Origin of the sequence: Sorangium sp. So ce394, from assembly GCF_051474665.1 — a bacterium.
In the GTDB taxonomy this organism is placed as follows: domain Bacteria; phylum Myxococcota_A; class Polyangia; order Polyangiales; family Polyangiaceae; genus Sorangium; species Sorangium cellulosum_D.
In genome coordinates this window covers 13,448,303-13,505,973 of sequence record NZ_CP150339.1, presented here as the reverse complement: position 1 = coordinate 13,505,973, position 57,671 = coordinate 13,448,303, and the positions used below count along the sequence as shown (strand labels likewise).

General features: G+C 72.1%; 47 protein-coding genes (1 of these 47 cut by a window edge). 11 read left to right on the top strand and 36 right to left on the bottom strand.

Annotation, left to right across the window (positions count from 1 at the left end):
- From WMF33_RS49925 to WMF33_RS49870, 12 genes are all read right to left on the bottom strand, one after another.
- Window positions 1–157, bottom strand: partial view of a kelch repeat-containing protein gene (locus WMF33_RS49925; protein WP_437335169.1) — the start only. 2,117 nt of this gene lie to the left of the window's left edge; the window shows 157 of its 2,274 coding nt (coding positions 1–157); it begins with the start codon at window positions 155–157; the stop codon falls past the left edge of the window.
- Complete coding sequence (locus WMF33_RS49920) at window positions 157–2,463, bottom strand: Kelch repeat-containing protein (protein ID WP_437335168.1); 2,307 nt, start codon at window positions 2,461–2,463, stop codon at window positions 157–159. Before WMF33_RS49920 ends, WMF33_RS49925 begins: the two co-directional genes overlap by 1 nt.
- A gap of 112 nt (window positions 2,464–2,575) precedes the next feature.
- Entirely contained in the window at window positions 2,576–3,997 is a 1,422-nt protein-coding gene (locus tag WMF33_RS49915) for an SPFH domain-containing protein (RefSeq protein ID WP_437335167.1), read from the bottom strand.
- A gap of 166 nt (window positions 3,998–4,163) precedes the next feature.
- Window positions 4,164–5,129 (bottom strand): type II secretion system protein GspC, encoded by a 966-nt coding sequence (gene gspC, locus WMF33_RS49910; protein WP_437335166.1) that lies wholly within the window; start codon window positions 5,127–5,129, stop codon window positions 4,164–4,166.
- 215 nt (window positions 5,130–5,344) lie between these two features.
- Window positions 5,345–6,913, bottom strand: coding sequence for a BNR repeat-containing protein (locus WMF33_RS49905; protein WP_437335165.1), 1,569 nt, complete (start codon window positions 6,911–6,913; stop codon window positions 5,345–5,347).
- A 59-nt stretch (window positions 6,914–6,972) separates the two neighbouring features.
- Window positions 6,973–8,217 carry a molybdopterin molybdotransferase MoeA gene (locus tag WMF33_RS49900; protein WP_437335164.1) on the bottom strand — a complete coding sequence of 415 codons (1,245 nt, stop codon included), beginning with the start codon at window positions 8,215–8,217 and terminating at the stop codon, window positions 6,973–6,975.
- Between the two features lie 25 nt (window positions 8,218–8,242).
- Window positions 8,243–8,827, bottom strand: coding sequence for a Uma2 family endonuclease (locus WMF33_RS49895; RefSeq protein ID WP_437335163.1), 585 nt, complete (start codon window positions 8,825–8,827; stop codon window positions 8,243–8,245).
- Between the two features lie 84 nt (window positions 8,828–8,911).
- Window positions 8,912–10,870 carry a DUF2330 domain-containing protein gene (locus tag WMF33_RS49890; RefSeq protein ID WP_437335162.1) on the bottom strand — a complete coding sequence of 653 codons (1,959 nt, stop codon included), beginning with the start codon at window positions 10,868–10,870 and terminating at the stop codon, window positions 8,912–8,914.
- Window positions 10,871–10,976: 106 nt separating this feature from the next.
- Window positions 10,977–12,062 carry an ABC transporter ATP-binding protein gene (locus WMF33_RS49885; RefSeq protein ID WP_437335161.1) on the bottom strand — a complete coding sequence of 362 codons (1,086 nt, stop codon included), beginning with the start codon at window positions 12,060–12,062 and terminating at the stop codon, window positions 10,977–10,979.
- 100 nt (window positions 12,063–12,162) lie between these two features.
- A complete protein-coding gene (locus WMF33_RS49880) occupies window positions 12,163–13,041 on the bottom strand; it encodes an ABC transporter permease (protein ID WP_020742313.1) in 879 nt (292 codons plus the stop codon).
- Between the two features lie 13 nt (window positions 13,042–13,054).
- Window positions 13,055–14,146 carry a polyamine ABC transporter substrate-binding protein gene (locus tag WMF33_RS49875; RefSeq protein WP_437335160.1) on the bottom strand — a complete coding sequence of 364 codons (1,092 nt, stop codon included), beginning with the start codon at window positions 14,144–14,146 and terminating at the stop codon, window positions 13,055–13,057.
- 59 nt (window positions 14,147–14,205) lie between these two features.
- The gene (locus tag WMF33_RS49870) at window positions 14,206–15,051 is read right to left on the bottom strand and encodes an ABC transporter permease (RefSeq protein ID WP_437335159.1); all 846 of its coding nucleotides are present in this window, start codon (window positions 15,049–15,051) and stop codon (window positions 14,206–14,208) included.
- Between the two features lie 425 nt (window positions 15,052–15,476).
- On the opposite strand from WMF33_RS49870, the gene WMF33_RS49865 reads away from it, so the two are divergent.
- From WMF33_RS49865 to xylB, 7 genes are all read left to right on the top strand, one after another.
- Window positions 15,477–15,926 carry a DUF2203 domain-containing protein gene (locus WMF33_RS49865; RefSeq protein ID WP_061627515.1) on the top strand — a complete coding sequence of 150 codons (450 nt, stop codon included), beginning with the start codon at window positions 15,477–15,479 and terminating at the stop codon, window positions 15,924–15,926.
- A gap of 10 nt (window positions 15,927–15,936) precedes the next feature.
- Entirely contained in the window at window positions 15,937–16,515 is a 579-nt protein-coding gene (gene folE, locus WMF33_RS49860) for a GTP cyclohydrolase I (RefSeq protein ID WP_437335158.1), read from the top strand.
- Window positions 16,512–17,198 (top strand): SDR family NAD(P)-dependent oxidoreductase, encoded by a 687-nt coding sequence (locus WMF33_RS49855; RefSeq protein WP_020742308.1) that lies wholly within the window; start codon window positions 16,512–16,514, stop codon window positions 17,196–17,198. Before folE ends, WMF33_RS49855 begins: the two co-directional genes overlap by 4 nt.
- A gap of 184 nt (window positions 17,199–17,382) precedes the next feature.
- Window positions 17,383–18,048: an LON peptidase substrate-binding domain-containing protein gene (locus WMF33_RS49850; protein ID WP_437335157.1), complete on the top strand. Its 666-nt coding sequence runs from the start codon at window positions 17,383–17,385 to the stop codon at window positions 18,046–18,048.
- A gap of 179 nt (window positions 18,049–18,227) precedes the next feature.
- Entirely contained in the window at window positions 18,228–19,214 is a 987-nt protein-coding gene (locus WMF33_RS49845; RefSeq protein WP_437335156.1) for a hypothetical protein, read from the top strand.
- A 152-nt stretch (window positions 19,215–19,366) separates the two neighbouring features.
- Window positions 19,367–20,377 carry a zinc-dependent alcohol dehydrogenase family protein gene (locus WMF33_RS49840; protein ID WP_437335155.1) on the top strand — a complete coding sequence of 337 codons (1,011 nt, stop codon included), beginning with the start codon at window positions 19,367–19,369 and terminating at the stop codon, window positions 20,375–20,377.
- 92 nt (window positions 20,378–20,469) lie between these two features.
- Window positions 20,470–22,026: a xylulokinase gene (xylB, locus tag WMF33_RS49835; protein ID WP_437335154.1), complete on the top strand. Its 1,557-nt coding sequence runs from the start codon at window positions 20,470–20,472 to the stop codon at window positions 22,024–22,026.
- Between the two features lie 113 nt (window positions 22,027–22,139).
- Here the strand turns inward: xylB and WMF33_RS49830 are convergent, their stop codons facing one another.
- The 7 genes from WMF33_RS49830 to WMF33_RS49800 all read right to left on the bottom strand — a co-directional run bounded on the left by WMF33_RS49830 (window position 22,140) and on the right by WMF33_RS49800 (window position 31,190).
- A complete protein-coding gene (locus tag WMF33_RS49830; protein ID WP_437335153.1) occupies window positions 22,140–23,492 on the bottom strand; it encodes a DNRLRE domain-containing protein in 1,353 nt (450 codons plus the stop codon).
- A gap of 313 nt (window positions 23,493–23,805) precedes the next feature.
- A complete protein-coding gene (locus WMF33_RS49825) occupies window positions 23,806–24,615 on the bottom strand; it encodes a metallophosphoesterase family protein (protein WP_437335152.1) in 810 nt (269 codons plus the stop codon).
- Window positions 24,616–24,621: 6 nt separating this feature from the next.
- Window positions 24,622–25,575: a diacylglycerol/lipid kinase family protein gene (locus WMF33_RS49820; RefSeq protein ID WP_437335151.1), complete on the bottom strand. Its 954-nt coding sequence runs from the start codon at window positions 25,573–25,575 to the stop codon at window positions 24,622–24,624.
- A gap of 257 nt (window positions 25,576–25,832) precedes the next feature.
- Window positions 25,833–27,611 carry a sensor histidine kinase gene (locus WMF33_RS49815; RefSeq protein WP_437335150.1) on the bottom strand — a complete coding sequence of 593 codons (1,779 nt, stop codon included), beginning with the start codon at window positions 27,609–27,611 and terminating at the stop codon, window positions 25,833–25,835.
- A gap of 270 nt (window positions 27,612–27,881) precedes the next feature.
- Window positions 27,882–28,538 carry a hypothetical protein gene (locus WMF33_RS49810; protein ID WP_437335149.1) on the bottom strand — a complete coding sequence of 219 codons (657 nt, stop codon included), beginning with the start codon at window positions 28,536–28,538 and terminating at the stop codon, window positions 27,882–27,884.
- A gap of 31 nt (window positions 28,539–28,569) precedes the next feature.
- Complete coding sequence (locus WMF33_RS49805; RefSeq protein ID WP_437335148.1) at window positions 28,570–29,154, bottom strand: hypothetical protein; 585 nt, start codon at window positions 29,152–29,154, stop codon at window positions 28,570–28,572.
- Window positions 29,155–29,474: 320 nt separating this feature from the next.
- Window positions 29,475–31,190, bottom strand: coding sequence for a cytochrome-c peroxidase (locus WMF33_RS49800; protein ID WP_437335147.1), 1,716 nt, complete (start codon window positions 31,188–31,190; stop codon window positions 29,475–29,477).
- Window positions 31,191–32,271: 1,081 nt separating this feature from the next.
- On the opposite strand from WMF33_RS49800, the gene WMF33_RS49795 reads away from it, so the two are divergent.
- Window positions 32,272–33,327 (top strand): hypothetical protein, encoded by a 1,056-nt coding sequence (locus WMF33_RS49795; RefSeq protein WP_437335146.1) that lies wholly within the window; start codon window positions 32,272–32,274, stop codon window positions 33,325–33,327.
- A gap of 132 nt (window positions 33,328–33,459) precedes the next feature.
- Here the strand turns inward: WMF33_RS49795 and WMF33_RS49790 are convergent, their stop codons facing one another.
- Window positions 33,460–34,662 (bottom strand): GlxA family transcriptional regulator, encoded by a 1,203-nt coding sequence (locus WMF33_RS49790; protein WP_437335145.1) that lies wholly within the window; start codon window positions 34,660–34,662, stop codon window positions 33,460–33,462.
- Between the two features lie 112 nt (window positions 34,663–34,774).
- Between WMF33_RS49790 and WMF33_RS49785 the strand changes: the two genes are divergently transcribed.
- Window positions 34,775–35,143 carry a hypothetical protein gene (locus tag WMF33_RS49785; RefSeq protein WP_437335144.1) on the top strand — a complete coding sequence of 123 codons (369 nt, stop codon included), beginning with the start codon at window positions 34,775–34,777 and terminating at the stop codon, window positions 35,141–35,143.
- The gene (locus tag WMF33_RS49780; RefSeq protein WP_437335143.1) at window positions 35,140–35,430 is read left to right on the top strand and encodes a DUF3817 domain-containing protein; all 291 of its coding nucleotides are present in this window, start codon (window positions 35,140–35,142) and stop codon (window positions 35,428–35,430) included. The genes WMF33_RS49785 and WMF33_RS49780 overlap by 4 nt, the downstream gene beginning before the upstream one ends.
- A 482-nt stretch (window positions 35,431–35,912) precedes the next feature.
- Here WMF33_RS49780 and WMF33_RS49775 read toward each other — a convergent pair whose 3' ends face one another.
- From WMF33_RS49775 to WMF33_RS49740, 8 genes are all read right to left on the bottom strand, one after another.
- The gene (locus tag WMF33_RS49775) at window positions 35,913–36,176 is read right to left on the bottom strand and encodes a hypothetical protein (protein ID WP_020742286.1); all 264 of its coding nucleotides are present in this window, start codon (window positions 36,174–36,176) and stop codon (window positions 35,913–35,915) included.
- Between the two features lie 316 nt (window positions 36,177–36,492).
- A complete protein-coding gene (locus tag WMF33_RS49770) occupies window positions 36,493–37,347 on the bottom strand; it encodes a carbohydrate ABC transporter permease (RefSeq protein ID WP_061621687.1) in 855 nt (284 codons plus the stop codon).
- A complete protein-coding gene (locus WMF33_RS49765) occupies window positions 37,344–38,225 on the bottom strand; it encodes a carbohydrate ABC transporter permease (protein WP_437335142.1) in 882 nt (293 codons plus the stop codon). Before WMF33_RS49765 ends, WMF33_RS49770 begins: the two co-directional genes overlap by 4 nt.
- The gene (locus WMF33_RS49760; protein WP_437335141.1) at window positions 38,222–39,592 is read right to left on the bottom strand and encodes an ABC transporter substrate-binding protein; all 1,371 of its coding nucleotides are present in this window, start codon (window positions 39,590–39,592) and stop codon (window positions 38,222–38,224) included. The genes WMF33_RS49765 and WMF33_RS49760 overlap by 4 nt, the downstream gene beginning before the upstream one ends.
- Window positions 39,593–39,629: 37 nt before the next feature.
- On the bottom strand, window positions 39,630–40,766 hold the full coding sequence (locus tag WMF33_RS49755) for an ABC transporter ATP-binding protein (RefSeq protein ID WP_437335140.1): 1,137 nt from the start codon (window positions 40,764–40,766) through the stop codon (window positions 39,630–39,632).
- A gap of 9 nt (window positions 40,767–40,775) precedes the next feature.
- Window positions 40,776–41,582, bottom strand: a complete 807-nt coding sequence (locus tag WMF33_RS49750) for an HAD family hydrolase (protein ID WP_437335139.1) — start codon at window positions 41,580–41,582, stop codon at window positions 40,776–40,778.
- A gap of 180 nt (window positions 41,583–41,762) precedes the next feature.
- Window positions 41,763–43,094, bottom strand: coding sequence for an aspartate kinase (locus WMF33_RS49745; RefSeq protein ID WP_437335138.1), 1,332 nt, complete (start codon window positions 43,092–43,094; stop codon window positions 41,763–41,765).
- A 96-nt stretch (window positions 43,095–43,190) separates the two neighbouring features.
- Window positions 43,191–44,495, bottom strand: a complete 1,305-nt coding sequence (locus tag WMF33_RS49740) for a YkgJ family cysteine cluster protein (protein ID WP_437335137.1) — start codon at window positions 44,493–44,495, stop codon at window positions 43,191–43,193.
- Window positions 44,496–44,989: 494 nt separating this feature from the next.
- Here WMF33_RS49740 and WMF33_RS49735 point away from each other — a divergent pair, with 494 nt between their 5' ends.
- A complete protein-coding gene (locus WMF33_RS49735; protein WP_437335136.1) occupies window positions 44,990–46,459 on the top strand; it encodes a DUF4215 domain-containing protein in 1,470 nt (489 codons plus the stop codon).
- 135 nt (window positions 46,460–46,594) lie between these two features.
- Here the strand turns inward: WMF33_RS49735 and WMF33_RS49730 are convergent, their stop codons facing one another.
- The 8 genes from WMF33_RS49730 to WMF33_RS49695 form a co-directional block, all read right to left on the bottom strand.
- Window positions 46,595–48,181, bottom strand: coding sequence for an MSCRAMM family protein (locus WMF33_RS49730; protein WP_437335135.1), 1,587 nt, complete (start codon window positions 48,179–48,181; stop codon window positions 46,595–46,597).
- A 252-nt stretch (window positions 48,182–48,433) separates the two neighbouring features.
- A complete protein-coding gene (locus WMF33_RS49725) occupies window positions 48,434–48,931 on the bottom strand; it encodes a hypothetical protein (protein ID WP_437335134.1) in 498 nt (165 codons plus the stop codon).
- Between the two features lie 725 nt (window positions 48,932–49,656).
- Window positions 49,657–53,124: a DVUA0089 family protein gene (locus WMF33_RS49720; RefSeq protein ID WP_437335133.1), complete on the bottom strand. Its 3,468-nt coding sequence runs from the start codon at window positions 53,122–53,124 to the stop codon at window positions 49,657–49,659.
- A gap of 148 nt (window positions 53,125–53,272) precedes the next feature.
- A complete protein-coding gene (locus tag WMF33_RS49715) occupies window positions 53,273–53,914 on the bottom strand; it encodes an NAD(P)-dependent oxidoreductase (protein WP_437335132.1) in 642 nt (213 codons plus the stop codon).
- A gap of 205 nt (window positions 53,915–54,119) precedes the next feature.
- Window positions 54,120–54,893, bottom strand: coding sequence for an endonuclease/exonuclease/phosphatase family protein (locus WMF33_RS49710; protein ID WP_437335131.1), 774 nt, complete (start codon window positions 54,891–54,893; stop codon window positions 54,120–54,122).
- An 18-nt stretch (window positions 54,894–54,911) separates the two neighbouring features.
- Entirely contained in the window at window positions 54,912–56,138 is a 1,227-nt protein-coding gene (locus WMF33_RS49705) for a phospholipase D-like domain-containing protein (RefSeq protein ID WP_437335130.1), read from the bottom strand.
- Between the two features lie 93 nt (window positions 56,139–56,231).
- The gene (locus WMF33_RS49700) at window positions 56,232–56,795 is read right to left on the bottom strand and encodes a cytochrome c maturation protein CcmE (RefSeq protein WP_061621774.1); all 564 of its coding nucleotides are present in this window, start codon (window positions 56,793–56,795) and stop codon (window positions 56,232–56,234) included.
- Window positions 56,796–56,900: 105 nt separating this feature from the next.
- Window positions 56,901–57,650: a hypothetical protein gene (locus WMF33_RS49695; protein WP_437335129.1), complete on the bottom strand. Its 750-nt coding sequence runs from the start codon at window positions 57,648–57,650 to the stop codon at window positions 56,901–56,903.
- Window positions 57,651–57,671: the final 21 nt, after the last annotated feature.

The following is a 57,671-nucleotide window of genomic DNA, read 5'->3' as shown; positions in this document are numbered from 1 at the left end:
CGAGCACGGCCGCGGACTGGTCCGGGAACTGGCGGCGCAGGGCCGCGGCGGACGCAGGCGGCTCCACCTCGCCGCTGCAGCCGGAGAGGCACGCGGCGGCCCAGAGCAGCAGGGGGAGGCGCGGCAGAACGCGCCTGAGGGAGCCGCGCGGGGACATCAGGAGTCCTTCCGCAGCCGTGGGAATCGGCCCCGGAAGACCGAGGCGCTCCGCTGCGCGATGGCGAGGAGCGCAAGGAGCGCGGCGCCGAGGCCGGCCCTGGGGCCGCCCACCGCCGCGGTGGCTGGCCCGGCGCTACACCCCCGAACCTCGACGGGCGGAGCGGGCACGCAATGGCCGGAGAAGTCGCATGCATGGCCCGGCGCGCAGTCCTGGTACGAGCTGCACTCGACCTTGCAGGTGCCGCTGACCTGATCGCAACCGTACGGCGCGCAGTCCACGACCTCCCGGGCATCGCTGCTCGCGCCCGCGCAGCTGGCTCCGTCGGCGGGGCAGAGGACCTGCGCCATGCTGTGCGTCCGGTCGCGGCACTGCGCCGGGGCGCACACGCCGCCCTCGGGCACGGCGAAGCAGGCGCCGAGCCCGTCGCACGATCCATCGCAGCCCTCGCGCGCACAGTCGCCGCGAGCATCCAAGCCCTTCGGCTGGAGCACGCAGCGGCCGAGCGACGAGGGCATGGCGCACGTGTGACAGGGCTCGGAGCACCGCGATTCGCAGCAGACGCCGTCGACGCAGGCGCCGCGCCCGCACTCGGCGTCCGACGCACACCGGAGTCCGACGATCGAATACCGCTCCGCGTACTCGAAATCGCCGACCAGCAGCACATCGCCGCTCAGCAGCCGTGTCGCGGAGTGGTAGCCGTGCGAACCGTTCGTGGGCGCCGTCTGGCTCCAGGAGTCGTCGGTCGGGTCGTACAGCTCCACGCTCCTGAGGGACGCGTTGCCCGTGGCGGCGTAGGGCTCACCCGCGACCAGGACCATGCCGTTGTGCAACGTCGTCGCGCTGGGCGATTGGCGCAGCCCGAACATCGGGCCCGTGGCAGACCAGGCGCCGGCTGTCGGATCGTACCGCGCCGCTCGCCGCGTGCCCACGGCCACGACCTCGCCGCTCGGCAGCGGCGCCATGACGACGGGGAACCAACCGCTTCCGGGCAGCGCCCCCGTGGTCGTCCAGGTGTCGGTCTCCGGGTCGTACAGCTCCGCGCTCCTGAGCTCACCGCTGAGTCCCCATCCTCCCGCCACGAGGATCTTGCCGCTCGGCCGCAAGAGCGCCGCGCCGTGTTCCAGGCGAGCGTCGTTCATCGGCGCCGCGGAGGTCCACGTGTCGGTCCTCGGGTCGTACAGCTCCGCGCTGGAAAGGGTGCGGACTCCCGCCATTCCGCCCGTCACGAGGACCTCGCCATCCGGCAGCAGCGTCGCGGTGTGATAAGCCCGCGACGTGGCCATGGATGCTCTCGGCGTCCAGGTGTCGGTCTCGGGATCGTACACCTCCACGGTGTCGACGGGCTCCACCGCGGGGGCGTTGATGTTGTCGCGCTGCCCCCCGAGCACAAGGACCTCGCCGCTCTCCAGCCACGTCGCGGTGTGATTGTAGCGCGCTACGAGCATCGTCTGGCTCACGGGGCTCCAGGTGTCGTCTGCCGGGTCGTACAGCTCCGCGCTGGCGACAGCTTCGAGCGGGGCGATACCGCCCGCCACGAGGACCTTGCCGCTCTGCAACAGCAGCGTCGCGGTGTGATCTCGCCTGAGCTCGACGATTCTTCGCCCCGCCGGCTCCCAGACCGGATCGACGAGCACCGCCTCGCCGCCCGCGTCGCCCGCGTCGCCCACGTCGATCGACACCTCCACGCGCGCCCCCCGCGCCCGCAGCGCCACCGCCACGGGCCGCCCCGAGGCCGCGTACGCGCGCGGCGCCGTCACGCGCAGCACCGGCGCGCCGCGCGCCTCGTCCACGAGCTCCACCGCCGCGCCGCGCTCGCGCAGCAGCGCCCCCTCCACCTCCCACGCCGCCACCACCTCGCCCGCGCGCGCGACCCCCTCCTCGAGCAGCAGCCACTCCTCCACGCCCCCGTCGGTCGCCGTCCAGAACGACGTCCCACCCGCGCGCCGGTAGCTCACCGCGCGCTCCGCCATCGCGCCCTCGCCCTCGGCGCCGAGCTCCCTCACCCGGATCTCGCCGCCGTCCGCGAACCGGAACCGGATCGCGCCGCTCCCGTCGCGGGGCAGCTCCACCTCCGGCCGCGCAGCCCGCATCCAGGCCCCGCCGGGCTCGGTCGCCGCCAGCCGGAACCCGCCTTCCGCCGGGGCGAACGCCTCGCGCGCCGACAGCACGACGTCCGCGTGCTCCGGGAAGCGCAGGCGCAGCGCCGCGGCGGACGTGTCCTCCGGCTCCGCGCCGCAGCCGCCGAGGAGCAGCGCGGCCGCGAGCAGGGGGGACGGCGTCGGGAGCGATCGCCTCGATGTCAAGGATGGTGCTGGCACGTCGCGTCTCGCCGCGCCGAGTAGAGCAGCCTTGCCCCGGCCCGCCTAGCCTCCCGCTGCGACGGCGTCGTGCGCGCTCGCGTCGCCGCGGCGAGCCTCAAGGCCGGCCGTCGCCGCGCGCGCCCTCCGCGGGCGGCTCCGCCTTCTGCGCCCGCGCCGGGGGCCCCTCGAGCCCCGCCGCGCGGGCCAGCCCCATCACCCCCTCCACGGCGGCCGCGATGTATCCGAACGGGTTCGCCCCGTCGACCGCCGTGACGTGCACCTCGCCCATCCGCTGCTGGAACGCGGCCGCGAGCGCCGGCATCTGCTGCGCCACCGTCAGCCGGATGATCTCGGGGGACACGGCGTTCTCGATCTCGCGGAGCGCCCGCGCGCGCCCGAGCTCGAGCTCCTGCGCGAGCCGCGCCTTCCTCGCCTCGATCTCGGCGATGGCGAGCTCGGCCTCGGCCACGAGCCGCCGCGCGTCCGCGATCGCCGCGCGCTGCCGGAGCAGGTCGATCTCGTGGGCGCCCGCGGCCATCTTCGCCGCGTGGCGCGCGGCCGCGGCCTCCGCCTCGAGCGCGGTCTTCTCGATCTCGGCCCGCGCCGAGCGCGCCGCGATCTGCTGCTCGTGCGCGAGGCGCGCCTCCTCGATCCGCGCCTCGGAGGCGATCTCCTCGAGGCGCGCCTTCTCGCTGGTCTCCTGGCGGCGCGTGCGCAGCTCGACCTCGGCGGCGAGCTTCGTCAGCTCGATCGCCCGCTGCGCCTCGGCCTCGCCCTGCTGGACGGCGCGCTCGGTGAGCAGCGACGCCTCGCGGGCCATCCGCTCCTGCTCCTTTCGGTAGCGCGCCTGCAGGTTGCCGAAGACCGCCGGCGAGAGGATGCGCACGTCCTGGATCTCGATGGAGTCGACGAGGACGCCCCACCCCTTGTCGGTCGTGTCGTCGGCGCTGCCGCGCCCCGAGACGACCGGCACGATCTCCCGCATCAGCTCTCCGGCGATCCCTTCTTTCCGCCGCGTCAGGCACTCCTCGACCGACAGGTTCGCGATCAGCCGGCGCGCGGCGCCCGCGAACATGTCGACGAGCAGCGCCTCGAGCTTCTCCTGCGCGCGCTCCGGGAACGAGAAGTTCAGCATCCGGAAGGCGACGAGCGGGTCCGCGATGCGGTAGACGGCGAGCCCTGTGACCTCCACGCCCACCTTCTCGAGGGTGACCTGGTCGGCCGTGAACTGGAGCTTCTGGATCGTGGTCGGCACGACCGCGACGCTGTCGCCGGGGAGCTTGAAGCACGAGGCGCCCTGTCCCGAGGTGGGCCGCAGGTGGCCTCGCCGCATGTGAATCAGGTACTCGCTCGGCTTCGCGCTGATGCGCCCCCACCTCTTGAGCTTCTCCGGATCTTCGGCCGGCTTGCCGGCGCGCCAGCCCTGCTCGTATCGCTCGCGGCCGGCCGCCCCGGCCCCGCGGTCGCCCGCGTGGACGATGGCACCCGCGCTGCCCTCGTCGCTCGTGATGACCCTGCGTCGATCGATGTGCGTCATGGCCTCTCCCTCGTGAGGACGGGCTTCGCAGGAACCGGGCCAGACGGGAGATAGGGGAAATGGGGCGCTGCGCCGCCGCCTCGCGCGCCGCCGCGATCCGCGATGGAGCGCGCGCCGCTCCAGAATGGAGCGCCGCGGCCCGTCGCGGCCGCGGGGGCGGCTCGCGTCAGCGGATGTTGACCCTGAGCCTCACCGGGCGGCCGTCGCGCTCGACGACGACGGACAGGCTCTTGTCGGAGCGCATGCGCGTGTAGGCCATCATCGCCTTCTGCGGGTCGGTGAGGTCGATGCTGTTGATCGATTTCACGAGATCGCCGCTCTGCAGCCCGAGCGACTCGAGCACCGAGCCCGGCTTGATCATCATCTTCAGTCCGACCACCTGGTTGTCCCGCATCTCCGGGATCGCCGCCGACGTGGTCGTCACGATCTCGGGCTGCTCGAAGATCTTCTCGGCGGCGGATCGATCGATGTCGATCTCGGTGTCGCTCACGCGCTTCATGCGCGAGGCGATCTCGGGCGGGACGTCGCTCCTGCCGGACGCGCGCGACGGGGTCGCGCGGGGCGGATCCGGCGCCCTGGGCTGCGGCTCGGCCGCCTTCTTGCCGTCGTTGTCGCTCTTCTTGCCGAGCTGCATCTGGCAGCGCGCGCCGCCCGACGTCATCCACACCCGATCCCAGGCGATGTGCTCGACCTTCCGGCCGCCGATCTCCCCCCCGCGCCGCCCGAGGGCCGTGCGTCCGCCTTCCGCCTCGACGGCGGCGAACGACCATTCCGGGTCCTCGGACACCGCGATGAGCACGACGCGGCCCGTATCGCACGGCGGCGCGAGGTAGGGATCGCGCTGAGAGAGATCCGCCTGGCCGGCGGTCGCCGCGCTCGGCCGAGGCACGAGCGGCCCTGTCGTGGAGTCGAACGGATTGCGCTCCAGGATGGGCGCCGCGCTCGTCGCGCGGTCGTCGGCGGGCGGCGCCGGGGCGGGCGCTCGCTCCGGGAGCGCGGGAGGGGCGCCGTCCCGCGCGATCTGATGGGCGATGAGCTGAGCGACCCCGGAGGCCTGATAATACGCGGAGACCGCGACCATGCCTCCCACGATGAATGCGAATCCGCGCTTGACGAACGCGTCGGGGCTCATTGGTAACGCTCCTCGTGGCGGGAGCGCGCCGGGGCTCGCGGCGCGCGTGTCCCTTGCCGCCGCGGAGGTCGCGGCAGTGCACGCCCTCGCCACCGGCAAGACCGCGCGTCAGGGCGAGCACCGAGCGTGCCCGCGCGCGGGTCATCGCCGCGGTCCGGGCGGGATCTGGCCCGGACAGGCGCGCGCTCAGCGGGGAGGAGCGCTGTTCGCGCGGCTCACTTCACGGAGTACTCGAGGCCCCAGATATTCACGGATCCCCGTTCGGGATAGTACACGGTGAGCTCGTCCGAGGCCTCGAGGCGGGCGGCGTCGATCAGGGGATCGGAGAAGAATCGGCCCGCGTCGGAGGCGTCGAGGAGCGTCCAGGTCGCATAGCCGTCGCTCGGCGAGGCGCCGGCGATGCGGAGATCGGGGAGGATCGCGTAGACGTTCTCGGTGGAGGAGATCGCGAGCTTTCCCCGGAAGTTCTCGATCGCGCGCAGGCCGAGCCCGTGGCGCGTCCAGGTTCCCTCCGGATCCCGGACGTAATGGAAGAACTCGCTGCGCGCCCGTGCGTTCGTGAAATTCGCGTCGTCGGCCTCGGCGTCGGGCAGGTGCGAGAGCAGCACGTGGACCCGGCCGCTCTCGTCGACGGTCATGTGCTCCTGGTTGATGAGCCCTCGGTCTTGGCCGATGGCCCACACGGAGAGGCCCGCCGTGCTCCGGGTGACGAAGGCGGCGCCGGTGGTCGCGACCTTTTCCCCTGCGTTGTTGTGCCAGGTGCGCCCGTGATCGTCGCTGTAGACGTAGAGGAGATCGTGGTTCGTTGTCGCGTTCGGCGTGTCTCGCCAGCACCAGGCCGCGTGGAGGCGCGCGCCGCCGCGCGTGTACGCCAGCCCGTGCAGGTAGGCGTTCATGCTGGCGTCCGTGCCCTCGATGTACTCGCCGAGCGCGCTCCAGGCGTGCGCCGTCGTGTCGTACTCCCACAGGTGCTCGTCGCCGCTGCCGCTCTCGCCGATCCGGGCGCTCAAGAGGAGCTTGTCGCCGCCGGGCTCGGTGACGAACCGCGGGTAGGTGACGAGGGTCACGGCGGTCGAGCCGACGAGCGCGCTCGAGACGGCGCCGAAGCTCGCGGCGGCCCAGGCGGTGCCCTCCGGGTCGGTCAAGAGGCCGGTGACCGAGCGGCGGTAGTGGAGCGTGCTGCCGTGGTGATCGAAGGCGAGGTGGAGCGTGCCGTCGCCGGGCGCGATCCCGAGAGAGATGGTGTTGTGGGCGTCGTCGGCGCTGAGCCGGTAGTCCTTGAAATCGAACTTCTGCCATCCCCCGGCGGCGCCGCCCGGGCGGGCGGGCAGCTGCCGTCGCGCGAGGACGACATTGCGATTGGTGTTCCAGAAGGCCGTGTATTGATAACCGCCGAACGAGACGATCGCGTCTTGCTGGAAGGATTCGCCGTTGAGGTAACCACCGTACGACACCACGGTGAGGCCCGACTCGGCGAGCTTGCCCTCGGCGTGCTTGACGATCCCGGGCGCGACGGCCTCCGCGCCGCCGCTGCCGGAGGTCGCGCCGCTCGCCGTCGCGCCGCTCGCCGTCGCGCCGCTCGCCGTCGCGCCGCCGCCCGCGCCGGTGGCTTCGGGGCTGGTCGCTCCCGTCCCGCCGCCGCCGAGGTTCGCGCCGCCTCCGCCCGCGCCCCCGCCTGAGGCGGAGCCTCCGGGGGTCGAATCGCGCTCGCCGTCGCCGCAGCTCGCCAGGCAACCTGCCGAGACGAGGACGAGCAGGAGGGAGGAGGGAAAGCGAAGGATCATGGGTGTTGCCCGAGGGTACTGCCGTTCCGCGGCGGCACCAAGCGCGGCCCCGCCTCGCCTCACGCGTCGTAGAGCAGCACCTCGACCTCGGCGCCCTCTCCCACCGCCGCGTCCTCGGCGCGCACGATGACCACGCCGTCCGCGCGCGTGGTCGACGACAGGATCGACGCGCCGCTCGTCGCGATCGGAAACACCCGGTCTCCCTCGACGCGCACCCGCACGTAATCGACGCGCCCCGGCAGCGAGGCGATCTCGCGCGCCACCACGCACCGCCGCCGCCGGTGCGGCCACGCGCGCGGCAGGCCGCCCAGGGCGCGGATCGAGGGGCCCGCGAAGAACTCGTAGGCGCACAGGCACGACACCGGGTTTCCCGGCAGCAGGAACACCGGCCGCTCACCCGCCAGAAACCCGAACCCCGCGGGCTTCGCCGGGCGCATCGCGACGCCGTGGACCGCCACCTCGCCGAGCTCCGCGAGCACGAGCGGCGCATGGTCCTCCGAGCCGACCGACGACCCGCCCGAGACCAGCACCACGTCCTCGCCAGCCGCCGCGAGGGCGCTCCGGACCGCCTCGCGCCGGTCGGGGACATACGCGACCTCCACGTCCTCGACGCCGTCGCGGCGCGCGAGCGCCGACAGCACCAGGCTGTTCGCGTCGACGATGCACGCCCCGCTCGGCGCGCTCCCCGGCGGCAGGAGCTCGTCGCCCGTGATCAGGATCCGCACCGACGGCCGCCGCACCGCGCGCACCTCGGCGACCCCGGTCGACGCGAGCACGCCGACGTCCTGCGGCCGCAGCCGGCGCCCGGCCGGCACGACCTCCGCGCCCTCGATCACGTCCTCGCCGATCGACGCGACGTGCTTGCCCGCCGGCACCGGCGCGCGCACCCGCAGCACCGCCGCCCCGGCCGGGCCCGCGGCCTCCTCCGCGTGCTCCGCCATGAGCACCGCGTCCGCCCCCTCGGGCACCGGGGCGCCGGTCGTGATCCGCACGGCCTCGCCCAGGCGGATCGCCCCCGCGTGAGGCCGCCCGGGGAACGACGCGCCCACGAGCGCGAGATCGACCGGCGCGCCGGCGGTCGCGCCGGAGGTCGCCTCGCCGGCGAGCGCGTACCCGTCCATGGCCGCGCGCGCGAAGTGCGGCACGCTCGCCCGGGCGAGCACGCGCTCGGCCGTGACCCGCCCCGCCGCCCGGGCGATCGGCACCGGCTCGTCGCCGAGCCGCCGGATCCGCTGCCCGAGCACCTCGAGCGCCCGCTCGACCGTCGTCTGCTCGCGGAAACCTCGCATCCGGACGTCGCGCATCGGGGCTCCGTGGACCGTCGGCCCCTCAGCCGGCGGCGGAGGTCTCGAGCGCGCCGCGATAGACCTCGTCGACGTCGAGCACGCCGTCGATCGACGCGAGCCTCGCGCGCTCGCCGGGCCCGGCCTCGTAGAGCGTCCACGAGCCGTCCTCGTTGCGCCGGAAGACCTCGATCCGCGGGTGCGCCTGCGAGACGAGGACGTACTCCTTGAGCGAGGGGATGCGGCGGTAGTGCGCGAACTTCTCCCCCCGATCGTACGCCTCGGTGGAGTCCGACAGCACCTCGACAAGCACCAGCGGGTTGACGACCGCGTGCTCGTCTTCGGGGTCGTGCGCCAGCTTGCCGCAGACGACGCTCACGTCCGGGTACGTCGCGAGGCCCGTCGCGAGGACGCGCACGCGGAGGTCGGACGAGAACACCGCGCAGGTTCGCTGGCGGAGCGCGGCGCGAAGCTCCGCCGTGACGTTCGCCCCGAGCCGCGCGTGCTCCGGCGTGCCGCCGGCCATGTCGAAGATCTCGCCGCCGAGGTACTCGTGCTTGGTCGGGCTCGCCCGCTCCTGCTCGAGGTACTCGGCGTAGGTGAAGGAGAGCTTGCGGGCGGGTGCGTTCACGTTCGTGGCCTCCCGCGGGAGTATGGCACGGGAAGCCCCCCTCCGGTGCCGCCCGCGCCCGCCGCGGCGCGGCCCGCCCGATCCCTACCGCCGGCCGCCCCTCCGCGGCCGGCTCGCGCGCCGGAGCGGCGCGATCAGCGCGAACACCCCGAGCGCCATGACCGACAGCTTCGGCCCCCGCTTCTTCCGGGCGCCCGACTGCCGCTCGCCCGCGATCGAGCAGTCCTCCGACTCGGCGGAGTCGTCGGAGCCCCCGCTGCAGCCGTCGTCTTCCGCGTAATACTCGTCCTCGGACTCGTCGCTCGTATCGCCGCTGCAGCCGTCGTCCTCCGCGTAATACTCATCCTCGGACTCGTCGCTCGTGTCCCCGCTGCAGCCGTCGTCCTCCGCGTAGTACTCGTCCTCGGACCCGGTCTCGCTCGTATCGCCGCTGCAGCCGTCGTCCTCCGCGTAGTACTCGTCCTCGGATCCCGTCTCGCTCGTGTCCCCGCTGCAGCCGTCGTCCTCGTACTCCCCCGCGTAATATTCGTCCTCGTCCTGCGGCTCGGGGTCGTCCACGACGACCGTATCGGCGGTGCCGGCGCAGCCGCAGCCCATGTCCGCGGCCGGCTCGTCGTCGTAGTAGTAATCCGGGTCATCCACGCCCGACGGCCCGCCGGTCGTGCTCGATGCGCCGGCGCTCGGCCCGCCGCCGAGGCCCCCGGGCCCGCCCACGCCCGACGATCCGCCGGGATCGCCGCCCGCGCCGCCGCCGCCGGTCTCGGTGGAGCACGCGTCCAGGCGCACGGCGCCGGCCCTCGCGACCGGCGAGACCGACGCGCCGGCGCCGAACGTCAGCGGCCAGTCCGCGCCGGACTGCCCGGCCGCGAGCCGCAGCGCTACGCGGGTGAGCCACACCGACGACGGCGCGAGCCCGGAGAGCCCGACCGCGAGATCGTCGGCGATCGGACCGCACCGCAGGAGGTCGGGATCCGTCTCGTCCCTGCGGGGCGACTCCGCGCAGTCGAGCGCGCCGTCGACCACGCCGAGCGCGGCGCGCGGGCAGCTCGCGGCGACCGCGAGGCCCGACTCCAGCGCGGCCGCGGCCACGGCGGCGCACGCCCCCGGGCCGTCGCCGGCGTCGCCGTACGCGCCCGCGCGCGCGAAATAGGCCGCGACCACGCTGTCCACGCTGTCGCTGCCGAGGGCGATGCGGCGGCTCAGCGCCTCGTGCCCCGCGGCCTCGACGAGCGCCCCGTCGAGCCCCGCCTGGCCGAGGGCCTCGGCGCGCAGCGCCTCGTAATCGCTGCGCTGCGCGCCCGCGTCCCAGCTCAGCGAGGCCGGCGGCAGCGTCACCGGCGTCGCGCCCGTCAGCGCGCCCCGGCCGTCGCCGAGGAGCCACGCGGTCACGCGCACGTCGCCCGCGCCCGCCCTGGCCAGCGACAGCGGCAGGCGCGCCTCCCCGCCGCCCGTGACGACGCGCAGCGTCCGCGTCACCGCCGGCCCGCCGGGCGCCTCGAACCGCGCCGCCGCGAAGCGCATCCCCTGCAGCGCGCCGAGCTGCGCGGCCGTCTCGGAGGAGAGCGCGAGCCCCGCCGACTCGGCCCAGCGCGCGACCGCGCCCGCGTCCTCGAGCACCGCCACCTCGATCGGCTCGAGCGTCGGCTCGTGCGCGAGCTGCCCGACGGTCTCGAACGGGCCCGGCGGGCCCTCGTCCCCCGGGCAGTAGGGGGCGGCGCCCTCGGGCGGGAGCACGCGCGGCGCGGTCGCCGCCTCGAGCGCCTCGAACCACGCGTCCGAGCTCGCGTCGAGCGCCGCGAGCGGCGGCACCGGCACGACGACCGCCACCGGCCCGCGCGCGCCGTCGAACCGCAGGCTCGTCCAGAGCGTCGTGCGCTCCGGCCCCGCCGCGACGGCGACGCGCTGCTCGACGGACGCCTGTCCGGCGCCGGGCAGCCACGCCCCCGCGGCGAGGGCGTCGGCAGAAAAAGAGAAGAGGACCGCAGCAGGAACGACAAGCGCAAGCGACCGTCGGGGCATGCGAGGCCAATTGGCAAGCAGCATGCCCTCGATCCTACGCGGCCTTCGAGCCCGACTTCCACGCTGCCGCGTCCGGATGAGAACCGCGGTTCACGACGCTCCGTCACCACACCGACGGGCCTGCGGCGGCTCACCCCTCGTGGACGATGACGATGTCGTCGGGGTGAAGGTGGCAGAACACCCTGTCGCCGACGTGCAGCGCGGCCTGGACGGAGCTCTCGTTGGCCACCACGGCCGTGAGCTCGAGGCCGGAGCCGGTCCGGAGGCGCAGCTGGTCGGTGGCGCCCTTGAACAGCTCGTCCTCGACGTGCGCGTCGAAGCAGTTCTCCAGATCGCCGTGCCGTTCCTTGCGGAGCGCGATCTTCTCGGGCCGGATCGAGATGAGCGCGCTCTCGGCCCCGCCCGCGAGGTGCTCGGCGTTGACGAGGAGCTCGATCCCGCCGGCGAGCCGGACCCGCGCGCGCTCGCCGCTCCGCGAGAGGACGGCCGCCCGGAGGATGTTGGCCTGGCCGATGAAGTTCGCGACGAACGTGGTCTTCGGCCGGTGGTAGATCTGCGACGCGTCGCCGAGCTGCTCGATCCGGCCCTTGTTGATCACGGCGATGCGGTCGCTCATGGTGAGCGCCTCTTCCTGGTCGTGGGTCACGAACACGAAGGTGATCCCGAGCTTCTTCTGGAGCTCCTTGAGCTCGACCTGCATGGCGTGCCGGAGCTTCGCGTCGAGCGCGGACAGCGGCTCGTCGAGGAGCAGGACCTTCGGCCGGCAGACGATGGCGCGCGCGAGCGCGACCCGCTGCCGCTGCCCGCCGGAGAGCTGCGACGGCTTGCGCTGCTCCATGCCTTCGAGCGACACCATCGCGACGGCGGCGCGGACCCGCTCGGCGATCTCCGGCTTCGGGACCTTCTTCATCCGCAGGCCGAAGCTGATGTTCTCCTGCACGGTCATGTGAGGGAACAGCGCGTAGCTCTGGAACACCTGGTTCACGTCGCGCCGATAGGGCGGATCGTGCGTGACGTCCTTCCCCGCGAGCAGGACGGCGCCGCTCGTCGGCGTCTCGAACCCCGAGATCATCCGGAGGAGCGTCGTCTTGCCGCACCCCGAGGGGCCGAGGAGGGTGATGAACTCGCCCGCCTGGATCTGGAGATCGACCTCGCTCACCGCTTGAAAGCTGCCGAATCGCTTGGTGACCGCGCGGAGCTCGACCATGACGTCCATCAATTTACCTTGGGGGGCCGGGAGCAGAGGGGGAGAGATAGAGGGGAGAGAGGGAGCGGGGAGAGCGGGACGCGCGGCGGCGGAGGGGCGCGGCGCCGCGTCACCGGTCCTGCTCCTTGCGCATCCCGAGCAGGAAGAACAGCGAGAACAAGAGGAGCAGCGTCATCCCGAGCGCGGCGCCGAACGGCCAGTCGCGCGCCTGACCGAACTGGTTCTGGATGACGTTGCCGATCATCGGCACCCGCGACCCGCCCATGAGATCGGTGATCGCGAACATCCCGAGCGCCGGGATGAACACGAGCAGGACCCCCGCGAGGATCCCCGGCCGCGTCAGCGGGACGATGACGTGCGAGAAGGCGGACACCGGCCCCGCGCCGAGATCGAACGCCGCCTCGATGAGCGCGTTGTCGAGCTTCTCGACGCTCCCGTAGATCGGCAGGATCATGAACGGCAGGTACGAATACACGAGGCCGATGACCACCGCCGTCGGCGTGTACATGATGTCGAGCGGCGCCGAGATGATCCGCAGGTAGAGCAGGAGCCCGTTGAGGAGCCCCTCCGACTTGAGGATCGACATCCACGCATACGTCCGGATGAGGAAGCTGGTCCAGAACGGCACCATCACCAGCATGAGCAGCTTGTTCCGGATGCCCTCCCGGGCCCGCCCGATGAAGTACGCCACCGGATAGCCCGCGACGAGGCAGATCGCCGTGGTGATGGCGGCGTACTTGATCGAATTGACCAGGATCTTGAGGTAGGTCGCGTCGAGGACGCGCGCGTAGCTCGACAGCGAGAGCTCGAAGACCACCTGCCCGAGCTCGTCCCGCTCGCAGAAGCTGTAGACGAGCATGATCGCGGTGGGCGCCACGACGAAGGCGAGGAGCCAGAGCAAGAGCGGGGCGAGCAGCAGCCACCCGCGGACGCCCGGCTTGCGCTGGGGGCCCTGGAGCTCGACGACCTGCCCGGTGGCCGTGTTCATGACGCCGCGCCGCTCACTGCGACGCCTTGAGGTCCGTCACCAGCTTGTCGATGTCCGCCGCCGCCTTCCCGATGTCGTGGAAGGTCTCCATCCCGGCGAGGGGCGGGTAGCTCGCCGGGTTCGCGAGCTGCTCCGGCGTGAGCAGCGCGCGCGCCTCCGTGTTCGGGTTCGTGTAGGGGAACTTGTCCGAGATGATCTTGCTGACCTCCGGGCGGAGGATGTAATTCATGAACATCTCCGCGCCGATCTTGTTCTGCGCGTTGTCGGGGATGGCCAGGCTGTCGATCGCCTTGTGCGTCCCCTCGACCGGCAGGACGAACTGGAACTTGTTCTTGTCCTCCTGGTAGAGCAGGGCCGCCTCCCCGCTCCAGACGACGCCGATGTCCACGTCGCCGTTGAGCAGCGCCGTCTTCGGGCTGTCGGAGTCGAACACCTTCACGAGCTTGATCCACTCCGCCAGGGTCGGCTTGACCTTCGCGAGGTTCTCCGGGGTCACGTCGTTCGGGTTCATCCCCATCGTCACCATCACCCAGGAGACCATCTCGCGGTTGTCGTTCAGGGCCACGATGCGCCCCTTGTGCTTCGGCTGGAACACGTCCTTGTAGCCCTTGATGGGCTCCTTCACCTTCGCGGTGTTGACGACGATGCCGACGGTCGTGCCCATCCACGGGACCGTGTACTTGAGCTCCGGGTCGTGCGGCTGGTTCCTGAACGCGGGCGCGATGTTCTTCAGGTTCGGGACGCGGGCGTGATCGAGCGGCTGGAGCTTCTTCTGCTTGATGAGCGCCTCGATCGCGTACTCCGAGGGCTGGATGAGATCGTACCGGGTGCCCCCGGCGAGGAGCTTCGACAGCATCTCCTCGTTCGAGGCGTAGGTCTCGTAGTTGACCTTGATCCCCGTCTCCTTCGTGAAGCCGTCCAGGATCTCCTGCGGGACGTACTCGGACCACCCGAAGAGGTTGAGCTCGCCGCCGGCCTTCGGCTCGGGCGCGGGGCCGCTGCCCGAGGCGGCCGCCTGGGGCGCCGGGCTCTCCTTCTTCCCACAGCCGAGCAGGGCCACGAGGGGCACGAACACCAGGATCAGGAGCGCTGAGATGCGTTTCATTGGCTTTTCCTTGTCTTGCCTGCGCCGGCGCAGGCGCTCGCGCCGCGCGTCGGTCCCCTTCAGCTCTCGTCGGGGGGCCGCCTCGCGGTGCCCTTCAGCGACTCGGCGACCACGACGAGCATCGCGGTCGCGACGATGAACACGGTCGAGATCGTGTTCAGCATCGGGTTCAGACCGACCTTCGCCATGCCGAACACCTTGATCGGCAAGGTCTCGGACTTGGGCCCGCGCGTGAAATAGGTGACGATGAGCTCGTCCATCGACAGCGTGAACGACATCAGCGCACCGGAGACGATCGCGGGCAGAAGGTAAGGCACCATGACCAGGAAGAACGCCTTGAGCGGCGTCGCCCCGAGGTCCAGCGCGGCCTCCTCGAGCGACGGATCGAGCCCCGCGAGCCGCGCCTGGACCGCGATGAGCACGAAGGGGAAACAGAAGGTGATGTGCGAGATGATGACCGTCGTGAAGCCGAGCTCGAGCTCCACCGTCTTGAAGAAGATGAGCAGGCTGATCCCCATGATGATCTCCGGGATGATCATGGGGATGAAGATCAGCGTGCTGATCGACCGGAGCGCGGGGAACCTGTACCGGTAGAGCAGGAAGGCGCCCGCCGTGCCGAGGACGACCGAGAACGCCGTCGTGATCGCGGCGACGATCACGCTGTTGCTCAGCGACTCGATGAGCGGCGACCGGCGCTCGTCGCTCATGTGGGCGACGAGCTCGTCAAAGAGCTGCCGATACCACTTGAACGTGAACCCCTCCCACACCACGCTCATCCGCGAGTCGTTGAACGAGTAGGCGACGAGGAGCAGGATCGGCAGATAGAGGTAAACGAGGACGAGCCCGCTCCAGCCGCAGAGGAGCAGATTCGACAGCTTGATGCCCGATATCGTCCGGAGTCGCATGCGGCGGCCTAGCGATCTACCACGATCGCCGCGCGAGCTTATCGCTTGCGGAACGCCGGTTGCAACCCGTTGCCGTGTGGTGAGGCCGACACGGCGCACGGCGACGCGACCACGCTGGCTGACATGCTTCGCGGCGCGAGGGCGCTCGCGCGCGGCCGCGGGCCCGCCGGCGCCCGGGTCGGCGCGGGCGGCGCGGGCGCGTGGCCAGGCGAGGCCAGGCTGGCGTGGACTAGGGCCAGACAGGGTGGGCCAGGCCCCCGGCAGCAGCCGAGCCCGCGAGCCGCGCTGGCGCGTGGCTCATCGTTCGAAGGCGCCCCGCGCCCGCCCGCGGCGGATCCTTCGGGAGAAGCCCTTGACACCGCACTCTCCTCCGCTTACCGGCCCTGCATGACCGGGTTGTCGCGCCGCCCTTCAGGTGAGGTCCCGTGAGCACTCCCCGCATCTGGACGATCGAAGAGGCGAACGCGCTCGTCCCCCGGCTATCGTCGCTGATCGGCCGGCAGCTCGCCCTGGCGAGCGATATCGAGCGCTGCTGGCAGGCGCTCGTGAAGGCCGTCGAGAGCCCGGCGGCGACGCCCGATCAGCTCCTCGAGCTGGCGCGCGGCGGCAGCGAGCTGGCGCGCGCCCGCGAGCGCGAGCTCTCGGAGAAGATCGCCGCGTACGAGTCGGGGTGGCAGGAGGTCGAGGAGCTCGGCGTGGTCGTGAAGGACCAGCGCATCGGGCTCTGCGACTTCTACGGGCGCCTCGACGGCGCCCTCGTCTGGCTGTGCTGGCGCTACGGCGAGCAGGCCGTCGAGCACTACCACGGGCTCGAGGCCGGCTACGCCGGGCGAAAGCCGATCACCGCGGCCAAGCGCCGACAGCTGCTCAACTGACGGGGCCCCGGTGATCGATCGACAGAGAGCGGCACGGGCGATCGAGGAGTTCCTCCGCGCCCTCGGGCGCGACGTCGAGGGGGAGCTCGCCGGCACGGGCGAGCGCGTCGCTGACGCGTGGGCGGACGACCTGATCGAGGGCGAGGCCATCGACGCGGCCGCGGTGCTCCGCGAGGGCGCGATGGAGACGGGCCCCTTCGAGCGCGGCCTCGTCGTCGCCCGCGATCTCTCGGTGACCACGATGTGCCCGCACCACCTCTTGCCGGGGCACGGCACCGGGGTGGTCGCCTACCTGCCGGGGGCGCGGGTCGCCGGCATCGGCACGATCGCGCACGTGCTCGACGCGCTGGCGCGGCGGCTGACCTTGCAGGAGCGCATCGGCGGGCAGCTCGTCGATCTGCTCGTCGGCGAGCTCGGCGCCCGCGGCGCCCTGTGCAAGCTCACGCTGACCCACACGTGCCTCATCGCCCGCGGCGAGCGCAAGGCCGGCGCGGTCATCGAGACCGTGGCGGTCGCCGGGGCGTTCGCCGAGCCGGGCCCGGAGCGCGATCTCGCCTTCGCCGCCGCGCTCTCCGGGGGCAGGCGGTGAGCGGCGTCGCGGTCGTCACGGGGCCGAGCCGCGGCATCGGCCGCGCGACGGCGCTCGCGCTCGCGCGCCGCGGGCTGTCCGTCGCGCTGCTCGGCCGGCCGAGCCCGCGCCTCGACGAGGTGACCGACGAGGTCCGCCGGCTCGACGTCTCCGCGCTGGCGGTCCCCTGCGACGTCGCCTCCGAGGAGCAGGTCGCGCGCGCCGCCGCCGAGGTCGTGGCGTGGCTCGGCGCGCCCCGCGTCGTCGTGAACAACGCGGGCATCGTGCGCCGCGGGACGCGGGTCCACGAGACCTCGCCCGCCGCCTGGGACGAGGTGATCGCCGTCAACCTGCGCGGCCCCTACCTCGTCTCGCGCGCCTTCCTCCCGGCCATGCTGGCGCACGGCCGCGGCCGGCTCGTCCACGTCGGCAGCATCTCCTCGACCATCGCGTCCCCGGGCAACGCCTCGTACGCCGCCTCCAAGTGGGGCCTCGTCGGCTTCTCGAAGAGCCTGGCCGAGGAGCTGCGCGGGACGGGGCTCCAGTCCATCGCCGTGCTCCCCGGCTCGGTCGACACCGACATGCTCGCCGGCAGCGGCTTCCCCCCGCAGATGAGCGCCGACGAGGTGGCGCAGCTCATCGTGTACGCCGCGCTCGACGCCCCCGACGCCGTGACCGGCTCGGCGCTCGAGATGTTCGGCTGACGAGGCCGGCAGGGCGGCTGGCGCGCAGCGCGCGGCCAGGTACGCGCAGCGCGCGGCCAGGCGCGCAGCGCGCGGCCAGGCGCGCAGCGCGCGGCCAGGCACGCGCTGCGCGATCAGGCACGCGCTGCGCTCGATGTACGTGGCGCCGCCACACCCGACCCCCCCGCGTGCTACCCTGAGGCTCGTGGAAACGACGCCTCCGCGACCGGGCGATCTCAACGCGGCTTTGCCCGAGCTCCCGCTGTTCCCGCTGCCGCAGACGGTGCTGTTCCCCGGCGCCCTCCTGCCGCTCCACATCTTCGAGCCGCGCTACCGGGCGCTCGTGCGCGACGCGCTCGAGACGCACCGCATCCTCTCGGTCGTGCTCATCACGGACCCCCACCCGATCGACGCGCACGGCCACCCGGCCATCGCGGGGGTGGCGGGCGCGGGCGAGATCATCGATCACGCCGAGCTGCCGGGGGGCCGCTACAACATCGTGCTGCGTGGCCGCGCCCGCGTCCGCCTGGCGGAGCGCCCGTTCGTGCCGCCGTACCGCACGGCCGCGGCGACCGTCCTCGAGGACCAGCCCGGCGAGATCTCGGCGCAGGACCACGCCGCGCTCATCTCCACCGCGGCCTCGTTCGCCTCGCTCGTCCGCGAGCGCGACAGCAATTTCGAGTTTCGGCTGCCGCGCGACGCGGCCGCCTCGCTCGTCGCCGACCTCTGCGCCCATCACCTGATCCTCGACGCGCGGGAGCGGCAGGCCGTGCTGGAGACCCTCGACGTCGTCGCGCGGGTGCGCCGCGTGACCGAGGCGCTCGCGCTCCAGCAGCTCGCGCTGGCCTCGGCGGCGCGCGACGTCAACTAGCGCCTCGCGCTCGCCTCGGCGCGACGCCCACCAGCGCCGCGCCGGGGGGGATGGGCCGGCGCGGATGGGCTCGATTGCGCGCCGACCGCGCGGCGCACCTGAACACGGGTCCAGAAGCGGCGCCGGAGCGGGGCTGGAGCGGGTGCGGCCGTCCCAAGATCGAGTAGGCTGCGCCGCCTATGGCGACCTCTCGTTCAACGGAACCTTCGGCCCCGATCATCGTCAAGCACCCGGGGTGTCCCCAGTGGGGACTCGGATACCTCGTCGAGGAGCGCGACGAAAAGCGCTTCTACGATTTCGAGGACGGCCTCAATCATTCCATCGCCAAGGCTTTCTGGTCCAAGCTCGAGCCGGTGCAGCTCGGCGACGACGAGGCGAGCGCGCTCGAGGCCAGGATCCGCGGTCTCCGTGACCGGCCGTCGGCCGCCGCCAAGAAGCAGCGCGCGCGCGTGGTCGCGCCGCCGCTCACGAGCTTCGACGAGCAGGTCGCGAGCTTCGAGTCGCAGTTCGAGGGCGGGTTCGGGGGCCCGCACTTCATCGCCGAGGAGCGCGGCGCCGCCGGGGCCGTCGCGGCCGAGGGCGGCAAGAAGAAGAGCAAGGCCTTCAAGCAGGGCGCCATCGAGACCGCGCGCGCGCTCCTCGGCAAGGGCGAGCTCGAGGCGCTGCTCGCGGCGGGCAACCTCGCCGATTTCATGGAGCGGATCGCCAAGGTCCACAAGGCCGCGACCGGCCTCCTGCACCCGCTCGGCGACCTCATCCCGTTCAACAAGATGCCGGCCGAGCACCACCGCGCCTACGCCGAGGCGGTCGTCGACGTGCTCTACGGCGCGGGCGACTACGCCGCGCGCTTCGACCGGCTCGCCGGCGTGCTCGCCGCGGCCAAGGTCGCCACCTGGCCGCTCGCGACGATCCTGAGCGCGCTCGTCTACCCGGAGGAGCACGTCTTCGTGAAGCCCTCGTTCTTCGAGAAGCAGGCGTCCGTGCTCGGCTTCGATCTCGCCTACGATCGCGTGCCGAGCGCCGAGGGCTACGGCCGGATGCAGGCGCTCGCGCGCGAGCTCGAGCGGCGGCTGCGCGAGCGCAGCCTCGCCCCGCGCGACCTGATGGACGTCTACGCCTTCCTCTGGCGCACGATCTCTCCGCCCAAGGTCTCCGCGAAGTCCTGACGTCCCGCGTCAGCCCGCCCCGCGCGTCGCCGCGCGGGGCGCGGCTCGACGGCCCTCGACGCCCGGCCGCGGCCCGCCTATGCGACCCCAACGAGGAGGGCTTCGCAGGAAGCGGCCGCGCTGCCCCTGCGATGCCCCGAGGAGGGTCTCGTATGAAGGCAGCCGTTCTCGAAGCCGTGAAGAAGATCGCCGTACGCAACGACGTCGCGCCGCCGCAGATCGGCCCGCGCGACGTGCTCGTCCGCGCGAAGGCGTGCGGCATCTGCGGGACCGACGTGCACATCTGGGAGGGCGATTTCTTCCCGACCTTCCCGCTGATCCCGGGGCACGAGCTCGCCGGCGAGGTGGCCGCCGTGGGCGACGAGGTCGAGGGCCTCCGGCCCGGCGACCGGGTCATGGTCGACCCGACGGTGACCTGCGAAGAGTGCCATTTCTGCATGATCAACCGGCAGAACCACTGCCTTCGGTGGAACGCGGTGGGCGTGACCCGCGACGGCGGCTTCGCCGAGCTCGTCCGGGTCCCGGCGAAGAACTGTTATCGCTTCGAGCGCGTCTCGTTCGGCGAGGCGGCGTTCTGCGAGCCGCTCGCGTGCGTCGTCTTCGGCCAGGATCGCGCGCGCATCGAGGTCGGCTCGGAGGTCCTGGTCCTCGGCGCCGGCCCGATCGGCCAGCTCCACCTCCAGGCGAGCCGCGCGAACGGCGCGGCCGCGGTCACCGTGGTCGACCTCGTCGAGTCGAAGCTCGATCTGGCGCGCCAGCACGGCGCGACCGAGGTGGTCGTCGCCGACAACGCGCTCCCGGCGAAGCTCAAGAAGATCGCGCCCTACGGCTTCGACGTCGTGATCGACGCGACGGGCATCGCGCGGGTCCTCGGCGACGCGCTCCAGTACGTGAAGAACGGCGGCCGGTACCTCGTGTTCGGCGTGTGTGGTCCCGAGGACAAGGTCGAGGTCTCGCCGTTCGAGATCTACCGGCGCGATCTCGAGATCATCGGCAGCTTCGCGATCAGGAGGACGTACGACCGGGCATTCAAGCTGATGGAGCGCGGGGCCGTCGACGTGAAGCGGCTCCTGTCCGAGGCGATGCCCGTCGAGGAGCTCCCGCGCGGGCTGGAGATGATGAAGAAGGGCACCGCGCCCATGAAGCTCCAGGTCGTGTTCTAGCCGCTCACCTTCTCTTCAGAGTTTCTAGCCGCTCACCTTCTCTTCAAAGTTCCAGCCGCTCACCTTCTCTTCCAAGGAAAAGGACGCTCTTCATGGCCATCGTGATCGGAATCGACGTCGGGACCAGCGGCCTCAAGGCCATCGCAGTCGAAACGGAGCGCGGCGCGGCGGTCGCGTCGGCGCACCGCGAATACCCGCTCTCCACGCCGCACGCCGGGTGGGCCGAGCAGGAGCCCGAGGACTTCGCCGCGGCGGCGCTGAGCGCCCTCGGCGAGCTCGCCCGCGCCCTCGGCCCGCGCCGGGACGAGGTGCGCGCGATCGGGCTGACGGGGCAGATGCACTCGGCGGTGTTGCTGGACGAGGCGCAGGCCGTCATCCGCCCGGCGATCCTGTGGTGCGACACGCGCACCACGGCCGAGTGCCAGGCGATCCACGCGAACCCGAAGGTCGGCGACGCGGGCCTCGCGCGCCTGGTCGGCAACCGCGCGCTCGAGGGGTTCACGCTGCCGAAGCTGCTCTGGCTGCGGCAGCACGAGCCCGAGGCGTTCGCGCGCGTGCGCGCGGTGCTGATGCCGAAGGATTACGTGGGGCTCAAGCTCACGGGCGAGCTCGGGACCGACGACAGCGACGCGAGCGGCACGCTGGCGTTCTCGCCGGGGGATCGCGCCTTCAGCGCCGAGCTCCTCGACGCGGTCGGGGTGCCGCGCGCGGTGTTCCCGAAGTCGGCGCCGTCGAACGCGCCGCTCGGCAAGCTCACGCCCGAGGTCGCGGCGGCCACGGGGTTGCCGGCGGGCACGCTGGTCGTGCGGGGCGCGGCGGACAACGCGGCGGGCGCGGTGGGGCTCGGCATCGTGCGCCCTGGCCGGGCGATGGCGTCGGTCGGCACGAGCGGCGTGATCCTGGCGCACACCGACTCGTGGGTCGTGGAGCCCGAGATGCGGCTGCACAGCTTCTGCCACGCGGTCCCGGGCCGCTTCTACCTGATGGGGGTGATGCTCGCCGCCGGCGGCGCGCTCCGCTGGTACCGCGACGTCCTCGGCGACGGGGAGCGCATGGCGGCGGAGATCCGCAAGGTCGATCCGTACGAGATCATCTCGGACACCGCGTCGACAGCGCGCCCCGGCGCGGGCGGCGTGGTCTTCCTGCCGTACCTGATGGGCGAGCGGACGCCGCACAACGACGCGGCGGCGCGCGGCGCGTTCGTGGGGCTGAGCGCCCGGACGACGAAGGCCGACCTCTCGCGCGCGGTGCTGGAGGGCATCACGTTCGGGCTGGCGGACTCGCTGGACCTGATGCGCGGCGTGGGGCAGGCGAACGGCGCGGCGGCGGTCTCGATCGACGAGATCCGGCTGACCGGCGGCGGGGCGCGCAGCGCGTTCTGGCGGCAGCTGATGGCCGACGTGTTCGAGGCGCCGGTGGCGATCACGACGTCGACGGAGGGCCCGGCCTACGGCGCGGCGCTCCTCGGCGCGGCGGGCGCGGGGCTGTTCTCGTCGGTCGAGGAGGCGGCGGACGCGTTCGTCCATGTCGTCTCGCGGGTCGCGCCGGATCAGGCGCGCTCGGCGCGGTACCGGGAGATCCACGCGGTGTACCGCGGGCTCTACAGCGACCTGAAGGGACGGTTCCGGGAGCTCGGGAAGCTGGCGTGATCGGGTGACGGGAGCCGGCCGGGGCGACCGAGGCCGGTATTGCTGGTGCGCACGAGGTCGTGCCGAGCCGCCCGGCGCCCATCGAGGGCGCTCGCCCCCGACAAGGCTCCTGCCTATCCGGGCGGCCCCGGCAGATAGCAGATGTGCATCCACGGCCTCACCACGCTCTCCCGCGGCCTCGGATTGATCTCGCTGGCGAGGAGCCGGGTCTGCTCACCGTCGTCCTCGCGGAGCAGGATCCCGTAATTATCCGCCTTGCCGCCGAGCCAATCCGCCACGAGCCCGGTCACGTCGAACGAGATGCCGCGATACGTCTTCACGGTGGCCGTCGCGTTGCCGGACACCGCGATCGGGGTGGGCTCGAACCCGTCTTTTTCGAAGGAGGCCCAGGACGCGCTCTCGTCCCAGTCCTTCACCACCCGGTGCACACTGATCACCCCCGGCCCGCTCGTGCTCTCCAAGGATAGCCCGATGCGGGCGGTGAGCAGCATGGCCCCTTGGGGAAGCTCGGAGAGATCGAAGCGGAGCAGCGCGCTGCGGATCGCATCGGTGCCAGGCGGCGTCCCCACCAGGAGGTCGACGCTCTCGCCGAAGCTCCGACCGGGCCGGTCGCTCGCGATATACGTATCGTGGACCCGGCCGGGAGTGATGCCGCGGCGCTGGATCACGAGGGCCTGGAGCGCGGACTTCTCGCCGGCCAGCTCCTTGTCCAGGAACTCTTCGCGGATGCCGGGAAAGGCGGCGCGCCCGAGCCCGCCCACGACGTCGCAGAGCCCGCCGGGGGCGAACGAGCCGACGCCGACGACAAGCTCGCCCCCGTCCTGCCGGATCAGCGCGGGGCCACCGCTGTCCCCGGAGCACAGGCCGCCCCGCCCATTCGTCTGATCGATGGCGATCGTGAGCGGCGCGACCTCGCTGATCCACGCTTCGGCATTGCGGCGGCTCGTGTTCGTCGCCGGGGTGCTGCCGTAGCCCACGACGGTGACGGCGCTGCCGACTTCGAGGCCGTCCGGCCACGACGCGAGCGGGATCGGCGTGATCCTGAGCGCGCCGGCGCCCCTGGCGGTCACGACGCAAATATCATAGTCGTGGCTCAGCCCATTGTGACAGGGGTGACGCTGGAACCCCTCGACAGGGAGGACGAGGCGGCGCGACGGCTCGCGGATGTCGGGACCGATCAGCGCTGCCACGAGGCCGGGGGAATCTTCGCAGCAGTGCGCGGCGGTGAGCACGTGGACCTTGTCTCCGTCAGCGCTCCGTCGAACGATGGTGCCGCTGCAGAGTCCGCCTTCCTTATCGAACAGGGCGACGACCGCCGCGTGCGTGTTGTCCGCGCGGGAGCCGGTGCCGATGATCGCTGACCGTTCCTCCCCGCCCTCCTCGCGAGAGCCGATCCCGGTCGGTTGCACGCAGGCCGCCGGCAAGAGCACGGAGGTGGCCAGCCGGACCACCGCGAGCGTTCTCATATCGGACCTCCCCCCAGACCACCAGCGCTCGGCCGGCGCGCGCGATGCAACCACGCGTTATCGACCGCTCCCTCGACTCGTGCGTCTGAGAGGAATCTTGTTGGCTATCCGGGCGCTGTCAATCGAGCGTGCAGCGCTGCCACGCTCGCATTGCAATCCGCGCCCAGCCCAGGCAGCGGCCCCGCTCAGCCCGGAAAGCTCGTCTTCACCCCTCTCGCGAAGAACGAGACAGCGCGCATTCTCCAGAGATCGCCCATTTCACGTCGCAACGGCGTGGTGTCCGCTCCAGCGCAGGAGCCGGGCACGCCTCGGGCTACGCCGCCCGCACCCACCCCCGCGCCGTCTCCTCGAAATGCTCCGCGCCGGCGATCCTGAAAATACCGCTCTCCGGCTCCCAGAAGTTCCGCTCGATATCGATCTTGTGCCCGCTGATCCGGATCACGTTGAACGCGTTCTGCTCCCCGCGCCCGCGCGTCGACGTCGCCGTGCCGGCCTGGATGATGAGCGACGAGTGCCCGCCGGCCTCGAACCGCTCCGCGGAGTGCCCCGTGTGGCTGAGGTGCAGGTGCCCCGACAGGATGATGTCGACCCCGCAGGCCGCGATCGCCGCCATCGCCTGCCGCGCGCGCCCCACGATCCCGTGCGGCGAGTTCTCGGGCAGATCGAACGGATGATGGGTGACCACGATCTTCGTGATCTCGGGCCCGAGCTCGCACATCCTCGCCTTGATCCCCTCGATCTGCCGCGCGTTGATGCGCCCGTCCTTGATGGTCAGCGATCGCGCGGTGTTGATGCCGAGCACGGCGAGCTCCGCGTCGAGGTGGAACGGCGAGAGGTCGTCCGTGATGTGGCGCCGGTACTTGTCCAGCGGGCGAAGGAACCGGTCGAACACGTTGTAGAGCGGGACATCGTGGTTGCCGGGCACCACGATCTGCGGCGCGGGCAGCGCGTCGAGGAAGGCGCGCGCCTCGGCGAACTCGGCGCTCTGCGCCCTCTGGGTCAAGTCGCCCGAGATCACGACGACGCTCGGCTCGATCCGCCAGATCCTGTCAATCAACGGGCGGAGGATGGCCTTGTCGACGCGGCCGAAGTGCAGATCCGACAGGTGCACGAGCGTGCGCATGATGAATCATCCTCCCAGCGCGGCGACGTGAGCCGTCGAGCCCTCCCGCCGTCGTGAGCCCGCGCTGATCTGGGACGACAGGGGCACGATGACGCGAAGCGCCTCAGGCCGCGTGCGATAGCAGAGCGGCGGCTTCATCTTCAGGACCTCGCCGTCCGCGGCCACGTGGAGGCGGCGGCGCCCCGGCGCCTCCACCCGCAGCTCCGTCGTGCGCAAAATACTGAAATCGCTCGCCTCCTGGATGCGGCCGGCGAGGGCGCTGGCGATGAGCCGGACGCTGGAGAGCCGGCTCTCCGCGTGCGCGACGCACACCCCGAGCTCGCCCGAGCCCGGCGGCCGCTGCCGGGCGAGGTCGACGTCGCCGAGCTTGAAATCGTTGTTCGCGACGAACACGAACGGCGTGTCCAGCTGGAGCTCCTGCCCGTCCAGGAAGAGACGGAGTCGGACGCGCTCGTGCCGCCGGATGCCCGAGACGGTCGCCAGCGCGAGGGCGACCCACTTGTTGAGCCCGCTTCGCCTCCGGAGCGCCTCGCGGTCGCGCACGATGCCGGGATAGATGCCCAGGGTCGAGTTGTTCACGAACACACGCCCGTTGACCTCGCCCACATCGACCCGGGCGCGCCGCCCCTCGACCAGCGTGCGCACGGCCCCCTCGAGGGTCAGCGGAACACCGAGGTACTTGGCGAAATGGTTCACCGTCCCGAGCGGCAGCACCCCCAGCGTCTTGTCCGTGCCGGCGACCGCCGCGGCGACCGTGTTCACCGTGCCATCGCCGCCAGCCGCCACGACGAGATCGTAGGGCTCCCGCGCCGCGTAGCGGGCGAGCTCCCCCATGTGCCGGGTCTTCTCGGCGCACAGCAGATCTGCGTCAAAGCCGGTCTCCTTCAGGAGCTCCCCGAGCCGCGCGCGCTGCTCCGCCGCGCGGTTCGATCGGGAAGAGCAATTCAACAGGACTGCCACGGATCGATGCATTACCGTCGAGCTTCCAGCAAGAGGCCAGGGCTCGCGCTCACCGCTCCTCGATGAAACGGATCGCGCAGAGCGCTCCTCCTGGTGAAGCAATCCGCGCGCCCGACCGCCGGCCCCTCGCGCTCGCGTCGCGCCGGCGCCTCCGGCGGGCCGCGCCGCCAGCGGCGTGCCTCACCCGGCGCGGAGCGTGGCGGATCGCCACGCTCGCCTCCGCGGCCCGCGCGGCGGCGCGCCGTGGCGGACCCTGCTCAGCGCACGCCGCCCCCGACGTCCGGCTCGCTCCGCGGCCAGGTGAAGAAGAACGTGGCGCCGGCGCCCTTCTCTGACTCGACCCACGCCCGGCCTCCCTTGCTGAGCACGATCTTCTGGACGATCGAGAGCCCGATGCCCGTCCCCTCGACGTTGTCGCGCGGATTCAGGGTCTGGAAGATCTCCCAGACCTTCTGGTGGTACTGCGGGGCGATCCCGGGCCCGTTGTCCTTCACCGAGAACTCCCAGAGCTCGCCCACCTCCCGCCCCCGCACCTCGACGCGCGGGTCGGGGCGATCGGCATACTTCAACGCATTGCCGATCAGGTTCAGAAACACCTGCTCGAGCGGAACCCGCTCCGCGAGGAGCGTCGGCATGCCCGCCGCGATCTCGATCGACGCGCCCTCGGGGACCGTGAGCAGCGCGAGCACGTCGTCGAGGAGCTTCCGGACCTCCACGCTCTCGGGCTTGTCGCGCACGCGTCCAGCGCGCGAGTAGCGCAGGATGCCCTCGATGAGCGCCTCGAGCCGGACCACGCGCGAGCGGAGCAAAACCATGTGCTGGCGCGTCTCCGGCGACGCCTTGTCCATGAGGTCGTCCTCGATCCACTGCGACAGGTTCGCGATGGCGCGGAGCGGCGCCTTCAGATCGTGGCTCGCCACGTAGGCGAAGCGATCGAGCTCCTTGTTGCTCTGCTCGAGGGCCTGGATGAGCTGCTGCGCCCGCCGGAACAGGTGCGCGTTGTCCATCGCGATGGCGGCCTGAGCCGCGAGGCCGACCACCAGCTTCTCCGCCCGCTCGGTGAAGACGCCCCGCGCCGGGTGCCCGAAGAACAGCCCGCCGATGACGCTCCCGGACCGAGAGACCACCGGCACGGCCAGGTAGCTGACCACCGGCAGATGGCCTTTCGGCATGCCGTGGTAAGGAGCGTTGTTCCCGTAGCGCCGGTCCTGCGTGACGTCGTCGAGGCGCACCACGCCCTCTCCGTTGAAGGTGGGCGCGAACACGTCCGTGTTGCGCGGCATCGGGAACGAGGAGAAGTGCTCTCGCGGCACGCCCGAGATCGTGTAGAGCATGTAGCTCTTCCCCTCGGCGTTCGTGACGTTGTAGAAGAACGCGCCGAACTGCGCGCCGCTCAGCCGCGTGGCCGCGTCCGTCACCGCCTGCACGAGCTTCTCCAGATCGAGCTCGGCCGCGAGCTGCTTGCCCGTGAGGTTGAGCACCTCCAGCGTCTCCCCCTCCTCCTGGAGCCGGTCCTCGGTCCGCTTGCGCTCGGTGATGTCGAGCACGACGACCCCCACGCCGATGACGCCCTCGTCCTTCGCCCGCACGGGCGCGTAATTGACCAGCCAGGAGCGCGGCAGGTCCGAGGCCCGCGTCCGCCCCGTCACCTCGGCGGTGAAGGCCACCCCGGTCAGAAGGACGCGCCGGAGGTGGGCGACGATCGCGTCGCTCATCTCCGGGAGCAGCTCGGGGACGGTCCTGCCGAGGTGCGCCTCGAGGGGGATCCCGTTGATGTCCGCCAGCGCCTGGTTGAGCCGCACCACGCGGAGCTCGCGGTCGATCACGCCGAGCCCGGCGGTCGTCGCCTGGAAGAAGGCGTCGATCAGCGCGCAGTCCGCGGACGGCTCGTGCAGCGCGTGGCGCTCGTGGTCGAGCGGCGCCGCCCTCGCTGCGCCGCGCGGCGCCGCCGCGGGCTCTGCCGTCGCGCCCTCGCCCGGACGCGAGACCGGCTCGGCGTGCTCCCCACTGCCGCTCTTCAAATGCGTGTTCTCCATGGACCTCGTGGAACCTGGGGCTGTCCTCGCCCGAGCGTAGCGCTCGTGTGCAAACGCGTGTGCAAAGACAGCACCCGCGCCGTGCGCCGGGGCGCCGGCCAGCCGACGATCGCGATGAGCAACGCGCTCGCGACGTGGGGCCCGTGGCTCTTCAGGAGCTCGAACGGCGTGCCCCACGTCGCAATCCCCTGCTCCACGCTGCCTCTCCTCCTCGACGATGCGCGCCGGCTCGCCCTGCGCCGGGCTGTGTCGGCGCGCGGCCGTCGGGCGTCAACCGGCGAGCGCGGCGAGGCGACGGAGCCGCTGCGCCGCGAGCTCGGCGCCGTTGACGAGGCCCTGGAGGAGGTGGGCGACGACACTGTCCTTCGCCGCGCGGGTGGCGCGCGCCGGGCGCGCCGCGAACCACGCGAGCTCGCCGGCGGCCGCCTCGACGAGGGGTCTGCGCGCCGAGAGCCAGCGCGCGCACCACGCCGCGAGGTGCGTGTCGCCCTCCGCCGTGGCGACGTACTGGATCAGCTCGACGAGGTCGATGCCGTGGCGCATCCCGAGGAGCGTGCCGCGGTAGGACTTCTCGGCGTTCAGCAGGTGATCGGCGAGGTGATCGCGCAGCGCCGAGAAGATGTGGCCCACCGCGCTCCCGCCGGCGCTGACGGGCAACCCGCGCTCGGCGAGAAGCGACGGGAGCTCCGACAGCACGGCCTCCGCGTGAGCCGAGACCGCCCGCATGGCGTGCGCCGGCGGCACATCGCCGAGGCGCTCCGCCTCTACCAACGGGTGCGCCTTCGCCGAGTGCTCCGTCTGGAACAGCTCCCGCGCGAGGTTCGCGAGGAACGCGCGCCCCTTCGGGCTCTCTTCCTGCGGCCCGGACTCGTCCCTCGCCGCGCGGCCCTCGCCGTCCGGCGCCCCGTTGCCCTGAAGTTCGTGCATGGTCGTCCCCTCTCCCCTCCTCGCGCCGAGGTCAGGATCCGCTCGCGGCGCGCCGTGCTCCTGTCCCGGTCCGCCGCGAGGTCGTCTTGCGCGATGCGCTGCTCTTGCGCGCGCTCGACCCCGCGCTCTTGCGCGCGCTCGACCCCGTGCTCTTGCGCGCGCTCGACCCCGTGCTCTTGCGCGCGCTCGACCCCGCGCTCTTGCGCGCGCTCGACCCCGCGCTCTTGCGCGCGCTCGACCCCGCGCTCTTGCGCGCGCTCGACCCCGCGCGCTTCGGCGCCGTCTTCTTCGCGGCCCCTCCCTGGCCGGCGCCGGCCGCGGCGTTCCGCTTGCGGGTCGCGGCCGCCTTCTTCGCCGCCGCGCTCCGCGCCGAGGCCGGCCGCGCCTTCGAGGCGGCGCCGCCCTTGCGGCCCCCCTTCTTCGCCGGCTCCTTGTTCACCGGTTTGCCCACCCCCGAGCCCGACTTCTTCCCTCCGCCGGTCATCTTGTTGACGGTCGCCCAGGCCCGCCGCTCGGCCTCGCCCTCCGATAAGCCGCGCTTCTCGTATCCTTCCTCGATGTGCTCGGCCTGTCGCTTCTGCTTGTCCGTGTAGCTCGACTTGTCGCCTCTCGGCATGGTGTCCTCCTTGGCGAGCTCGCGCCGCCGCGCGGGTCCGCTTCTCCGCTGGAAGCCCGGCGCGCCCTGTCGTGAGAAGAAGACAAGACCGTGCCTGTGGCCCGCATCCATCGAACCGCGGTGTCTGCGTCGATCGAGGAGCAACCGCTGTGCCGTCCGCGAGCGCCGCGACGTCCCCTGACGCAGGTCCGGATTTCCCGTCTATTGTGGATCCAGCGCCGCGCCGGCCGGACGGCGGCGGGGCGCGATCGTGGCAATCGGCCCCGGGTGATGAGGAACGCCTCAATCGCGTCGCGCGGGGAGCGCGGCGGGGCGAGGGCTCAGAGGGACTCGAGGTAGGCGACGAGATCGTCGAGCTGCGCGGAGGTCAGACCGGAGACGTCGCCGTGATCGCGGCCGCCGCAGGCGGGATCGAAGCGATCGCGGAGCGTCGCCGCGCAGCCGTCGTGCATGAACGGCGCGCGCCCGGAGATGCCGATGAGCGAGGGCACCTGCAAGAGCTCACCGGTCCCGACCTCCTCGTTCCGGTTGTTGGTGAGCATCGGGCCACTGTGGCAGTCGGCGCAGGCCACCTTCTTGTCGTGGAAGAGCGCCGCGCCGCGCGTGACCGCGGCCTCGTCCTCGGGCGGCGACGCCGGGAAGGCGGGCAGGCTGTCGATATAGCGGGCCATTAGGTCGAGCCGCCGGGGGCCGGGCTTGGGGCCGCCCATGCGGGAGACGAACACCTCTCCCATCAGGTCGGAGAGATCCGGCATATCGCCGCTCCAGTGGAGGGGCGCCGTCTGCAGGATGCCGCCGCCCACGGTCTGCGTCCGGCGCAGGCCCACGGGGTCGAAGTTCCACGTGTGTCCGTCCTCGTGCCCCTCGGGGTGGCACGACGCGCACGCGACGGCGCTGAAGCCGTTCGGCGGGCGATGGAACATGTCGTGGCCGGTGTCTCTGGCGCTCTCGCCCGGAAGCGCGATGATGGGCCCGTCGAGCACGACCAGGGCGGCCGGCTCGCGCAGCTGCACGACGACGGCGCCTCGGGCGGTGAACGCCACGGCGACCGGCTGCCCGCCCGCCGGCTGCGAGGTGACCTCGGGGTTGCAGTTGGAGGACACGGAGTCGCGCGTCAGGTTACCGGTGGCCGCGGTCACGACCACGTCGTTGCCGGCCCCGACCACGGCCACGCGCGCGCCGTCGGGCGATACCGCGATGTCGACCGGCAGCGAGACGCTCGGGATCGCGGCCGCGGGCGGCGGGGAGGCCGCCGTGTCGGGAGTATCCGCCGGGTCGATCCGGCTGATCGCGCCGTGCACGATGTTCCCATCGCAATCGCCTGCCTGGTAATAGCCGCCCGGGCTGAGGGTGACCTGCGACGCCATCGCACGCTGATGCACCATCAGCGCGCCGCCCTCGGCGCGCGGCACCATGCGCCAGGCCACGGAAGGTGCGTAATCCGAGGTGCTGAACCCGCTGGAGCGGAATGCGGGGAGCGCGCGGCGCGAGAGCACCTCGCCCTCGGGGCCCACGACGAGGGTCTCGGCGGACTTGAAGCGGCTGACGAGCAGCCGGTCGCCCTCGACCACGACGTCGCGCAGGTCGGGGGCGGGTCGGATCTTCCGGACGGCGGGGCCGCCGGCGGCGGGGAGCGTCACGAGCTCGCCGCCGGCGCAGGCGACGTGGATGGCGTCGCGCGGTGCGTCGAAGGCGACCCCGCGGGGCGCGCGGCAGACCTCCCGGCGCTCGACGATCGATCGCGACGCGATGTCGAGGGTCGCCACGGCGCCGGCGCGCCGGAGCGCCACGTGGACCCGGCCGTTCGCGTCTTCGACGAGGCGCCCGGGCTCGTCCCCGCGCGCGAGCGCGACCGACGCCGGCTCGCCGCCGTCGAGATCCACGATCCAGACGCGATCGCGGTCGGGGTCCGCCGCGACCGCCGTGCGTCCGTCGGCGGCGATGAGCAGCGTTCCGCCGCTGATGGCCGGCGGCGGGACCTCCGTCACCATGATCTGCTGATCAGAGCCGTCGAGGCCGAAGCCGGGCGTCGGCATGGGGTCCTCTGGCCCGCAGGCCGCGAGGAGCGACGAGAAAACGCTCGTGGAGAAGAGCCCTACCAGGACAAGAGAACGAGAAAGTCGCTGACGCATGAGGTCCTCCGTTCACCGCGCGCGCGAGCTCAGCAAGAAGGATTCCAGGGAGATGTCGAGATTTGGACGGCGGTTATCGCCGGGCGCGGCGCGCGCCGAGCGGCGTGGGAGGCCGGTGCGGGAGCCGGAGCAGGAAGGAGCGTTCTCAGACGGGGTGGGGGTGCGAAGGGGGGCGCGCGCTGGGCCGCGGGCAGCGCGGGCCAACGGCGGGGCTGCGCGCGGGATCGTCCTTCGCCGTGGGCGGAGAGGAGCGCGCCGCGGGAGGAGCCTCGGGAGTGCCCCGGCGCTCCTTCGCGTCGCCCTGGCGCCTCTACCCCGTGGTACCCGGTCTGTGAGGTAGCGGAGATACCGACCTGGTCTCACGACCGGGCAGGCGGCGGCGGTGAGGAGCGGCGGCTCTCTCTGGTAGAGGCGCCGGCAATCGACCCCGGAGACGAAGCTATGGGGGCTGGTGCGCGAGAGACAGGGTGCGCGGACCGCAGGGACGGAACGCGAGCTAGACCGCCTGTTGACGCCGCTCGTCCTCCGGGAGATCGGTGCGCATCCGGAAAGGGGGAGGAAGGCATGCGACACCGAGCGACAGCGAAGGTGAGCGCGATCATGCCATGCGGCGGGCTCGCGATGGTGCTCGCGTCGGCGTGCGAATTGCCTGCTTATACATGCGACACAACACAGTCCGGAGGCGTGGGTGCTGGATACCCGACAGAATCCGTAGGGGCGGGAGATTACCCGAATAACGACGAAGGCGATGGCGACGGAGGCGAGGAAGCAGTAGGCAACGCATCACTTGCGATGGCGGGATGCACGCCAGTCCACGACTGTACCGACATGTACGAGAATGCCAAGACATTGGCGGACGTTGTACGCGCAGAAACAGTCATGGCTATACCTACTGCGAGATTTGCCGCGACGAATGTCAGCAAGACAAGCCCTGCACCTATGAACTCTGCTTTCAGTGCGGATTCAAATGAGCATGACGCCCCCCGTGACACTTTTGGATGCGACGCACGTCACCTTCGACACGCCAGCCGCGGAGCGCCTGGTGCAGCTCGGGGCGACCAACATCGTACGTGCGCACGAGCATCTTATCATCGGACCTTGTCGCCCGGGCGCCGCAGAGCATGTCCGGACGCGTGAGGATTGGTCTTCTTCATGCGAAGAATGCTCGGACAGAGACGATGATGGAGAAAAATGGGATCAGCTCTATTCACCCAATCTACGCTGGGAGCCGCCCGTTGTCTTGTGGACGACGGAGAGCCTCGACGATCGAGTGAATCTCTGGAGAGCCTGCAGCCACTTGCGAAGCCTGGGAATCCGGAGCAATGATGTCTTCATCGTCGAGTTCGAGCGTGTCCACGGTACGATGAAAAGGTTTCCCGAGCCACCGAGGATCCCGCCTTTCGACTGCACCGGATCGGTAGCCCACCACCCCGACGAGGTTCTTCTGGACCGCCTCGGCAAGGCGCGCCCCTGGCCGGTGGAACGTTACGAACGTGCCGTTCGGCTCTGGGAGAGCTACGCCGATGAGAACCCCTTGCCGTTCGTCGAAAGCTGCATCTCTGGTGTCGAAGGCTTTCCAGAGCTCGCTTCGCTGTGGGCGCTCCTCTCGTGCTTCTTTCCACGGAAGACCGCCGGAGGTGCCCTGCGCCTCAGCCGGTACGACGACCTCCTCCTGACCATTCTGTCCGTAGAGGAGTGGCAGACTCCGGTGAAGGTGATCTGCAACAAATCGCAGCTTGGGCTGGACTTGAGAGATCTGATGTCCTGTACCGGAGACCTGTTTTTGGGAGACCGTCTCGCACAATGGGCAAAGCACGACGTGAGCGCCGCTGTGGAGCGCGCTCCTGGCCCCAAGCCGCCCAACGCTGGCTACCCGCTGCTCTCGACGGTGTATCGCCTCACCGAGCGCGGAGAGCGACTCCGACACGAGGGGCTCGACGAGCTCACGGATGCGCCGCGCCTGCCCATCGCCGGGACCGAGGCGTACTCGGCTTCTGCCCCTTGGGTGCTGCTCGACGATGGCCGGCTCGCTCGACGGTGAGGCGCAACGCGGGCGCCTGCGAGGCGCCAGCGCGCACGAGCAGCATGGAGAAGGGGGACGAGGAGGGCGGGATCGCCCGCGGCCGCGAGGGCTGCGAGCTCCCCTGCCGGGAGCAATCCGGCGCGGTCGAGATCAGCTGGCGCGCCGGGGCCGGCTCTGGAACGCGCGGCGGTAGGCTTGCGGGCTGGTCCCGGCCACCCGATGGAAGTGCTGCCGGAACGCCGCGACCGAGCCGAACCCGGCGCTGGACGCGACCCGCTCGATGGAGAGGGGCGTCGTCTCCAGCAGCGCCTGCGCCCGGCGGACGCGCGCCTTGAGCAGCCACTGGAGCGGGGTCGTGCCCGTCTGCTCCTTGAAGTGGCGGCTCAGAGAGCGGACGCTCATCGCTGCTCGCCGCGCGATGTCGCCGAGGGAGAGGTCGTCATGCAGGTGCTCTTCCAGCCACTCTAGCACTCGGCTCAACGAGACATGCTCCGTCGGAGCGGGCGCCTGCTCGATGAACTGCGCTTGCCCGCCGTCGCGCTCCAGCGGCATGACGGACAGGCGCGCCGCCGTGGCGGCCACGGCTGCCCCGTAGTCGCGCCGCACGATGTGCAGGCACAGGTCGAGCGCGGCGGCCGCCCCGGCCGACGTCAGCACATTACCCTCGTCGACATAGAGGACGCTGGGGTCCACCGATACCTGCGGAAAGCGCCTCGCGAGCTCCCCGGCGGCGAGCCAGTGCGTGGTGGCCCGCTTGCCGTCGAGCAGCCCCGTCGCGGCGAGCAGGAACGCGCCGCTGCAGATCGAAGCGACGCGCGCTCCCTCCTTGGCCGCTCGTCGGACGGCGCGGATCAGAGGCTCCGGGACCTGCCGAGCGATGTCCGCGATGCCTGGAAGGATGACCGTGTCGGCCTTGCGTAGGGCCGACAGCCCCCGCCGGACCCGCATCCGGAAGCGCCCGGCGTCGATGTCGCGCTTCACGCCGCAGACCTGCACCTGATACCCCGGGCGCCCGCTCGCGAGGCGTACGCGCTCGAACACCTCGATCGGCGTCGAGAGATCGAAGGCGACCACCCCGTCCAGCGCGACGATCACCACCCGATGCATGGCGCCATCATGGCGCGCTCCTCTTTTTCCGACAACCGCAGCGGCCGCGACGACGGCGATCCCTGCCGGCTCGCCGCTGCATCGTCTCCGCCTGGGCCCATCACCCCTCGACGCGGTGGCCCCACGACCTCGCAATGCGGCGGCGATCTCACCTTCCCAGTGCGCGACGCTGGCCAGATCCTGGCGATCATTGTCGTTTTTGCCGCTCGCGCAGAGGGCGCCCGTCCTCCAGACTGGCAGCCGCATGGAGTCCCGGACGTCAGCCCCGGACGCCGCCGCGTGCCACGGAGATGCTGGACCCCGAGCTGCTTACGATGCTTGAACACTGGAGCAGAGACCTCCGGCAGGAGGCGTACCGATGATCGCGTATCGATGCATTCTCGTGCTCAAGTTCCTGAGCGTCATGGGGTACGCCGGCGGCGCCGCTGGCGCTTTCCTGTGCGACGATCCCGCCGCGAGGAGGCGCGCCGTGCACCGCGTCGCGTCGCCCAGCCTGCTGGCGACGTGGCTGTCTGGATACGCGCTCCTGGTCCTGAACGGCTGGCCGCTGTTCGAGCTCTGGGTGGCAGGCGCGCTGCTCCTGTCGCTCGTCGCCAATGCCGTGCTGGTCTACTGCGTCAGTCGTGAACGAAGGGACCTCTCCGCGTTTCTTTGGTCCGCGCTGCCCGTGGTCTGCGTCGTCGTGCTGATGGTGGTCAAGCCGACCTGGCCGCAGGTGCGGCCATGAACGAGCGCCGGGCCCTCCGGATCGCGAGCATTATCGAGGGAGCGTCTCTCCTGATATTGCTGCTCGTGGCGATGCCCCTCAAATACGCGCTCGGCTACCCCGTCGCGGTGCGCATCGCCGGGAGCGTGCACGGCGTGCTCTTCCTGGCGATGCTCTCCGCCGCCTTCCGGGCGGCGCTCGAGCGCTCTCTGTCCAGCCGGGCCGTGCTCAGTGTGGTTGCGCTGTCCGTCGTCCCGTTCGGGTTCGTCATCTCGGACCGGCTCCTGCGCGTCGGAGACCGGGCCTAGAGAACGGGGGCGGCGACCGCGGCGGCGAGGGCTGCTCGCCGCCGCGCCGGGGCCAGAGCCCATCGGCATCCGGCCGGAGCCCATCGGCATCGGTGGGGCGAGCCGTCGTCATCCGGCCGGAGCCCATCGTCATCGGCGGGGCGACCCGTCGTCATCCGGCCGGAGCCCATCGGCATCCGGCCGGAGCCCATCGTCATCGGCGGGGCGACCCGTCGTCATCCGGCCGGAGCCCATCGGCATCCGGCCGGAGCCCATCGTCATCGGCGGGGCGACCCGTCGTCATCCGGCCAGAGCCCGTCGTCCTCGGTGGGGCGACCCGTCGTCATCCGGCCAGAGCCCGTCGTCCTCGGTGGGGCGACCCGTCGTCATCCGGCCAGGAGCGTGACGGCACTCGCTTCCCCCTGGCCCGAGCTCGGGCACGTCGCCGACGACGAGCTCGAGGGGCGAGCTCGCCGCCGTCCATCATCCGCGGCAGGCCGCCGTCAGCGGTAGGCGCCGCCGAACCCCATCTCGTGCTCGATCTTGACCATCTTGTTGTACAGGCCGATCACCAGCAGCGAAGGCACCCACTGGCCGACGAAGTTCGCGATCTGCTTCTTGCCGGCCAGCATGCAGCCGGCCGAGATCAGCATCGAGCCGATCGCCAGCCCGAGATAGGCGCCGGACGGAACCCTGCCAGTCCGCTCCTCGATCTTCGTGGTGATCTTGCCCTCTTCCTTCTGCATCATGGGTTCGGTCGTCGTCATCGTGGATCTCCTTCCGCGGCGCCGGGCCGGCGCTGCGCTTGCCGCCGCGAGCCGGTGCGACGACCGGGCCAGAAACGAGGGCGCCCGGACGAGAACAAACCGCGCAGCGCTCTCCCCTCCATCCGGCGCCCCGGCCCGCCGCGATTCGCGGCGATCGCCAGCCCGGCGAGGCGCACGGCCGCCGCACCAACGTGGCTGGCGGGCGCGATCGCGCCCGCGCTCACTGCCACGCCGGTGCACACGCCGGCCGGCCAAACCGCGCTTCCAGCGGCCCGGCTGCCTCGAGCGCAGGCCCGGTCCGCGCGCCCCGACCCGCTCAGACCCGCGCCGTCACCGCGCGCAGGAGCTGCCGCTGCGCCGCCGCGAACACGAGGAGCACGGGCAGGCTCAGGATCACGTTGCCGGCCATCACGAGGTGCCAGCGGACCCCCGTCCCCTGCTCCCGCAGGAGGGCGATCGCGAGCGGCAACGTGCGCACCCGATCGTCCGTCGTCATGACGAGCGGCCAGAAGTAATCGTTGTAGTGAAAGACGAAGCTGAACAGGAACAGCGCCGAGAGCGTCGGCCGGAGCATCGGGCCGAGGATCAGGTAGACGATCCTGAGCTCGCCCGCCCCATCCATCCTGGCCGCCTCGATGATCTCGTCAGGCACCGAGAGCAGCGCCTGGCGCACGAGGAACGTCCCGAGCGCGCTGACCCCGAAGGGGAGGATCAGCGCCGCGAACGTGTTCACGAGGCCGGCCGCCCCGAGCATCGTGAAGACCGGCACGAACGTCACCTGCGCCGGGATGAGCAGGCACGAGAGCACGAGGACGAACGCGGCGCCCCGCCCGACGAACCTGAGCTTCGCGAGGGCATAGCCGGCCGGGAGCGCCAGGGCGATCTGCAAGAGCGCGATGGCCGTCGCCATGAACACGGTGTTGGCGAAATACCGCATCACCGGCACCGCCTGGAGCACCTCGCGGTACGCGCCGAGCTGGATCGCCTGCGGCAACGGGTACGCGGGAGCGCGGGTGATCTCGGGCAGGGTCTTCAGCGAGGTGATCGTCATCCACACGTACGGCCCGAGCCACACGACGGCCACCGCGAGGAGCACGAGATCCGAGACGAGCCGGCGCGCGCGCGCGCTGAAGAGCCCCGCGCCCGCGCCGCCGCCGCGCCCCGCCGTCACGACGGCCGCCTCCCCGCGCGCGGCACGCCCGCGCGGAGCGCCCAGAGCTGCAGGACCGTCAAGAGGAGCAAAAACCCGAAGAAGACCACGATCATCGCGCTCGCCCGGCCGACCCGCAGGTTCACGAAGACGTGCTCGTAGATGGCATAGACGAAGAGGGTCGTCGATTTGACCGGACCGCCCTGCGTCATCACGCGGATCACGTCGAACGCCTGGAAGGAGAGGATGAGGCTCGTCGTCGCCACGAACGCGGCGCTCGGGCGGAGCAGCGGCCACGTCACGTGGCGGAACCGCCGCCACGGGCCGGCGCCGTCGAGCGCCGCCGCCTCGTGCAGCGCGCGGGGGATGTCCTGCAGGCCCGCCAGGAAGATGACCATCGCATACCCCGTGATCTTCCAGACGCTCACCGCGGCCAGCGCGAGCAGCGCCGACCGGGGATCGCCGAGCCAGCTCATCGCCGGGAGGCCGAGCCCGCGGAGCGCCGCCGAGAAGATGCCCTCGGCGTCGAGGATCCACATCCAGAGGAGCGCCACCGCGACCCACGACACGACATAGGCGCTGAACACCGCGCCCCGCACGAAGGCGTAGACCGGCCCCGGCCGATCGAGCGCCACGGCCAGCGCGAGCCCGAGGGAGCCGGAGAGCGTCACCACGACGGCGCTGTAGCCGAGCGTGCGGAGCAGCGTGCCGGCGAGCTCGCCGCTCTCGGCGAGGACCTCGTAGTTCCGCAGCCCGACGTACCGCGGCGGCGTGAGCAGATCCCACGCGTAGAAGCTGTTCTTCGCCGCGAGCAGGAGCGGGACCAGGAAGAACACGGCCAGGAAGGCCGCGGTCGGCAGGAGGAGCAGGTACGGCGAGAGGGGGTGCTTGGGCTTCATCGCTCGCGCGCCGCGCGGACGGCCTCGGAGAGGGTCTCGGCGGCGTCGCGCGGGACGAGCACCGCCTCTTCGAGCCGAGGCTGCACCACCTCGCGCTGGATACGGAACAGGTCCGGCGACCAGGGCCAGGGCGCGGCGTGCGCGAGCTGGTCCAGGGCGACGCGATCGTTCGGGTGCGCGGCGTAGTAGCCGTCCCGCGTGAGGTCCTTGAGGCCGCGCCGCGAGACGGGGATGTAGCCCGTCCGCGTCGCGAACGAGTTCGCCTGCTCCGGCTGCATCATCCAGCGCAGGAACGCGAACGCCGCCTCCTGCGCCGACGGCGCCGCGCCCCGCGGCATCACGAACATCGTCCCGCCCGTGGGCACCGAGGCGCGCACGTCGCGCGGCAGCGGGGCCGCGCCCACCTCGAACCTCCCCGCGCCCGCCTGGCTCGCGTTGTCCTCCAGGTACCGGAGGAACGCGGTCGAGGTCCAGATCATCGCGACCCGGCCGGACAGGAAGTCGGTGTTCACCACCTGCCAGGCGTTGTAATCACGCCCCGGCGGCGGCTTCATCGTGCGGTCCTCGTGCACGAGCGTCTGCCAGAACCGGAGCGCGCGCACGCCCGCGTCGCCGCCGAGCGTGGGCGTACCGTCCGGGGCCACGACGTCGCCGCCGGCCTGCCCGACGAGCGCCGCCCAGAACCACCAGTCCACCGGGCACTCGAAGCCCCACCGCCGCGTGCTCGCGCCGTCGCGCACGACGAGCCGCGCGGCCGTCGCGCGGAGCTCGTCCCAGGTCGACGGCGGCGACAGCCCGAGCTCGCGGAACACATTCCGGTTGTAGTAGGCGATCGGCGTCGACCGGTTGAACGGCAGGCACACGAGCGGGCGCTCGCCCCCGCCGACGAACGTCCCCGCCTGGCCGAGCGCCTCGACCACGTCGATGTCGCCGTGCCCGGGAGGGGGCGCGCGGATGAACCGATCGAGCGGCTCGAGGACGCCCGCCTCGGCCAGGTACGGCACCACCTCGCCGACCACGTGCGTCAGCGCGGGCGCCGCGCGCGCCGCGAGCGCGGTCCGCAGCTTGGCGAGCGCCTCGAAGTAGTCGCCCTGGTACACCGCGTCGATGCGGTAGATGCCCTGCGAGCGGTAGAACTTGTCGACGAGCGACAGGAGCACCTCGCGGTTCTTGCCGCCGTAGGCGAACCACAGCGAGGCCCCGATGCGCCCGTCCGGCGTGCGCCGTGCGCAGTCGACCGCCTCGGACGCGACGGCGGCGCCGGCCGCGGCCGCGGCGAGCGACGCGGCGAGCGCCCGGAGCGCGTCGCGCCGCGAGACGGCGGCGCTGGACCCGGACCGCGCGGCGCCGCGCGCGCGCCCGCTCACGGCGCGGCCTCCCCGCCCACGGCGCGGACCGCTCCGCTCATGACGCGCCCCCCGGCGGGGCGATCCGCGCGCCGGAGCCCGCGTCGAACCAGAGCACGGCGCCCGGGTCGAGCCGCGCGCGCACCGCCTCCCCCGGCGCGGGCGTCGCGAAGCCGTGCGCCCGCGCGCGCAGCCGCGCGCCGCCGGCCTCGAGGTACAGGAACGTCTCGGCGCCGAGCGGCTCGGCGACCACGACGCGCGCCTCGACCTCCACCTCGCCCCGCGCCCCGTCGCCCGCGGCCCCGGCGTCGCCCCACGCCGCCGCGTCGCCCTGCGCCCCCGGCGCGACGCGCAGGTGCTCGGGCCGCACGCCCGCGATGACCCGGTCCGGGAGCGCCACCCCCGGCGGGGCGGGCAGCGAGAGCGCCGCGCTCGCGTACCGATCGCCATCGCGCTCGAGCGGGACCAGGTTGATCGCCGGCGTGCCCAGGAAGCCGGCCACGAAGGTGTTCGCCGGCGCCTCGTAGATGGCGCGCGGCGGGCCGACCTGCTGGAGCTCGCCGGCGCGCAGCACGGCGATGCGGTCGCCCATGGTCATGGCCTCGATCTGGTCGTGGGTCACGTAGACCGACGTCGTCCCCAGCCGGCGCACGAGCGCCGCGAGCTCGACCCGGAGCTCGGCGCGCAGCGCGGCGTCGAGGTTCGAGAGCGGCTCGTCGAAGAGGAACGCCGCGGGCGCGCGCACGATCGCGCGGCCCATGGCCACGCGCTGACGCTCGCCGCCCGACAGCTCGCCGGGGCGGCGATCGAGCAGGTGGCCGATGCCGAGCAGCGCCGCCGCCTCCTCGACGCGGCGCGCCCGCTCCGCCTTCGCGACCCCGCGCATCCGGAGCGGGAAGCCCATGATGTCGCGCGCGGTCATGTGCGGGTACAGGGCGTAGCCCTGGAAGACCATGGCGACGTCGCGGTCCTCGGGCGCGACGCGGCTGACGTCGCGCCCGCCGATCGAGACCGTGCCGCCGTCGGGGCTGTCGAGGCCCGCGATCAGCCGGAGCGCCGTGGATTTGCCGCAGCCGGAGGGCCCGACGAGGACGAGCAGCTCGCCGTCCTCGACCTCGAGGTCCAGGCCGGCGAGGGCGGGGCGCTCGGCGCCCGGGAAGCGTCGGAGGAGGCCGCGGAGCGAGAGGTTGGCCATGGCGGCAGCTCAGGTGTCGAGCAGGACGAGCCCCGGGATCGAGCCCGCGACCGCGAGCAGCTTCGGGCTCGGCGCGACCGCGACGGGCACCCGGGCCGTCCTCAGCAGGGCGGCGTCGTACGCGCTGTCGCCGAACGCCGCAAGCACGGCGAGCTCGGGGAACAGGCGCTCGAGCGCGCGGGTCTTGCCGTCGCCGTAGGTCGGGGGCGCGGCGAGCTCCGCGGCGAGCCGGCCCTCGCGGACGGCCGGGGTCATCGCCGCGATCCGCTCAGGGGCGATGCCGAGCCGACGGACCGCGCGCTCGATCACGGCGCGCGGGGAGGCGGAGACGACGTAGACCGCGACGCCGCGCGACCGCGCCCAGTCGAGGATCGGCAGCAGCGCCGGCCGGATCCGCCCCCCGTGGCCCTTCTCCTTGAGCACGCGGTCGATCAGGGCGGCGAGCTCGTCCTCGCGCCACCCGGCGAAGGCCCAGGCCATCATCGCGAAGGCCCGGTCCTCCGGGTAGCGCTCGGCGGCGAACGCCGCGTAGAGCGCGCTCGCGATCTCGTGCGCGCCGCCCTCCGCGGCGACGCCGAACGCCTCGGCCTCGCGCCGCAGCGCCGCCTCGGCCTCGCGCCGCGCGCAGCGGCCGGCGAGGAACGCCTCGAACAGGTCGAAGCCGACGTCGCCCTCCCAGAGGGTGCCGTCCGCGTCGAACGCGAGGGCGGCGCCCGGACCGAGTGCGGCGCGCGCGGCCTCGATCCGCCGCAGGATGTCGCTCGTGCTCTGGCGAGGGATGGACGCCGCGCTGCCGCCCTGGTGTGCCGCTGTCATGGTCTCCCCGAGGCCGGACGCCGGGTCCGGCCGAGGGCTACGCCTACTGCGGCGCGCGCGTCGCGTCACGCCTGTCAACGTCCTGTCACGCGGCCGGCGGCCGGTGTCACGCGGCCGGCGGCCGGTGTCACGCGGCCGGCGGCCGGTGTCACGCGGCCGGCGGCCGGCCGTGGTGAGCCGTCACCGCGCCTTCTCGAAGAGGGAGCGGTGCAGCACCGCGACCGCGGCCGCGACGCTCGCGTCCTCGATGACCATCGACAGGTTGATGCTGCCCATGGCGTAGCTCAGCATCTCGACGTTGACGCCGGCCTCGGCCATCGCCTCGAGCACCTGCGCGGCGACGCCCTTCTGCTTGGGCAGGCCCTTGCCGACCACGACCAGCGTCGTCCGGTTGGGCAGCACCTCGCAGGCGCCGAACCCCTCGAGCTCGGGCAGCGCGCGGCTGAGCTTCCCGAGGTCGTCGGTGGTCATCGAGATCGACACCTCGGACGTGGTGATCACGTCGATCACGACCTCGTGCCGGGCCAGCACGGCGAGGACCTGCGCGAGGAAGCCGACCTCGCCGAACATCCGGGTCGAGCTGATCTTGAGCACGACCTGCCGCTCGCGGTACGCGATGCTGGTCACGGCCGGGGACCCGGCCTCGGTGTTGAAGTCGATGACCGTGCCGGGGTGATCCGGCCGGTTCGTGTTGAGCACCCGCACCGGGATACCCTTCTCCATGGCGGGCAGGAGCGTGGAGGGGTGCAGGACGCGGGAGCCGAAGAACGCGAGCTCGGCGGCCTCGTCGAAGCGCATCGTGGGGATGTTCCGGGCCGTCTTCACGACGCTCGGGTCGGCGGTCATCACGCCGTCGGTGTCGCTCCAGATCTGCGCCTCCTCGGCGCCGAGGCCCGCGGCGAGCAGCGTGGCCGTGAGGTCGCTCCCGTTGCGGCCGACGGTCGTGATCTCGCCGGCCTCGTTGCGGCCGACGAAGCCGGTGACGATCGGGACGACGCCCTCGGGGACGCGCTCGGCGAACATGGCCTTCACGCGGGCGTCGAAGCCGGGCAGCGGGCGCGCGCGGCCGAAGCTCGAGTCGGTGATGAAGCCGAGGTCCCAGACGTCGTAAGCGCGGGCCGGCACGCCGCTCCGCGCGAAGAAGTCCGCGATGCAGCGCACGGCCATGCGCTCCCCGAAGCTCGCGATGTAGTCGAGGCTCCGCGGGCTGAGCTCCTTGACGAGGCTGATGCCGCGCAGAAGATCCGCGATCTCCTCGTAGAAGGGCGCGAGGAGCTCGGGCGCGCAGCCGAGCGCCTCGGCGACGGCGCGCTGCTTGCTCAACGGGATGGAGGGGTCGTACTTCCCGGTGGCGGCGAGCTTGGCGGCGTTGATCAGCGCGTCGGTCATGCCCTTGTGGGCGGAGCTCACGACGACGGGGCGGCGGTCCAGACGGGCCCGGACGATGTGAAGGACCTTCTCGATCTGCGCGCGGCTCTCGACCGAGCTGCCGCCGAACTTCATGACGATCATTGCGCGTGCCTCCATGGGCCTGCCGGCCCGGTGGGCGCGGAAGGATAGTCAGGACCGGCGGTTAGGCGAGCCCCACCGCACGTCTGACGCGCCGGGCTACGCCTCGGTCGCCAGGAGGGCCCGGAAGCTCTCGCGCTTCGTGAGGAGGAGCCAGCGCAGGTTCTTCATGAGCTTGCCCTGCTCCGACAGGGCCGCGTGGCTCAAGAGGACGAGCTCGGCCACGCTGATGCCCTCCCGCACGTCCTCCGGGGAGACCTTGACCCGGCCGTCCGCCGCGGCGCGGCAGCGGGCGAAGCGAGAGATGATGACGGTGGCGAGCGACAGGTCGAGGACCGCGGCCAGGAGGTGCCGGGGCGCCGAGAAGATGTGCCGGCGCTGGAGCACGAGGCGCAGGTAGTCCTTGACGAGGGTCCCCTCGTCCCCGGCGAGGAAGCGGTCGACCGTCCTCACCCGCTGGAGCTTGAACGGCTTGGGGATGAACAGCATATCGACGGTGCCGCGGCCGAGCATCCAGGCGGCCTTGTTGCCGAAGCTGCGCAGCGCGTGGAGCTCCGTCCACGAGGCCTTTCCGACGCGGTGGGCCTCCCGGACCCGCGACGGATAACAGAGGTTGCCGAGGAGATAGGCGAACAGCACCCGGGCGTAGAACGAGGGCTTTTTGCGGGGCTCGAGCGGCGCGGGCGCCTCGGCGCCGGCGAGCGCGAGGGCGGCGTCGATGGAGACGTCCGCGGCGCGCTCGGCGCCCGGGGGGAGGGCGCGCTCGAAGGCGGTCGTCCAGTCGTAGAGCCGCGCCAGGGTCGCCGCCGGCGAGGCGTCGGTCGCGAGCTCGGCGTCCCAGTGCGCCGCCGCGCGCAGGTACTGCGGCTGGGCGAGGATGACGCCGCCCAGCGTGGCGAGCGCCTTCGACATCCGCTCGGTGTCGCCTCGCTGCTGGAGCTTGTCCTTGAGCTGCCGGTCCACGGGCTCGCCGTAGTTGTCGCGGATCGACGGGCAGAGATGGGACAGCTGCGCGACGACGACGTCCTTCTCGTCGCGCACGAACCCGAACGGGAACGCCTGGCACGACCTGGGGATGTACTCGTGGCCAAATTGCTTCTGCATGCTGCAGAGCAGGTCGTCGTCGAGGAAGACGCACTGGAGCCGGCGGTCCTTCTCCCGCATGGGCAGGACGCCGCGCGCGATGACGAGCGCCCCCTCCTCCCCGGCCCGCTCCCGCACCCACGGCTCCTCGAGGTAGCGCTTGGCCTCGTCGCTGCTGAAGCGGATGTTCCAGGGCAGCCGGCAACAGCGAGCTGGGCAGTCGCGGCACGCGAACTTCTGATCCGGGGGAGAGGAGATCTTCTCCGCCGGAAGCTTCGGGAGCTTCTTCGCCGGAGAGGCGTGCTTCGTCTTCGTCGCCATGGGGCGGCCGACGATACAACGCGACGGCGATCCGCGCCCGATCCGGGCGCGCCCTGCGTCACCGTCCCGGCCCGCCGGGCGGCGTGAGCCGTGGCGCTCGGGCGTGGCAGAACGCGACGGCCGGGATGGCAACGGACAAAAATACAGCGCCGCCGGGGCCTCAGGGGGGCGAAGGCCGCGCCGGCGGCGCTGGCCTCCCATGAAGCACTGACCATGCCATCCGGAGGATCCCTAGAACCGGCCGAAAATTGCGGCAGTGCGTCGCGGACATCCCCGCCAGGTTTCGATTGTGAAACGCCGTGGTCTCAGCGTTGCACGATTGTAAGGACCATTTTCTTATCAACGTATTTTACCGAGGACGTAAACATTACAGCGTTGGCTGTGTTTTTCTCCTGTTGTGGCACGTACTGGCGTATTCCGTGCTACGAGCGCTGTACCCCCTACTAAGGAGAAACAAGATGCGACTTGCTCTTCCCCTGTCAGCGGTTGCAGCGATGTGCCTATCGCTTGCCGCCTGCGGCGACGACGACCCGAGCCCGCAAGGGACCACGTCCGGCACGGGTGGCGAAGGCGGTGATGGCGGCCAGGGCGGCGACGGCGGCCAGGGCGGCGACGGCGGCCAGGGCGAGGGCGGCCAGGGCGGCGACGGCGAGGGCGCCCCGGAGGCGAAGGCGGACGGCGAGGCCTGCACGGCGAACGACGAGTGTCTCGGCGGGCTCTGCTTGACCGAGGAGTCGTTCGGCTGGGCGGGCGGCTACTGCTCTTCGCTCTGCGACGAGAAGCTGCAGCCTTGCGAGGAGGGCTCCGAGTGTCTTCCCCAGGGCAGCTACTCGCTCTGCCTCAAGTCCTGTGCATCGGCGGACGACTGCGGGGGCGTGGCGCAGGCCTGCGTCGACATCGACGGGGCAGGCTGGCAGATGTGCGTCGGCGGCTGCGACGCCGACGATCAGTGCCAGGGCTCCTGCGACGACGACTCCGGGTTCTGCGTCGCGGAGGGCGAGACCTGCGACAACGGCAAAGACGACGACGGCGACGCCCTGCAGGACTGCGAGGAGCTCGACTGTTCCGCGCAGCGGGCGTGCTCCGACCGCATCACCGCCGCGTGCACGGGGGCGACCGACGTGTCCGAGGGAGGGACGTTCACCGGCACGACGGAGGACGGCTCCGACGCGTTCGGCGCCATCTGCTCGGACATCTTCGGCACGTACCCCGCCGGCTCGGGCCTCAAGGAGAAGGTGTTCCAGTTCGTCGCGCCGGCGAAGGGCGTGGTCCGGTTCGGCGCGTACTCGGACGATCCGGAGGGCCTGTTCGACTGGTACGTCCGGACCAGCTGCGATGATGCGGCCACGCTGCTCGGCTGCCTCCAGGCGTTCGCGCCGGGCGACCCCCTCGTGGAGCTCCCCGTCGAGGCCGGCGAGAGCTACTTCATCTACATCGAGGCGCTGAGCGAGGCGGACGCTTCGTACGAGCTCGACGTGACCTTCGTGGAGCAAATCTGCGGCGATGGAGAGATCGTCGGCACGGAGGAGTGCGACGACGGCAATACCGTGGACGACGACGCGTGCAAGAACACGTGCGTGGTGAACGCGGAGGTCCTGTGCGCGGACGCCGTGGCGCTCACGGAGCCGGAGGTGACGGGGGACTCGTCCGACGGCACGCAGGGCTTCACGGGGTCGTGCGGGGGCGCCGGTGGGGAGGTCGTGTATCGGTACACCCCTTCGGCGAGCGGCGATGTGACGATCACCGCCACGCCGGATGTCGGCACCGATATCGTCCTCTACGCGCGCACCGAATGCGCTGACCGGGACAGCGAGCTCGCGTGCGCGGACGATCCGATCGACGCCGAGTTCCCCGAGTCGATCACGGTGGCGGTGACCGCCGACACGCCGATCGACATCTTCGTCGACAGCTACGGACCTGGCGACGTCGGGCCGTTCACGCTGACGATCGCGCCGGCGGAGTGACCTGGAGCTGAGCGGCGCCGCCGCCTCGATCTCGCGGCGGCGCGCGCGGTCGGCGCGCGCCGCCGCCACAAACGCGAACCGGCCGTCCGGGAGGCTCGGCCTCCGGACAGCCGGGGAGCGCCGCCGGCGCTGAAGTCACTGGGGCGGCGGGAGCACGGCCTCCTTGCCCTTCATGCTCGGCGGGTCGACGACCTGGAGATCCATCGTCGCGACCTCGCCCGGCCTCACCCGCAGGCCGGCCCCGGTGCTCGTCGACTCGACGTTCAGGATGTAGGGGCCGGGCGGGAGCCCGGACGCGCGGTACGAGCCGTCCTCCGCCGTGACAGGGTAATACATGCCGATGGCGCCCTCGTCCCCCACGGAGGTGGCCAGCACGAGGCGAGCCCCCGGGAGCGGCTTGCCACCCACGGTGACGCGGCCGCGGATCTCCCCTGTGCCCTGGGGCGGAAAGGCGATGTCCTGCTGCGTTGTCTTCCCCTCCGCGATCTCGACGCCCGCCATCATCACCTGCTCGCCGCGCTGCATGATCACGCGGAGCGCGCCGGACGGGACCTGATCGAACTCGAAGCGGCCCTGGGCGTCGCTCACCGTGTTCACGAAGCCGATCGGCCGGTGCGCCAGCGTGATCCGGGCGCCCGCGATGGGCTTGCCGTCGGCGTCGCGCGCCACGCCGGAGAGGCTGCCGCCGGGCGACATCACGAGCTTCACCGGCGGGAGGCCGTCGCAGCTCGAGACCTCGATCTCCATCGAGCTCACGGCGTTGCTCCCGTCATAGCCGCGGACGACGACCGTGCCCTTCGGCACGTGCGGCAGGCTGAACGAGCCGTCGTCCTCGGTCTGCGCCTGGGCGGCGGCCTCCATGGCGACGGGGCTCATCTCGCCGACGGCGATCAGCGACTCGGCGTCGACGTACACGCCCGGCAGCGGAGCGCCGGACGCGTCCACCGCGCGCCCGGTCAGAATACACCCCTGGGAGAGGGTCAAATCCACCTTCTCGACGTCCCCGGCTGCCACGGCGATCATCGGAGAGAACGTTGGCGCGAACCCCGCCGCGGTCGCCCTGACGGTGAACTGCCAGGAGGGCAGCTGATCGATGCGGAACGAGCCGTCCGGGCTGTCGAACGTGCGCGAGAACAGCGGCGGCGTCGCAGGGGTCTCCGCCGTCACGGCCGAGAGGACGTCGAGCGCGAAGCGCCGCACGGGCTCGCCCCGCTCGTCCAGCACGCGCCCCTCGATGACGCCGCTCCTCGACAGCACGAGGCTCACCGCCTCGCCGGCGTGCGCCGTGGTCGACGTGGTCCCGTACCCCTCGGCGCTCGCGTTCAGCTGATAGGTGCCGTCCGGGAGCGCGAGCTCGAACCGCCCGCCCTCGTCGCTCTTCACCGAGCCCGCCGTCGAGAGCACGTTGCCGGCGACCTCGAAGGTCGACGCCACGACCGTCGCGCCCGCGATGGTGTTCCCGTCGCTGCCGTAGACATGGCCGCTGATCGTGGGCCGCGCCTCCGGCTGCGCCGCGGGCGCGCCGCCGCGGAGAACCGCCCTGTTGCGGTAGCGAGCCCGCTTCTCCGCCGCGGCGGCCGGGGCCTTCCCGCCGCCGGTCGGCTCGCCCGCCGGACGGAGGGCGAGGAAGAGGGCCACGCCGGCGAGGGCAGCCAGGAGAAGTCCGACGGCGATCCACAGGCGCCGGCGCGACGGGGGCCGTTGCGACGTACTCGGTTGCATCATTGTTCCTCCAGACAAGTTGACTTGGCTAGAGCTCTGCGCCGGACGCTCGATGGAGGCGGAGAAAGAGAAGGGGCCGCCGGCGGCTGCCGGCGTCCCCTCCTCGCTCCGCACGACGCGATCGACGAACGCCTCCCCGTCCTGCCCGGGGCCGTTACTGAGGGCTTTCTGCGGGGAGACCCTCGCCGATCGGTCGAGCGCTGGGCGTCGCTTCAGAGCCCGATGGAGACCGGTCTCAGCGACGCACCGGCATCAGCAGCCACCACTCGGCGTGAACGTGCCGGTCAGGGCGAACGACAGCGGCGAGTGGTACCGCAACACCGACTTCATCACGCCGTTGTAGCCGTCCTCCATGGCGATGAAGCTGGCCAGGATCGCCTTCTGCCACCGTGTGTCGATGCCGTAGTTCGGGCCGAAGGAGTCCATGCAGATGTCCGAGTCCGTGAACTGATACGAGATCTCATCGCAGGCAAAATGCCCGAGCGTCGTCGCCTGGCGGAGGACGAGGTTGGCGCTCACGGCGGCGCCCGGGGCCGCCATGACGCCCCACTTGCACGCGTACACGCAGTCGTCTCTCCACAAGTCGCCGCTCTGCTCGGCCAGGCCGCAAGCGAACTTACCGGCAGGGATACTCCGCAGCCCGTTCTTGAGCACGACATCGTAACCGCAAGCCTGATTGATGGCCATGGCGCTGCCAGAGACCGACATCACCGCAGCGAAAGCGAGCGTCCAACGAGCAATCTTCTTCATGAGAAATACCTCCGAGGAATCGAATCTGTGGTGAAGTTTGATGCAGATACCTATCCAGATCGTCACCCAAGGGATTCATGCCCCGGGGCCTGCGCCAGGAGAGCGATGGCCCGGCGGGCGCGACGCGCGTCGTCGTCGGCCCGTCATGGCCACGCTCCCGGAGGAACCCGCCCCGAGGTCATGAAGCGAACAACAGGAGACTATTCTCCCCGCGCGTTCGCGCAAGCACTTTTGACTGGCAGTCTTCCGCTCGAAAACACGACGGAGATAGAACCAGGGAGAATACCGGCACTCCTCGACTATGCTCTCATGCCCTCTGCCTCGAACGCACCCCATGGGCTCCCACATCCAGCCGAATCATCACGCACCTGCGCCGCGAGAGGCGCTGTGCGGCGGCGCTGCGAAGAGCGGTCCAGGCCGCGTGTGACGGCGGGAGCGCACGCGACGGCGCGCGAGGAAGGAACACGCGGAATGCGCGCGAACGCTCGCGAGCGACTCCCGAGGATGCTTGTGGGTCCTGACCCCTCATGTGACGCCGCTGAGCACCGCGGAGCCACACCGCGGCGCGGCGGAGCGCGGCAGTCTCGCGATGATGGGATATCGAGACATCGAGTCGCCGCGGCGGGCCGGGTTCGTCCCGGCCCCCCGGCGGCGCCCGGAGCGGGCGCGCCGCGTCTCGGCGGGACGTGGGCGCAGCGACCCCGGACGCGCGGGGGCGCCGCGCGTCAGCGGAGGGTGACGGCCAGCCGGTACTCGAAGAGGGCCGCGGAGCCCGACGCGCCCGACGCGGCGCGGACGCGGAGGAAGTATGTTCCCGCCGGGAGCGCGTGCGCGCCGGGGTGGCGCGGGGCGTCCCCGGTGCCGTCGAGGAGCGAGCAGCGCCCCCGGCCGCCGTCGTCGTCGTCCGCGATGAGCGCGCCCTCGGCGTCGAGCAGCGACAGCCGGCTGTCGATCTCGAGCGACTCGCACGTCTCCGCGCCGCCCTCGACGATCTCCGCGCGGATCGAGCGGCCCTCCGGGAGATCCACGGCGTAGAAATCGAAGTCGTCGCTCGTCCGCGCGCCGGCGATGAAGACGTCGGAGCCGATCGGCCCGTTCGCCTCGGCGATGGTGCCGTTCGGCTCGGCCTCGGCGCCGGCGGACTCGAGGATCTTCGCCTGGAGGAGGTAGAGCGGGATCGCCGCGCCGCCGTCCCGCGACGCCGCCTCGATATCGTAGTCACCGGCGGGCAGCGCCAGGACGAGCGCCGAGCAGCCGCCGATGCCGCCCGCGACCTCGGCGTCGGAGAGCCCCTCGTCGGTCGCGACGGGCGCCCCCTCGGCGTCCCGCACGCGGAGCGTCGTGGCGATGTCCCCCGCGCAGCCCGCGGCGGTGCCGTCGAAGACCTCGAGGCGCACGACCGAGGCGACACGCAAGCTCATGGGAAAGACATCCCTGTCGCCCGCGGCGAGGCTCGCCGCGACGAGCGCGTCGCCCGCGATCACGAGATCGCTCGCCCGCGCCTCCTCGGGGGTGTCGTTCGGCTCGATCTCCGCGGTCACCGCTTCGAGCTGGCAGGCGGCGCTGCACCCGTCCCCGCCCGCGGCGTTGCCGTCGTCGCACCCCTCCGGCGCGTCGCGGAGGCCGTCGCCGCAGACCGCGACCCGCTCGCAGCGCGGATCGCAGAGCGCGCCGCCGTCGCACTCCTCCGTGCCCTCCGTCACGCCGTTGCCGCACGAGGCGTCGAGCGAGACGCGCAGCGTGTAGCGCGCCCCGGGCAGCTCGGGGAAGCCGCGGACACTGACATAGTACGTCCCCGGCGAGAGGCCGCGCGCCGCGGCGCCGCCCGGGCTCGTCGAGTCGATGAGCGAGCAGGCGCCCACGCCGCCGTCGTCGTCGGACGCGAGCACGGTCGCGCCGTCCGCCGCGAGGAGCGCGAGGGCGGTGTCGACGCCGGCGCAGCGGTCGGGGCCGCTCGAGTCGAAGGTCTCGAGCCGGAGGTCGGAGATGGTGGTGAGTTGCAAGGCGAAGAGATCGACGTCGCCCTCCGGCTCGATCGCGCCGGACACGAGCGCTCCCGGCGCCACGGCGCCGTTCGCGTCGGCCTCGGCAGGCGTCGCGTTGGGCTCGATCTCGGCCGTCGCCCCCTCGAGCCGGCACGCGGCGTCGCAGCCGTCCCCGCCGTCGGTATTGCCGTCGTCGCAGACCTCGGGAGCGTCGATGAGGCCGTCGCCGCACACCGGGACGCGCTGGCACGCAGGCCCGCACGCGGGGCCGCCGTCGCACTCCTCCAGGCCCTCGACGCGGCCGTCGCCGCAGACGGCCGTCGTCCGCGCGCGCAGCGTGTATCCGCCGATATAGCCGCTGCCGTACTCCTCGACGCGCACGAGATACGTGCCCGGCGCGGGGATGGCGGCCTGGATGCGCGAGCACGCGCCCTCGCCGCCGTCGTCGTCCTCCGCCATCACGGCGCCTTCCGGCGAGAGGAGCTGCATCACCGTGTCGACGTCGCGGCACGAGCGCGGGCCGCTCGCGTCGAACGTCTCCAGATCGAGGTCGGCCACGCCGGGGACCTCGACGGCGAAATAGTCGATCTCGCCCGGCGGATCGATCGACGCGGTGAACAGCGCGCCCGTCGCGGTCGCCTGCCCCGCGGTCGCCTGGTCCGGCGCGTCGTTCGGCTCGATCTCCGGGAGCGTCCCCTCGAGCTCGCACGCGGCGCTGCAGCCGTCTCCGCTCTCGGTGTCGCCGTCGTCGCACGTCTCGGCGCCGTCGACCACGCCGTCGCCGCACACCTGGATGCGCGCGCACGCCGCGGAGCACCCCTCGCCGCCGTCGCACGCCTCCGCCCCCTCGACCACGCCGTCGCCGCAGAGCGCGGTGAACACGACAAGGAGGTCGTAGCCGGGGATCGTGGCGTCGTTGGAGAACTCCTCGACAGCGACGTAATACGTGCCCGGCTGGAGCTGGGTCGCCCACGGCGCGACGCTCGCGTCGATGAGCGAGCAGGCCTCGGGGCCGCTGTCGTCGTCGCTCGCCAGCACCGTCGCGCCGTCCACGTCGAGCAGCTGAAGGAAGGTGTCGACCCCCTGGACGCACGCGCTCAGGCTCCCTGGGCTGAACGTGGCGAGCAGGATCTCCGCGACGCTCGGCACCTCGAAGGCGAAGACATCGACGTCGCCGAGCGGCGCGATCGCCCCCGAGACGAGCGCGTTCGGCCGGAGCGCGGCGCGCGCGTCGGCCTCCGCCGCGGTGTCGTTCGGCTCGACCTCGGGGAGCGGGGTGTCCAGCTCGCACGCGGCGCTGCAGCCGTCGCCGCCGACCGTGTTCCCGTCGTCGCAGAGCTCCGGGCCCTCGAGCGCGCCGTCGCCGCACACCGAGGTGTCCAGCGTGAGCGAGAGCGTGTAGTCGAAGGTGGCGGGCTCCGCGGCAGGGGAGATCTGCACGCTGACGAGGTATTCGCCGGGACTCAGCTTCTCCAGCACGAGGTGAGAGCAGTAGTTGTCTTCGTCGATGTCGTCGTGGTCCGCGATCGTCTCGAGCCTGCCGTCGACGATCGTCAGGTAAGTGTCGACGCCGAGCGAGCTGCACGTCGTGCCCAGCGGGCCGTCGCGCGTCTCCGCCTCGAGGCGCCCGAGCGCGCCGTCGGGGACGGTCACCGAGAACACGTCCACATCGCCTTCGGGATCGATGAACGCGCGGATGCGGCCGTCCGGCGCGATGGAGAAGGCGTCATTGGCGGACGCGAAGCCGTCGTTCGGCTCGACCTCGCACCCGGGCTCCACCTGACAGGCGCGCGAGCAGCAATCGCCGTCCTCGTCGCCGCCGTCATCGCACGTCTCCGAGCCGCCCAGCGCGCCGTCGCCGCACCCCGCGGTGCACGCGCTCGGCGACCCGGCGCAGGCGAACCCGGGCTCGATCGCGCAGCCCGGATCGCACCCGTCGCCGGCCGTCCGATTCCCATCGTCGCACGCCTCGGCGGGCGCGCCGACGGCCCCGTCGCCGCACACCGCGCCTGGCGCGCCGCCCCCGCCGCCGCTGCCCGCCTCGCCGCTTTCGCCGGCCTCGCCGCCGCTGCCGGCCTCGCCGCCGCTGCCGGCCGCCGGCGCATCGATCTTGCTGCGGTCGACGGCGACGAGCAGCTCACACCCGATCAGGGCCGGAGCCCCCAGACCGAGAAACAACGGGAGCGCGGTCCTGCGATAAAACATCATGGAGCTCGGGCCTCGGCTGGGCGCGGTCGCGGACATCATGGCGAGCGCGACCATCACGTTAGGAGCGCCGCAGGCTCGCCGCGGCGGCGTGGCCGGCAGCAGACCCAAGCCCCACCGTTGCGTCAAGGGACAGCGCGCGCGCCGAGCCTCAGTGCGTCACGACGACCGTCTTGCGCAGGTATTCGTCGCTGTCGATCTGGGAGAGCATGAAATGCGCGACGTCCTCGCGAGAGATGGTGGGACCAGCAAAGAAGTAACCGCCCATCGGCAGGTGATCGACGCTGGCGCGGTAATCCTTGGTGAGCCGTCCGTCCGTGAGCTTGGGCGGGCGCACGACGGTCCAGGCCACATCGCTCTGGCGGACGGCCTCTTCCATGCGCTGCATGTCGGAATACCGGTTGCGGAGCAGCGGCTTCACGAGGACGCGGAACCACAGCGCGCTCTGCTGATCGTCGCCGACGCCCGCCGAGGTGACCGCGATCAGGCGGCGGACGCGGTGCTCCTTCATCGCGCGGAGGACGTTGGCGACGCCCTCGGAGTAGACGCGCGTCGGGCCCAGGCCGCGCGACCCGACGGCGGAGAGGACCGCGTCGTGGCCGGACACGGCGCGCGACACCTGCTCGGCATCCATGATGTCGCCCCGGAGCGCGCGCAGCCGCTCGTGGTGCGGGACAGGGATGCTGGCCGGCGTCCGCGCGAATGCGGAGACCTCGTGGCCAGCTTCCAGGGCCTGACGGACCAACGCGGCGCCCGTGCCCCCAGTCGCCCCCAAGATCAGCAGTCTGCTCATGAACCGCCAGCCTACCCGGTCTGCCGCGGCGGGTTCAATACGCGCGATTCACCCTTACGCTCCTTACGCTCCTTACGCTCCTTACGCATGCCCCCCGAATCTCGTTCTGCGCTGTGGAGCGAGGCGCGCGCCGCCCTGGGCGGGACGCCGGCCTCATCCGTCGAGCGCCGCCGGGGGATCGTCCGGGCGCGCGGCGCTCCGCCCGTCAGGCGCCGAGCCGCAGCCCCACGACCACGCCGTGGTGATCCGAGCCGGAGAACGGCGCCCGCTCGCAGCGCGTGATCGTCCACCCCTCCCCCGGCTGGACGAAGACATAGTCGATGCGGCGCAGCGGGAGGCCCGCCGGCCAGGTGCCGCCGGTCTTGCCGGGGTGCGTCTGCGACCAGGCGTCGAGCCAGGAGCCCTCTCCGGCGCTCGCCTGGAGGTAACAGACCGCCTCCTCGCTCGGGAGCGCGTTGAAGTCGCCCATCAGCACGGCGCCGAGGCTCTTCGACTTCTCGCGCTCGCGCGCGGCGAAGCTCACGAGCTCGCGCACGGTGCGCGCCCGCGCGCGCTTCGACAGCGAGAGGTGCGTGACGAGCACGTCGATCACCGCGCCCGCGCGCCGGATCGCGGCGCGCAGGACGACGCGCTGGCTGTCGCGCTCGAACGGGTCGTCGCGGTCGAGCGTGAGCGCCTCCACGGAGTGATCGAGCACCTCGATGTCGTCCCGGCAGAGCAGCGCGACCCCCTCGCACTCGCCGCCCGCGGCGACCCGCCCCGGCGCGAACCAGGCCCGGTATCCGCCGACGAGCCGCGAGAGCTCGCCGGCCTGGCCGAGGTCGCCGCTCGCGCCCTGCGCGTGCACCTCCTGGAGCCCGATGATGCAGGGGCGCAGATCGCCGATGAGCCGGGCCAGCATCGCCCGGCGCCGCTCCCAGAGGGCGACTCCCCCCCAGATGTTCTGGGTCAAGATGTCGAGGTCGCGATCCTGGCTCAAATGCCTCCTCCTCGGGCGTCAGTCCGGGGATGTCTTAACCAGCTTGTCGAGGAGGCTCAAGGCCCCGTGAGCGAGCCAGTCCGCGGCCTTGGCCTGGAGCGACCGCTCCGCGAGCGTGCCCCGGGTCACCGGCCGCGAGGCCGCCCTGTCCCTCGAGAACAGGTCCGCCACCTGCGCGACGAACGCCGGCTCGAACACGAAGAGATTCACCTCGTTGACGGCGCTCAGGCTGCTCGGGTTCGCGTTGAACGTGCCTATCGTGCACCAGTCGTCGTCGATGAGCGCGAATTTCGAGTGCATGACGTCCCGCTGGTACTCGAAGAGCTTGAAGCCCCGATCGAGCCACGCGGCGTGCTCGGCGCGCGCGGCGCGCTGGATGATGGGCAGATCGGTCTCGCCGGGGAGGATGATCTGGACGTCGACGCCGCGCGAGGCCGCGTCGACGAGATCCTTGAGCATCCCGGCGGGCGGGAAGAAATAGGCGTTCTCGATCCAGACGCGCTCCCTCGCCCGCCGGATCGCCGCGCGGTAGCGGCCGTAGACCCGCGCGTTGTCGTCCGGCGTGTCCGCGACGAGCTCGAGATCCGGGTACTTGCGCCCGGTCGCGTAGTCGCGCAGCCCCTCGGAGCCGCCGTCGGCCTCGCGCCAGCGCTGCTCGAAGAGGAAGGCGAAGTCTTCGACGCAGGGGCCCTCGAGGCGCATACAGACGTCGTGCCACCCCTTGCCGCCGCGCCGCTCGGGGAGCCACTCGTCTCCCCACGCAGCGCCGCCGGTGTAGGCGAGCTCGTCGATCACGATGACGCGCGAGTGATCCCGCGGCAGGAGCCCGCCGCGGCCGAGGCTGGACGCCATCGGGCGGTAGGCGCGGACCTCGATGTTGCGGCGCCGGAGCTCGTCGAAGAACGGGGCGTCGGTCTCGTGCGAGCCGAGCGGATCGTAGAGGAGCCGCGTGCGCACGCCGCGCGCCGCGGCCCGCCCCATGACGTCCGCGAACGAGCCCCCGAGCAGGTCGTCGCGGTAGATGTACGTCTCGATATCGACGCGCCGCTCGGCGCGCTCGACGTCGCGGAAGATCGAGCCCAGCACCGCCTCCATGCCCGGCAGGAGGGTGAGCGCGTGCTGCGCCGTCAGGATGGGGCCGACGGGCTTCGACGCGCCGGCGCGGTCAGAGGGCGGTTCGCCCGGCACGGGCGAGCTGCGTCCGTCGCCGACGGGGCTCAGCAACCGGCGGTCACGGGAGATCATCGGCGGAGTGTGGAGGATGCAGGGGAGAAGGCGAGCGCTACCCGACCCGCCGGCGCTGCGCCGCGCGCGGGCGCCGCGGGCGGGCGCGCTCGCTCACTTGAGGGAGAGCGGGCCCTCGCCGGCCTCGGCGCCGCCCTTCATCTCGTGCGTGTTGGGATCGTACTTCGAGGTGCACTTGGCCATCACGAGGCTCGCCTCGAAGTTGCCGTCCTGCTTGAGCGTGCCCTCGACGGTCACCTGGACGCCGCCGCCCTTCACGTCGCGGAAGGTGTCGGGGATGACGCACTGGGCGTAGCGCACGGGCAGCGACGCCTGCGTGCCGTGGATCTCGAAGCGGTACTCGCAGGGGGTGTCGCGCTTGGCCAGCGTGCCGGGCACGAGCTCGCCCTCGACGCGGACCTTGCGGCCGGCGAGCTTCTCCTTCGAGGCGAGCAGCTGATCGACCGGCGTCGCGTAGACGGCCGCTTCCTTGAAGCCGACGAGGAACAGCGCGACGAGCGCGCCGACCATGACGAGCAGCGTCGCGAGCAGGCCGAGGCTGCGCGACGGGCGCTTGGTCGGCGGGCTCGCCGCGGCCGGCTTCACCACCGCGGGCGTGTCCTGCTGCTCTACGAGAGACAGCGCCTGGGCCAACTCTTCATCCAGCTTCTTGCTCATCGTGGAACCCTTCAGGCACAGGCTAGCCCGCGCTCCACGGCCGGTCGAGCGCCACCTGCACGCCCCCGCGCGCCGCCTCGAAGGCGCCCCAGGGTTCGGACAGCCCTACCGGACTTGTCCCTCGCGAGCGTACTGCACGAACCGGCGCGCCTGCTCGCGGAGCGTCGAGACGCTCGCGGTGTCGTCGGTCGTGAAGAGCACGCGGAGCCCGTCCGCCGCCTCGACGACCCTGCCGCGCGCGCCCGCTCGGGCCATGTCGAACAGGCGGCAGCGCGCCACGCCGTCCTCCGGCGGCGGCTGCTCCTCCTGGTCGAGCGCGGCGAGGTGCGCGTCGAGCCGGCGAGCGAGCCGCTCGAGCGACGTCGCGGTGGCGCCGGGGACCGGCGTCAGCACGATCTGCACGCCGCCCGGGATGTCCTGCGCGCTGACGCTCGTCGACGCGGAGATCTCGTCGCAGAGCTCGCGCTCCTCGCGGTCGCCTGGCGCGCCCTGGCCCTGCCGCTCGCCCGGCGCGCCCTGGCCCTGCCGCTCGCCCGGCGCCGCCTGGCCCTGCCGCTCGCCCGGCGCGCCCTGGCCCTGCCGCTCGCCTGGCGCGCCCTGGCGCATCCGGCCCTGCTCCGCGGGGCTCCGCCCGAACTCGCGCGAGTCCGACGGCGGCGGTCCGTGCCCGTGCCAGTGCCCGTGCCCGGCGCCCGGCGGCTGCCCGTCGGCTGCGTAGGGCATCTCGGACTCGAACGTCGGCGTCCTGCCGATCGGCTGGGCCGGCCGCCGCTCGCCGCCGCACCCGGAGGAGACGAGCGCGAGGAGCGCGGCGGCGCCCAGAGTTACGTGCATGCGGTGAATCGACGCGTTCATGGAGGCCTCCTGGCTTTTCTC

Bases quoted from the DNA above. Each gene is read 5' to 3' on its own strand.
- WMF33_RS49790 (WP_437335145.1), bottom strand. From the start codon at position 34,662: ATGCGGCTGCCAGTCTGGAGGACGGGCGCCCTCTGCGCGAGCGGCAAA.
- WMF33_RS49775 (WP_020742286.1), bottom strand. From the start codon at position 36,176: ATGACGACGACCGAACCCATGATGCAGAAGGAAGAGGGCAAGATCACC.
- WMF33_RS49845 (WP_437335156.1), top strand. From the start codon at position 18,228: ATGGCGACCTCTCGTTCAACGGAACCTTCGGCCCCGATCATCGTCAAG.
- WMF33_RS49915 (WP_437335167.1), bottom strand. From the start codon at position 3,997: ATGACGCACATCGATCGACGCAGGGTCATCACGAGCGACGAGGGCAGC.
- WMF33_RS49840 (WP_437335155.1), top strand. From the start codon at position 19,367: ATGAAGGCAGCCGTTCTCGAAGCCGTGAAGAAGATCGCCGTACGCAAC.
- WMF33_RS49800 (WP_437335147.1), bottom strand. From the start codon at position 31,190: ATGCCGACGCCCGGCTTCGGCCTCGACGGCTCTGATCAGCAGATCATG.
- WMF33_RS49805 (WP_437335148.1), bottom strand. From the start codon at position 29,154: ATGCCGAGAGGCGACAAGTCGAGCTACACGGACAAGCAGAAGCGACAG.
- WMF33_RS49905 (WP_437335165.1), bottom strand. From the start codon at position 6,913: ATGATCCTTCGCTTTCCCTCCTCCCTCCTGCTCGTCCTCGTCTCGGCA.
- WMF33_RS49890 (WP_437335162.1), bottom strand. From the start codon at position 10,870: ATGCTGCTTGCCAATTGGCCTCGCATGCCCCGACGGTCGCTTGCGCTT.
- WMF33_RS49750 (WP_437335139.1), bottom strand. From the start codon at position 41,582: ATGACAGCGGCACACCAGGGCGGCAGCGCGGCGTCCATCCCTCGCCAG.
- WMF33_RS49755 (WP_437335140.1), bottom strand. From the start codon at position 40,766: ATGGCCAACCTCTCGCTCCGCGGCCTCCTCCGACGCTTCCCGGGCGCC.
- WMF33_RS49695 (WP_437335129.1), bottom strand. From the start codon at position 57,650: ATGAACGCGTCGATTCACCGCATGCACGTAACTCTGGGCGCCGCCGCG.
- WMF33_RS49765 (WP_437335142.1), bottom strand. From the start codon at position 38,225: ATGAAGCCCAAGCACCCCCTCTCGCCGTACCTGCTCCTCCTGCCGACC.
- WMF33_RS49825 (WP_437335152.1), bottom strand. From the start codon at position 24,615: ATGCGCACGCTCGTGCACCTGTCGGATCTGCACTTCGGCCGCGTCGAC.
- WMF33_RS49705 (WP_437335130.1), bottom strand. From the start codon at position 56,138: ATGATCTCCCGTGACCGCCGGTTGCTGAGCCCCGTCGGCGACGGACGC.
- WMF33_RS49830 (WP_437335153.1), bottom strand. From the start codon at position 23,492: ATGAGAACGCTCGCGGTGGTCCGGCTGGCCACCTCCGTGCTCTTGCCG.
- WMF33_RS49875 (WP_437335160.1), bottom strand. From the start codon at position 14,146: ATGAAACGCATCTCAGCGCTCCTGATCCTGGTGTTCGTGCCCCTCGTG.
- WMF33_RS49715 (WP_437335132.1), bottom strand. From the start codon at position 53,914: ATGAGCAGACTGCTGATCTTGGGGGCGACTGGGGGCACGGGCGCCGCG.
- WMF33_RS49880 (WP_020742313.1), bottom strand. From the start codon at position 13,041: ATGAACACGGCCACCGGGCAGGTCGTCGAGCTCCAGGGCCCCCAGCGC.
- WMF33_RS49735 (WP_437335136.1), top strand. From the start codon at position 44,990: ATGTGCCTATCGCTTGCCGCCTGCGGCGACGACGACCCGAGCCCGCAA.
- WMF33_RS49720 (WP_437335133.1), bottom strand. From the start codon at position 53,124: ATGATGTTTTATCGCAGGACCGCGCTCCCGTTGTTTCTCGGTCTGGGG.
- WMF33_RS49780 (WP_437335143.1), top strand. From the start codon at position 35,140: ATGAACGAGCGCCGGGCCCTCCGGATCGCGAGCATTATCGAGGGAGCG.
- WMF33_RS49740 (WP_437335137.1), bottom strand. From the start codon at position 44,495: ATGGCGACGAAGACGAAGCACGCCTCTCCGGCGAAGAAGCTCCCGAAG.
- WMF33_RS49885 (WP_437335161.1), bottom strand. From the start codon at position 12,062: ATGGACGTCATGGTCGAGCTCCGCGCGGTCACCAAGCGATTCGGCAGC.
- WMF33_RS49815 (WP_437335150.1), bottom strand. From the start codon at position 27,611: ATGGAGAACACGCATTTGAAGAGCGGCAGTGGGGAGCACGCCGAGCCG.
- WMF33_RS49810 (WP_437335149.1), bottom strand. From the start codon at position 28,538: ATGCACGAACTTCAGGGCAACGGGGCGCCGGACGGCGAGGGCCGCGCG.
- WMF33_RS49730 (WP_437335135.1), bottom strand. From the start codon at position 48,181: ATGCAACCGAGTACGTCGCAACGGCCCCCGTCGCGCCGGCGCCTGTGG.
- WMF33_RS49725 (WP_437335134.1), bottom strand. From the start codon at position 48,931: ATGAAGAAGATTGCTCGTTGGACGCTCGCTTTCGCTGCGGTGATGTCG.
- xylB (WP_437335154.1), top strand. From the start codon at position 20,470: ATGGCCATCGTGATCGGAATCGACGTCGGGACCAGCGGCCTCAAGGCC.
- WMF33_RS49870 (WP_437335159.1), bottom strand. From the start codon at position 15,051: ATGCGACTCCGGACGATATCGGGCATCAAGCTGTCGAATCTGCTCCTC.
- gspC (WP_437335166.1), bottom strand. From the start codon at position 5,129: ATGAGCCCCGACGCGTTCGTCAAGCGCGGATTCGCATTCATCGTGGGA.
- WMF33_RS49785 (WP_437335144.1), top strand. From the start codon at position 34,775: ATGATCGCGTATCGATGCATTCTCGTGCTCAAGTTCCTGAGCGTCATG.
- WMF33_RS49700 (WP_061621774.1), bottom strand. From the start codon at position 56,795: ATGAGCAAGAAGCTGGATGAAGAGTTGGCCCAGGCGCTGTCTCTCGTA.
- WMF33_RS49900 (WP_437335164.1), bottom strand. From the start codon at position 8,217: ATGCGCGACGTCCGGATGCGAGGTTTCCGCGAGCAGACGACGGTCGAG.
- WMF33_RS49745 (WP_437335138.1), bottom strand. From the start codon at position 43,094: ATGATCGTCATGAAGTTCGGCGGCAGCTCGGTCGAGAGCCGCGCGCAG.